At 65.3% G+C, this 50,740-nt stretch carries 51 protein-coding genes, 5 tRNA genes and 1 pseudogene; 13 read left to right on the top strand and 44 right to left on the bottom strand.

What is annotated here, in order from left to right; translation table 11 throughout:
- The 4 genes from HUX88_RS30610 to HUX88_RS30595 form a co-directional block, all read right to left on the bottom strand.
- On the bottom strand, positions 1-798 hold a 798-nt coding region (locus tag HUX88_RS30610; RefSeq protein WP_176364207.1), incomplete at its 3' end, for an ABC transporter substrate-binding protein.
- A 69-nt stretch (positions 799-867) separates the two neighbouring features.
- Positions 868-2,088, bottom strand: coding sequence for an ATP-binding protein (locus HUX88_RS30605; protein WP_176364206.1), 1,221 nt, complete (start codon positions 2,086-2,088; stop codon positions 868-870).
- Positions 2,089-2,157: 69 nt separating this feature from the next.
- Positions 2,158-5,427: an EAL domain-containing protein gene (locus HUX88_RS30600; protein WP_229219620.1), complete on the bottom strand. Its 3,270-nt coding sequence runs from the start codon at positions 5,425-5,427 to the stop codon at positions 2,158-2,160.
- A 125-nt stretch (positions 5,428-5,552) separates the two neighbouring features.
- A complete protein-coding gene (locus HUX88_RS30595) occupies positions 5,553-6,194 on the bottom strand; it encodes a hydrolase (protein WP_117013726.1) in 642 nt (213 codons plus the stop codon).
- A gap of 101 nt (positions 6,195-6,295) precedes the next feature.
- Here HUX88_RS30595 and HUX88_RS30590 point away from each other — a divergent pair, with 101 nt between their 5' ends.
- Together HUX88_RS30590 and HUX88_RS30585 are read left to right on the top strand one after the other, a co-directional pair.
- Entirely contained in the window at positions 6,296-7,186 is an 891-nt protein-coding gene (locus HUX88_RS30590; RefSeq protein ID WP_117013725.1) for a LysR substrate-binding domain-containing protein, read from the top strand.
- A gap of 100 nt (positions 7,187-7,286) precedes the next feature.
- The gene (locus HUX88_RS30585) at positions 7,287-7,964 is read left to right on the top strand and encodes a hypothetical protein (RefSeq protein ID WP_176364204.1); all 678 of its coding nucleotides are present in this window, start codon (positions 7,287-7,289) and stop codon (positions 7,962-7,964) included.
- A gap of 51 nt (positions 7,965-8,015) precedes the next feature.
- On the opposite strand, the gene HUX88_RS30580 is transcribed toward HUX88_RS30585, so the two are convergent.
- Both HUX88_RS30580 and HUX88_RS30575 read right to left on the bottom strand, forming a co-directional pair.
- A complete protein-coding gene (locus HUX88_RS30580) occupies positions 8,016-8,462 on the bottom strand; it encodes an FKBP-type peptidyl-prolyl cis-trans isomerase (protein ID WP_117013837.1) in 447 nt (148 codons plus the stop codon).
- A gap of 96 nt (positions 8,463-8,558) precedes the next feature.
- A complete protein-coding gene (locus HUX88_RS30575) occupies positions 8,559-9,488 on the bottom strand; it encodes a LysR family transcriptional regulator (RefSeq protein ID WP_229219619.1) in 930 nt (309 codons plus the stop codon).
- Between the two features lie 137 nt (positions 9,489-9,625).
- Here HUX88_RS30575 and HUX88_RS30570 point away from each other — a divergent pair, with 137 nt between their 5' ends.
- Genes HUX88_RS30570 through HUX88_RS30555 form a run of 4 tightly spaced genes read left to right on the top strand, consistent with a single transcriptional unit; the run spans position 9,626 to position 12,481 of the window.
- Positions 9,626-9,919, top strand: coding sequence for a superoxide dismutase (locus HUX88_RS30570; RefSeq protein WP_176364202.1), 294 nt, complete (start codon positions 9,626-9,628; stop codon positions 9,917-9,919).
- A 54-nt stretch (positions 9,920-9,973) separates the two neighbouring features.
- Complete coding sequence (locus tag HUX88_RS30565; protein WP_176364201.1) at positions 9,974-10,669, top strand: type 1 glutamine amidotransferase domain-containing protein; 696 nt, start codon at positions 9,974-9,976, stop codon at positions 10,667-10,669.
- Between the two features lie 16 nt (positions 10,670-10,685).
- On the top strand, positions 10,686-11,717 hold the full coding sequence (locus HUX88_RS30560; protein WP_176364200.1) for an amidohydrolase family protein: 1,032 nt from the start codon (positions 10,686-10,688) through the stop codon (positions 11,715-11,717).
- Positions 11,718-11,740: 23 nt separating this feature from the next.
- A complete protein-coding gene (locus HUX88_RS30555; protein ID WP_117013719.1) occupies positions 11,741-12,481 on the top strand; it encodes an SDR family oxidoreductase in 741 nt (246 codons plus the stop codon).
- 52 nt (positions 12,482-12,533) lie between these two features.
- On the opposite strand, the gene HUX88_RS30550 is transcribed toward HUX88_RS30555, so the two are convergent.
- The 27 genes and pseudogenes from HUX88_RS30550 to plsX form a co-directional block, all read right to left on the bottom strand.
- A tRNA-Gly gene (locus HUX88_RS30550) sits at positions 12,534-12,609 on the bottom strand.
- Positions 12,610-12,626: 17 nt separating this feature from the next.
- Positions 12,627-12,700: transfer RNA gene (locus tag HUX88_RS30545), tRNA-Cys, on the bottom strand.
- 56 nt (positions 12,701-12,756) lie between these two features.
- A tRNA-Gly gene (locus HUX88_RS30540) sits at positions 12,757-12,832 on the bottom strand.
- Positions 12,833-12,877: 45 nt separating this feature from the next.
- A tRNA-Gly gene (locus tag HUX88_RS30535) sits at positions 12,878-12,953 on the bottom strand.
- A 64-nt stretch (positions 12,954-13,017) separates the two neighbouring features.
- Positions 13,018-13,093 (bottom strand) — tRNA-Gly (locus HUX88_RS30530).
- An 85-nt stretch (positions 13,094-13,178) separates the two neighbouring features.
- Positions 13,179-15,146: a DUF6351 family protein gene (locus HUX88_RS30525; protein ID WP_176364199.1), complete on the bottom strand. Its 1,968-nt coding sequence runs from the start codon at positions 15,144-15,146 to the stop codon at positions 13,179-13,181.
- Between the two features lie 55 nt (positions 15,147-15,201).
- The gene (gene pgsA / locus HUX88_RS30520) at positions 15,202-15,786 is read right to left on the bottom strand and encodes a CDP-diacylglycerol--glycerol-3-phosphate 3-phosphatidyltransferase (RefSeq protein ID WP_176364198.1); all 585 of its coding nucleotides are present in this window, start codon (positions 15,784-15,786) and stop codon (positions 15,202-15,204) included.
- A 98-nt stretch (positions 15,787-15,884) separates the two neighbouring features.
- Positions 15,885-17,744: an excinuclease ABC subunit UvrC gene (uvrC, locus tag HUX88_RS30515; RefSeq protein ID WP_176364197.1), complete on the bottom strand. Its 1,860-nt coding sequence runs from the start codon at positions 17,742-17,744 to the stop codon at positions 15,885-15,887.
- A 12-nt stretch (positions 17,745-17,756) separates the two neighbouring features.
- Positions 17,757-18,152, bottom strand: a complete 396-nt coding sequence (acpS, locus tag HUX88_RS30510; RefSeq protein WP_176364196.1) for a holo-ACP synthase — start codon at positions 18,150-18,152, stop codon at positions 17,757-17,759.
- Positions 18,149-18,910, bottom strand: coding sequence for a pyridoxine 5'-phosphate synthase (gene pdxJ / locus HUX88_RS30505; protein WP_176364195.1), 762 nt, complete (start codon positions 18,908-18,910; stop codon positions 18,149-18,151). The genes acpS and pdxJ overlap by 4 nt, the downstream gene beginning before the upstream one ends.
- Before the next feature lie 22 nt (positions 18,911-18,932).
- Positions 18,933-19,775: a DNA repair protein RecO gene (gene recO / locus HUX88_RS30500; protein WP_176364194.1), complete on the bottom strand. Its 843-nt coding sequence runs from the start codon at positions 19,773-19,775 to the stop codon at positions 18,933-18,935.
- 11 nt (positions 19,776-19,786) lie between these two features.
- A complete protein-coding gene (era, locus tag HUX88_RS30495; RefSeq protein ID WP_117013712.1) occupies positions 19,787-20,689 on the bottom strand; it encodes a GTPase Era in 903 nt (300 codons plus the stop codon).
- A gap of 12 nt (positions 20,690-20,701) precedes the next feature.
- The gene (gene rnc / locus HUX88_RS30490; protein ID WP_117013711.1) at positions 20,702-21,508 is read right to left on the bottom strand and encodes a ribonuclease III; all 807 of its coding nucleotides are present in this window, start codon (positions 21,506-21,508) and stop codon (positions 20,702-20,704) included.
- Between the two features lie 25 nt (positions 21,509-21,533).
- The gene (locus HUX88_RS30485; RefSeq protein ID WP_176364193.1) at positions 21,534-21,923 is read right to left on the bottom strand and encodes a DUF4845 domain-containing protein; all 390 of its coding nucleotides are present in this window, start codon (positions 21,921-21,923) and stop codon (positions 21,534-21,536) included.
- A 27-nt stretch (positions 21,924-21,950) separates the two neighbouring features.
- Positions 21,951-22,868: a signal peptidase I gene (gene lepB / locus HUX88_RS30480; RefSeq protein ID WP_117013709.1), complete on the bottom strand. Its 918-nt coding sequence runs from the start codon at positions 22,866-22,868 to the stop codon at positions 21,951-21,953.
- Entirely contained in the window at positions 22,865-24,658 is a 1,794-nt protein-coding gene (gene lepA, locus HUX88_RS30475; protein WP_117013708.1) for a translation elongation factor 4, read from the bottom strand. The genes lepB and lepA overlap by 4 nt, the downstream gene beginning before the upstream one ends.
- Before the next feature lie 239 nt (positions 24,659-24,897).
- The gene (locus tag HUX88_RS30470) at positions 24,898-25,140 is read right to left on the bottom strand and encodes a glutaredoxin family protein (protein WP_117013707.1); all 243 of its coding nucleotides are present in this window, start codon (positions 25,138-25,140) and stop codon (positions 24,898-24,900) included.
- Between the two features lie 40 nt (positions 25,141-25,180).
- Positions 25,181-26,702, bottom strand: a pseudogene (locus HUX88_RS30465) (DegQ family serine endoprotease).
- A gap of 132 nt (positions 26,703-26,834) precedes the next feature.
- On the bottom strand, positions 26,835-27,134 hold the full coding sequence (locus tag HUX88_RS30460; RefSeq protein ID WP_176364192.1) for a sigma-E factor negative regulatory protein: 300 nt from the start codon (positions 27,132-27,134) through the stop codon (positions 26,835-26,837).
- A gap of 87 nt (positions 27,135-27,221) precedes the next feature.
- A complete protein-coding gene (rpoE, locus tag HUX88_RS30455) occupies positions 27,222-27,824 on the bottom strand; it encodes an RNA polymerase sigma factor RpoE (RefSeq protein ID WP_117013706.1) in 603 nt (200 codons plus the stop codon).
- Positions 27,825-27,915: 91 nt separating this feature from the next.
- On the bottom strand, positions 27,916-28,344 hold the full coding sequence (locus HUX88_RS30450; protein ID WP_147330411.1) for a protein YgfX: 429 nt from the start codon (positions 28,342-28,344) through the stop codon (positions 27,916-27,918).
- A gap of 175 nt (positions 28,345-28,519) precedes the next feature.
- The gene (fabF, locus tag HUX88_RS30445) at positions 28,520-29,767 is read right to left on the bottom strand and encodes a beta-ketoacyl-ACP synthase II (protein WP_176364191.1); all 1,248 of its coding nucleotides are present in this window, start codon (positions 29,765-29,767) and stop codon (positions 28,520-28,522) included.
- Between the two features lie 30 nt (positions 29,768-29,797).
- Entirely contained in the window at positions 29,798-30,037 is a 240-nt protein-coding gene (acpP, locus tag HUX88_RS30440) for an acyl carrier protein (RefSeq protein WP_008449912.1), read from the bottom strand.
- Positions 30,038-30,182: 145 nt separating this feature from the next.
- Positions 30,183-30,929 carry a 3-oxoacyl-ACP reductase FabG gene (gene fabG, locus HUX88_RS30435; RefSeq protein WP_176364190.1) on the bottom strand — a complete coding sequence of 249 codons (747 nt, stop codon included), beginning with the start codon at positions 30,927-30,929 and terminating at the stop codon, positions 30,183-30,185.
- 45 nt (positions 30,930-30,974) lie between these two features.
- Positions 30,975-31,916: an ACP S-malonyltransferase gene (gene fabD / locus HUX88_RS30430; RefSeq protein ID WP_176364189.1), complete on the bottom strand. Its 942-nt coding sequence runs from the start codon at positions 31,914-31,916 to the stop codon at positions 30,975-30,977.
- 118 nt (positions 31,917-32,034) lie between these two features.
- On the bottom strand, positions 32,035-33,042 hold the full coding sequence (locus HUX88_RS30425) for a beta-ketoacyl-ACP synthase III (protein WP_117013701.1): 1,008 nt from the start codon (positions 33,040-33,042) through the stop codon (positions 32,035-32,037).
- A gap of 16 nt (positions 33,043-33,058) precedes the next feature.
- Positions 33,059-34,120, bottom strand: a complete 1,062-nt coding sequence (gene plsX / locus HUX88_RS30420; RefSeq protein WP_117013700.1) for a phosphate acyltransferase PlsX — start codon at positions 34,118-34,120, stop codon at positions 33,059-33,061.
- Here plsX and HUX88_RS31980 point away from each other — a divergent pair.
- The gene (locus HUX88_RS31980) at positions 34,092-34,280 is read left to right on the top strand and encodes a hypothetical protein (protein ID WP_217916506.1); all 189 of its coding nucleotides are present in this window, start codon (positions 34,092-34,094) and stop codon (positions 34,278-34,280) included. The genes plsX and HUX88_RS31980 overlap by 29 nt on opposite strands.
- A gap of 34 nt (positions 34,281-34,314) precedes the next feature.
- Here the strand turns inward: HUX88_RS31980 and rpmF are convergent, their stop codons facing one another.
- Complete coding sequence (gene rpmF / locus HUX88_RS30415; protein WP_008449924.1) at positions 34,315-34,497, bottom strand: 50S ribosomal protein L32; 183 nt, start codon at positions 34,495-34,497, stop codon at positions 34,315-34,317.
- A 197-nt stretch (positions 34,498-34,694) separates the two neighbouring features.
- The gene (locus HUX88_RS30410; RefSeq protein ID WP_117013699.1) at positions 34,695-35,192 is read right to left on the bottom strand and encodes a DUF177 domain-containing protein; all 498 of its coding nucleotides are present in this window, start codon (positions 35,190-35,192) and stop codon (positions 34,695-34,697) included.
- Between the two features lie 128 nt (positions 35,193-35,320).
- On the opposite strand from HUX88_RS30410, the gene HUX88_RS30405 reads away from it, so the two are divergent.
- Both HUX88_RS30405 and HUX88_RS30400 read left to right on the top strand, forming a co-directional pair.
- Positions 35,321-35,911 carry a Maf family nucleotide pyrophosphatase gene (locus HUX88_RS30405; RefSeq protein WP_176364188.1) on the top strand — a complete coding sequence of 197 codons (591 nt, stop codon included), beginning with the start codon at positions 35,321-35,323 and terminating at the stop codon, positions 35,909-35,911.
- A gap of 8 nt (positions 35,912-35,919) precedes the next feature.
- On the top strand, positions 35,920-36,645 hold the full coding sequence (locus tag HUX88_RS30400) for an SAM-dependent methyltransferase (protein ID WP_176364187.1): 726 nt from the start codon (positions 35,920-35,922) through the stop codon (positions 36,643-36,645).
- Position 36,646: 1 nt separating this feature from the next.
- Here the strand turns inward: HUX88_RS30400 and HUX88_RS30395 are convergent, their stop codons facing one another.
- Complete coding sequence (locus HUX88_RS30395) at positions 36,647-37,915, bottom strand: EAL and HDOD domain-containing protein (RefSeq protein ID WP_176364186.1); 1,269 nt, start codon at positions 37,913-37,915, stop codon at positions 36,647-36,649.
- Positions 37,916-38,017: 102 nt separating this feature from the next.
- Positions 38,018-38,947 carry a 23S rRNA (adenine(2030)-N(6))-methyltransferase RlmJ gene (locus HUX88_RS30390; protein ID WP_117013695.1) on the bottom strand — a complete coding sequence of 310 codons (930 nt, stop codon included), beginning with the start codon at positions 38,945-38,947 and terminating at the stop codon, positions 38,018-38,020.
- Between the two features lie 174 nt (positions 38,948-39,121).
- Between HUX88_RS30390 and HUX88_RS30385 the strand changes: the two genes are divergently transcribed.
- Entirely contained in the window at positions 39,122-39,379 is a 258-nt protein-coding gene (locus HUX88_RS30385) for a hypothetical protein (RefSeq protein WP_117013834.1), read from the top strand.
- Entirely contained in the window at positions 39,376-39,600 is a 225-nt protein-coding gene (locus HUX88_RS30380) for a hypothetical protein (RefSeq protein WP_117013694.1), read from the top strand. Before HUX88_RS30385 ends, HUX88_RS30380 begins: the two co-directional genes overlap by 4 nt.
- Before the next feature lie 48 nt (positions 39,601-39,648).
- Here HUX88_RS30380 and aceA read toward each other — a convergent pair whose 3' ends face one another.
- The 4 genes from aceA to HUX88_RS30360 all read right to left on the bottom strand — a co-directional run bounded on the left by aceA (position 39,649) and on the right by HUX88_RS30360 (position 43,729).
- Entirely contained in the window at positions 39,649-40,944 is a 1,296-nt protein-coding gene (gene aceA, locus HUX88_RS30375; protein WP_176364185.1) for an isocitrate lyase, read from the bottom strand.
- A gap of 302 nt (positions 40,945-41,246) precedes the next feature.
- Positions 41,247-41,849 (bottom strand): PEP-CTERM sorting domain-containing protein, encoded by a 603-nt coding sequence (locus HUX88_RS30370; RefSeq protein ID WP_176364184.1) that lies wholly within the window; start codon positions 41,847-41,849, stop codon positions 41,247-41,249.
- 125 nt (positions 41,850-41,974) lie between these two features.
- Positions 41,975-42,469 (bottom strand): ribonuclease E activity regulator RraA, encoded by a 495-nt coding sequence (gene rraA, locus HUX88_RS30365; RefSeq protein WP_117013832.1) that lies wholly within the window; start codon positions 42,467-42,469, stop codon positions 41,975-41,977.
- Between the two features lie 36 nt (positions 42,470-42,505).
- Positions 42,506-43,729: an MFS transporter gene (locus HUX88_RS30360; protein WP_176364183.1), complete on the bottom strand. Its 1,224-nt coding sequence runs from the start codon at positions 43,727-43,729 to the stop codon at positions 42,506-42,508.
- A 94-nt stretch (positions 43,730-43,823) separates the two neighbouring features.
- On the opposite strand from HUX88_RS30360, the gene HUX88_RS30355 reads away from it, so the two are divergent.
- Together HUX88_RS30355 and HUX88_RS30350 are read left to right on the top strand one after the other, a co-directional pair.
- The gene (locus HUX88_RS30355; RefSeq protein ID WP_117013691.1) at positions 43,824-44,612 is read left to right on the top strand and encodes a helix-turn-helix transcriptional regulator; all 789 of its coding nucleotides are present in this window, start codon (positions 43,824-43,826) and stop codon (positions 44,610-44,612) included.
- A 98-nt stretch (positions 44,613-44,710) separates the two neighbouring features.
- Positions 44,711-45,634: a GGDEF domain-containing protein gene (locus HUX88_RS30350; protein WP_117013690.1), complete on the top strand. Its 924-nt coding sequence runs from the start codon at positions 44,711-44,713 to the stop codon at positions 45,632-45,634.
- Here HUX88_RS30350 and clpB read toward each other — a convergent pair.
- From clpB to HUX88_RS30335, 3 genes are all read right to left on the bottom strand, one after another.
- Positions 45,631-48,213: an ATP-dependent chaperone ClpB gene (gene clpB / locus HUX88_RS30345; protein ID WP_176364182.1), complete on the bottom strand. Its 2,583-nt coding sequence runs from the start codon at positions 48,211-48,213 to the stop codon at positions 45,631-45,633. The two genes, HUX88_RS30350 and clpB, sit on opposite strands and share 4 nt — an antisense overlap.
- Before the next feature lie 100 nt (positions 48,214-48,313).
- Positions 48,314-48,781 (bottom strand): molybdenum cofactor biosynthesis protein MoaE, encoded by a 468-nt coding sequence (locus tag HUX88_RS30340; RefSeq protein WP_176364181.1) that lies wholly within the window; start codon positions 48,779-48,781, stop codon positions 48,314-48,316.
- The coding region (locus tag HUX88_RS30335) for a DUF349 domain-containing protein (protein ID WP_176364180.1) at positions 48,778-50,740 on the bottom strand (1,963 nt) is incomplete at its 5' end. The genes HUX88_RS30335 and HUX88_RS30340, both read right to left, overlap by 4 nt.

Genomic DNA, 50,740 nt, shown 5'->3' with positions numbered 1-50,740 from the left:
AAAGAAGGCCAGCGCGGCACCCGGCTGGTCGCGGCAGAAACGCTCGCCCTGCTCCAGCGCCCGCAGCAGCCGCACCATGGTGCCGGGACGCTGGTGGATGTACGGCGCCAGCGCCACCATGTTGTAGATGCTCTCGTAGATGTCGGCCCCGCCGAAGCGGATGCCGTTGCCGCCCAGGCTTTCGGCGGCCGCGCCCAGGAACGGGTCCCAGCCGGCGACCGCGTCCACCTTGCCGTCGGTGACGGCCTGCTGCAGGGCGTCGGGCGGGTAGTTCACCAGCTGCACGTCGCGGGTGTCGAGCCGCTGGCGGTTGAGGAACACCTCCAGCGTGAAGTGGCCCGAGGTGCTGAGCGTGACGCCGATGCGCTTGCCCTTGAGGTCGGCCGGCCTGGCGATGCCGCGGTCGCGCCGCGCCACCAGACCGTGGTCGCGGCCGGTGCGGAAGATGGTGCTGACCACCTGGATCGGCGTGCCCTCCATGGCGAAGAACATGATGGGGATGTCGGCCACGGTGGCCATGTCGGCCCGGTGCGAGGTCACCGCCAGCAGCGCCTCGCGGCCGCTGGTGTAGGGCTGCAGCCGCACCGCCAGCCGCTGGCCGGCGAAATAGCCCTTGGCCTGGGCCGCCATCACCGGACAGGCGCCCACGTACTCGGTGTTGGTGGCGATGACGATGGCCTCGGGCGCGGCTGGCGGCGCCGGCGGCGCGCGCAACGCCAGCCACAGCGCCGCGCCGGCCAGCGCCACCGCCAGCGCGGCGGCGGCCGGCCACATGGCTCGCAGGGTATAGCGCTTCATGGTTGCTCCCGGATCGCGCGGATCGGCTTCAGGTTCAGGTGGGGGTGCAGGCGGTCTCCCGGCATGGGTTCAGCCGACGTGCTGGGTGGCGCCGCGCACGCCGGCCGGCGCCGCGGCGGCGCTGTGCAGCGGCAGCTCGATGCGGAAGGTGCTGCCCTCGCCCGGCTTGCTCTCGACGCTGATGCGCCCGCGCATGGCCTCGACCAGGCGCCTGGTGATGGTCAGGCCCAGGCCGGTGCCCTCCTCGCCCTCCTCGTCGCGCCCGGCGCGGCCGAACGGCAGGAAGATGGTCTCCAGCTGCGCCGCGTCCAGGCCGACGCCGCTGTCGCTGACGGCGATGCTGCCGTAGCCGGGCCCGACGGCGCAGTGCACCGTGACGCTGCCGTGCACATGGTTGTACTTGATCGCGTTGGAAAACAGGTTGACCAGCACCTGCTTGAGCCGCATGCGGTCGGCGCACAGCTCGAGCCGGCAATCGGCCGGCGTCATCAGCGCCACCATGCGCCGCTCGGCCAGCGGCGCGACGATGGCCACCACCTCGCGCAGCACCTCCTCCAGCATCACCGGCCCCAGCACCAGCGACACCTTGCCGGCCTCGATCTTGGACAGGTCGAGGATCTCGTTGACCAGCGACAGCAGGTGCTTGCCGGACGAGACGATGTTCTGCGAGAAGCGCTGGCGCTCGCCCTCGCCCTTGGGGAAGCGGTCGCTGGCGAGGATCTGGGCGAAGCCGAGGATGCTGTTGAGCGGCGTGCGCAGCTCGTGGCTCATGTTCGACAGGAAGGCCGACTTTTCCTCGTTGGTGCGCTCGGCCTCGCGGCGCGCCGCGTCCAGCACCTGGTTGAGCCGGCCCAGCTCGTCGACCCGCTCGCGCAGCGCCGCCTCCAGCTGCAGGTTGTGCAGGCGCAGCCGGCGCGACTCCAGCGCCCGCGTCAGCACCGGCAGCAAGGTGGCGGCCTTGAACGGCTTGATGATGTAGTCGAAGGCGCCGATCTTCATCGCCTTGACGGCGGTGTCGACCGTGCCGGCGCCGGTCATGATGATGCAGGCGATGGCCGGATCGAGCGCCTTGGCCGCCTCGATCAGCGCCAGCCCGTCCATGCCGGGCATGTTCATGTCGGTCAGCAGCAGGTCGCAGGCGTGGCCGCGCAGGTGGGCCAGCGCCGTCTCGCCGGTGGGAAAGCCGACCGCGTCCAGCTGGTGCTGGCCCAGGATGTCGCACAAGGCTTTCAGATGGGCAGCCTGATCGTCCACGACCACGATCCGCGAACGAGGGACTAGCTCGGACATACCGCCTCCTGATACCATTGTTGGCTCCAACAATTATGCCTAGTTTACCGGACGGAAAACTCACCAATACTATCCGTCCGGCGCGCCTTCCGGCGCACGCGGCGCCGTTTTGCCGAACATCATTTTCTGATACCGGAAGGCATCCCGAATATTCTCCCGCAACACCACGTCGTCCCACGGCTTGGTGTAGAAGCGGTAGATCTCGCCGCGGTTGATGGCGCTCAGCACGGCCTCCAGCTCGGTGTAGCCGGACAGGATGATGCGGATGGTCTCCGGGTACATGTCCTTGACGCGGCTGAGGAACTCGGTGCCGTTCATGCCGGGCATGCGCTGGTCGCTGACCACCACCTGCACCGCGTGGCTGGCCAGCAGGTCGAAGCCCTCCTCGGCGGTGTTGGCGCGCAGGATGCGGTAGCCGTCCGGGCGCAGCAGGCGGGTCAGCGCGTTGCGGATGCTGGGCTCGTCGTCCAGCAGCAGCAGGGTCCGCTGGTCGGCGGACGCCTCGCCGGGCGCCGGCGGCAGGCCGCGCTCCGAGCGCAGCAGCTCGGCGAAGTCGTCCGCCGGCAGCGGCTTGCTGAACAGGTAGCCCTGCATGTCGTCGCACTGGTGGCGCCGCAGGTAGGCCAGCTGGGCCTCGGTCTCCACGCCCTCGGCGATGACCTTGAAGCCCAGGCTCTGGCCCAGCGCGATCACCGAGCGCACGATGGCCGCCACCTTGGGCTCGGTGAGCATCTCGCGCACGAAGGACTGGTCGATTTTTAAATAGTCGACCGGGAACAGCTTGAGGTAGGCCAGGCTGGAATAGCCGGTGCCGAAGTCGTCGATCGACAGCGCGATGCCCATCCGCTTGAGCTCCGTGACCACCGCCACCGCGCCGTCGACGTTGTGCATCACCAGGCTCTCGGTCAGTTCCAGCTCCAGGTAGCGCGGGTCGAGGCCGCTGTCGGACAGCGCGGCCTGCACCTCGCGGCTCAGGTTGGGGTCGCGGAACTGGCGCGCCGAGACGTTGACCGCCACCCGCAGCGGCGTCAGCCCGGCCTGCTGCCACGCCATGTTCTGGAAGCAGGCGGTGCGCGTGACCCAGCGGCCGATCTCGACGATGAGCCCGGTCTCCTCGGCCACGCCGACGAAGCGCGCCGGCGACACCATGCCCAGCGTCGGATGCTGCCAGCGCAGCAGCGCCTCCATGCCGACCACGGCGCCGGTGCGCAGGTCGACCTTGGGCTGGTAGTGCAGGCGCAGCTGGTCGCGCGCCAGCGCGTGGCGCAGCTCGGCCTCGATCATGGTGCGCTCGGCGATGCGGCTGTGCATGGCCGCCTCGTAGAACTGCAGCTGGTTGCGCCCGCTTTCCTTGGCGCGGTACATGGCGATGTCGGCGTGCTTGAGCAGCTGCTGCGGCTCGCCGCCGTCGGTCGGGAACACGCTCACGCCCATGCTGCAGGTGACGGTCAGCGCCTGGCCGGCCACGGTCAGCGGCGCGGCCACGCTGTCCTGCACCCGCTGCAGCACGGCGGCGGCCGGCGACTCCGGGGTGTCCGACAGCAGCAGCAGGAACTCGTCGCCGCCGAGCCGGGCCACGGTGTCGCTGTCGCCCACGCAGGCGCGCAGCCGCGCGCCGACCGCGCACAGCAGCTCGTCGCCGGCCAGGTGGCCCAGGCTGTCGTTGACCAGCTTGAAGTTGTCCAGGTCGATGAACACCACCCACAGCGGATGGCCGTAGCGCTCGGCGTAGCCGATGGCCTGGGCCATGCGGTCGCCGAACAGCGCGCGGTTCGGCAGGCCGGTCAGCGGGTCGTGGTTGGCCTGGTGCTCCAGCTGCTGCTGGTAGGTGATCGACTCGGTCATGTCGGTCAGCACGCACACGTGGTGGCTGGGCAGGCCGTCGGCGGCCGGCACCGGCGCCACGTGCAGGCGGGCCCACATCAGGTAGCCGTCGCGGTGGGCGATGCGCAGCGTGATGGTCAGCTCGTGCACGCCGCCGAGCGCCTCGTGCAGCGCGGCGCGGTCGCCGTCGTGCTGCTCGAGCAGCATGTCGAGCTGGCGCCCCGCCGCCTCGGCCTCGGTGTAGCCGAACAGGCGGGTGAAGGCCGGGTTGGTGTACTCGATCAGCTCGCCGCCGGGGCCGTGCGCGGTGATCACCACCGCGTTGTCGCTGGCCTCGAGCGCGCGCCCGCGCAGGCGCAGGGCCTGCTCGGCCTCCTTGCGGGCGGTGATGTCCTCGATCGTGCCCACCACGCCGATGATGCCGCCGCGCTGGTCGTGGAACGGCAGCTTGTTGATCAGGTACCAGTGCACGCGGCCGTCCTCGCGCGGCATCTGTTCCTCCGCGTCGAGGCGGGCCCGGCCGGTGGCGACGATGTCGCGGTCGTCGGCGCGGATGCGGACCGCGTTGTGGCGCCAGGGGAAGTCGTCGTCGGTCTTGCCGGCCACCTCGTCCACCGTCGCCAGCCCGGCCGCGGCGGCGAACACGGTGTTGCAGCCGCAGTACTTGCCGTCCAGGTCCTTCCAGAAGATTTGATGTGGGATGTGGTCGATCACCAGCTGCTTGAGCTCGCGCGAGGCGTACAGCTCGGCCTCCATGCGCAGCTGCTCGGTGACGTCGTGCGACATCACGAAGCGCGCCGCCCGGCCGGCCACGGTCAGCGAGTGCGACGAGATCTGCACGTCGATGCGCGCGCCGTCGCGCTTGACGTGGGTCCACACGCCGGCCAGCTCGGCGCCCCGGCGCGGCGCGGCGGCCAGGTTGCGCTCCAGCGCGGCCAGCTGCTCGGACGGGCGGATGTCCTTGATGGTCATCTGCAGGAACTCGGCCTCGCTGTAGCCGTAGTGCGCCACGGCGGCGGCGTTGACCATCAGGAAGCGCAGCGTCTGCAGGTCGTAGATCCACATCGGCTGCGGATGGTGCTCGAACAGGCGCTTGAAGCGCAGCAGCGATTCGTAAACGTCGTAGTCGTTGAGGTCGTAGGCCAGGCACAGGTAGCGCGCCGGCCGCTGCTCGCTTGCGGGTTGCAACTCGATCGATTGCGTCACCGGATGGAAGGCGCCGTCGGCGCCCAGCAGTTCCAGTTCGCCGTGCCAGTAGCCGGTCTGGCGGGCGGCCACCAGCGCCGCGTCCTGCAGCAGCTGCGCGGCCCAGTCGGTGTACAGCCGCGCCACCGGCTCGCCCAGGCGATACGCGCCCAGGCGCTGGCGTCCATACAGGTTCAGCGCCGACACCCGGCCGTCCATGCCGACCGTGAAGACGAAGTACGGGCAGTGATCGTACGGCGTCTGCGGATCGCCGCCGTCGACGTCCGCCCGCTCGCCGCTGGCCACGGGCACCGGCTGATCCGCTATCAAGGCTGGACTTGGATCGATTTGCATAGGACAGAGTGGCGCCGCGGCGCGTTGGGAACACTGTGCTTTCATCTTAACAGAAGCAAACAACGCGCAGTGTTCCGTAACGCCCGCCTGTGGCGCGCCGCTTACTGCGCGCGGTCGTACGCGAACTGGATGCCGGCCGTGCCGCCGGTCGACACGAACAGGTCGATGAAGGCTGGCACAGTGGCGCTGCGCTGCCAGTCGCGCTGCAGCTCGCAGAACAGCTGCACCGTGCTGATCATCCTGCCGCCGGCCTGCTCGATGCGGCGCAGCGCCATCTCGTGCGCGGCCGCCGAGGTGCCGCCGACCGCGTCGGCCACCACATAAACCTCGTAGCCGGCCGCCAGCGCGTCGAGCGCCGGGAAGGTCAGGCAGGCCTCGGTCCACAGCGCGGTCATGATCAGCTTCCTGCGGCCGGTCGCCTCCACCGCCTGGCGGAACTCGACGTCCTCCCACGAGTTGATGGTGGTGCGGTCGACGGTCGCGTGGCCGTCCAGCACCTGGCGCAGCTGCGGGATGGGCGGCTGGTTCAGGCCGGTCTTGACGTTGACGGTCGAGTGGACGATGGGCAGGCCGTACACCACGGCGGCCTTGGACACGCCGACGATATTGTTGATCAGCAGTTGGCGGTCCATCGAGGCGATCGAGTTCACCTGCACCGGCTGATAGTCGATGACGATCAGCGCGCTGTTCTGGGGCGTGAGCAGATGGTCGCCGGCGGGATTGCGGATGGTTTCGCTGGTCATGATGAGTCCTTGAATGGTTGGAAAGGCAACGATGATAGGGCCGCCGTAGCGTTGGCGAAAGTGACATAAAATGCCGTCAGTGTTCCTTATTTGAAACAACGATGGATTTAAACGATATTTTCTATTTCGTGAAGGTGGTCGAGCACGGCGGCTTCACGCAGGCCGGGCGCGCGCTGAACATGCCCAAGTCCAAGCTCAGCCGCCGGATCGCCGCGCTGGAGGCGGCGCACGACGTGCGCCTGCTGCAGCGGACCACGCGCCACTTCTCGGTCACCGCGCTGGGCCAGCAGTTCTACGAGCGCTGCGTCGGCGTGCTGGTGCAGGCCGACGCAGCGCGCGAGGTGATGCAGCGCGAGCACGCCGAGCCGCAGGGCGTGATCCGCATGAGCTGCCCCACCGCGCTGCTGGACTACCGCGTCGGCGAGCTGGTGGCGCGCTTCATGGCCGCGTATCCCAGGGTGCAGGTGCACCTGGACGCCACCAACCGCCGCGTCGACGTGCTCGGCGAGGGCTTCGACCTGGCCCTGCGGGTGCGCTTTCCGCCGCTGGAGAACACCGATCTGGTGATGCGGGTGCTGTCGGCCAGCCCGCAGCGGCTGGTGGCCAGCCCCGCGCTGCTGGCGCGCCACGCCGCGCCGCTGCGGCCGTCCGAGCTGTCCGGCCTGCCCAGCCTGGACTGGGGCCCGGTGCGCGACCACGCGTGGCAGATGCTCGGCCCGGAGGACGCGGAAGCGCAGGTGCGGCACCAGCCGCGCTACATCACCGACGACATGACGGCGCTGCGCCAGGCCGCGCTGGGCGGCACCGGCATCGTGCAGTTGCCGCACATGGTGGTGGAGGACGATCTGCAACGAGGTGCGCTGGTCGACGTGCTGCCGGGCTGGGCGCCCAAGGGCGGCATCATCCACGCGGTGTTCCCGTCGCGCCGGGGCCTGCTGCCCGGCGTCCGGCTGCTGATCGACTTCCTCGCAGAGCACATCAGGAAGGAATGAGCGGAGCGCCTGCGTGATTGCCACCGTATTGCAATGGGACTAAACTGGGCCGGCCGGCGCCCACGCCGGACAGCGAACAATCGGCCGAGGAACCGGGTCCATGCAAAACGTCCACTATCACTTCCGCTTCGCCGACGGCCACAGCGCCAGTTGCGCGGTGACGGCCGACGCCACGGAGACGCCGGCCGACCTGCCGGACTGGACCGCGCTGGAACGCCAGCAGTGCCCCAACTGTCCGCTGCGGCCCGCCAGCTCGCCGCACTGCCCGATGGCCGTGCGCTTCGTGCCGCTGGTCGCCATCATGGGCAAGCTGCGCTCCTACGACCAGGTCGAGGTGCGGGTCGACACGCCCGAGCGCAGCGTCAGCAAGCTCACCACCGTGCAGCGCGGCGTGGGCGCGTTGATGGGACTGCTGGCCGCCAGCAGCGCCTGCCCGCACACGGCCTTTCTGCGGCCCATGGCGCATTTCCACCTGCCCTTCGCCACCGAGGAGGAGACCATCTACCGCGCGGCCTCGACCTATCTGCTGGCGCAATACTTCCTGTCGCGCCAGGGCGGCGCGCCGGACTGGGAGCTGCACGGATTGAAGGCCAGCTACCAGGCGCTGCAAAGCGTCAACGCCGCCATGGCCGGGCGCCTGCGGCAGGCGGTGGACGAGGACGGCGCCATCAACGGCCTGATCATCCTCGACCTGCTGGCCAAGGCCCTGCCCTACTCCATCGACGACAAGCTCGACGACATCAAGGGTGCCTTCCCGACCGGCCCCGGCGTGGGGTGAGCGCACGTTCCACGTCCCGCGCCAGGACCGGGACGCGATGCCCGCGACGCTTCAGCGCACGTCCAGCAGCTCGACGTCGAAGATCAGCGTGGCGTTGGGCGGGATCGGGCCCGCGCCGTTTTCGCCGTAGCCCATGCTGGCCGGCACGATCAGCGTGCGCTTGCCGCCGACCTTCATGCCCTGCACGCCCTCGTCCCAGCCCGGGATGACGCGGCCGCCGCCCAGCGGGAAGCTGAAGGCCTCGCGGCCGATCGAGGAATCGAACTGCGCGCCGTGCTGCAAGGGCGAATTCGGCTCGTACAGCCAGCCGGTGTAGTTGACCACGGCGGTCACGCCGGCCACCGCTTCCTTGCCGGTGCCGGCCACGGTGTCGATCTTTTGCAGCGGCGTGGCGTTGGCGGCGGCGGTGGCGGGAACGGGCGGCTTGGCGCGGTCGCAACCGGCCACGGCCAGGGTCAGGGTGACGCCGATAACGCAGGAGGAGAGCAATTGTTTCATCATGTTTTTTTGTGGACGGCGGCGCCACGGCGAAACGGGCGACCACCGCCATCTTCCTTATAAATCAACGGGTTAGAAGTATACCACAGGCCCCGCTCAGGCAAGCGCCGGCAGCTGTTCCACCAGCGCGTCCACCGCCAGGCGCAGGCGCAGCGACATGTGCGGCGTGGCGGGCCACACGGCATGACAGTCCATGGTCGCGCCGGGCTGGTCGTCCATGACGCCGGCCAGCGCCCCGCTCCGCAGCCGGTCGCGCACCAGCCACTCCGGCAGCCATGCCAGGCCCAGGCCGGCAACGGCGGCGTCGGCGATCGCTTCCAGATCGTCGAGCTGCAGCCGCGACGTCAGCGGCAGGTCCACGATCCGCCCCGCCGCGTCCGGCAACTGCCAGGTGTTGACGCGGTCGGCGCGGCGGTAGATCAGGATGCTGTGCGCGGCCAGTTCGGCGCTCAGGCGCGGCTGTCCATGGGTGGCGAGGTAGCCCGGCGAGGCGCACACGCGCTTGCGCAGCACCGCCAGCTTGCGCGCGCGCAGCCCCTCGCTCTCGGCGCCCAGTACGCCGCAGCGGATGGCGAGGTCGAAGCCTTCCGCCAGCACGTCGACCGGACGGTCGCTGAAACTCAGCTGCAGCTCCAGCGACGGATGCCGCCGCGCCAGCTCCAGCAGGACGGGGGCGACGCAGTGGCGGCCAAACAGCACCGGCATGGACACCCGCAGGCGCCCCGCCACCTCGTGCCGGCCGGACGCCATCTGCGCCTCGGCCGCCTGCAGCTCGGCCTGCGCGCGCAGGCAGTGTTCGTAGTAGATCTGGCCGTCGTCGGTCAGGCTCTGCACCCGCGTGGTGCGATGGAACAGGCGCGTGGCCAGCCGCGCCTCCAGCCGCGCCATGGCCTTGCCGACCGCCGAGCGGGTCAGGCCTAGGTGTTCGGCCGCGCGCGCGAAGCCGCCCAGCCGCACCACCTCCACGAACACGGTCACGCCATCGAACCTTTCCTGGCGGTCCGGCGCGCCGGCGGCGCGAAACATTGACGAATTCGGCTCTTCCGACATGGGAATATCTTTCTACATTGACGAGTATTTTTCTACTTTAACATGCCAATGGTGCGCCCAAGGTGAATTTTGGGCGACAACCAGACGGAAAAATTCAACATAAGGAAACTCCCATGAAACTGCTTTGCCTCGACATCCCCCAGCCCGGCGCCACCCTGGACCAATACCATCCGCACCTGCAGGCCGAAGCCCGCCACGGCTGGCAGCTCTACAAGAACGGCATCGTGCGCGACATCTATTTCCGCCAGGACCGCCCCGGCGTCGCCATCATCGCCGAGGCCGAATCGGTGGAGGCCGCCCAAAAGGCGCTGGCCGAATTCCCGCTCGCCAAGGCCGGCCTGATCGACTGGCAAGTGATCCCGCTCGGCCCGTTCCTGAACTGGGAAATGCTGTTCGCGCCGGCCTGATCGCCAAGATCAAGCCTGTGACGCCCCCCCATTTATTCAAGAGGAATATCCCCCATGCCCAAGCAAGCATCTGAACTCAAACCCATCCTGTTCGTCGTCTCCAGCAACGCGGTCAAGGGAGCGACCGGCATCCCCACCGGCTACAACCTGGCGGAAGTGACCCACCCGCTGGAAAAGCTGCAGGCGGCCGGCATCCGCGTCGAATTCGCCTCGCCGCTGGGCGGCGACGCCCCGCTGGACGGCCTGGAGGACATGAACGATCCGGTCATCGCCCGCTACTGGGCCGACACCGGCTTCCGCCATGCCATTTCCCACACGCTGCGCCTGGACGACGTCGATCCCGCGCGCTATGCGGCGATCTTCTTTGCCGGCGGCCACGGCACGATGTGGGACTTCCCCGACAACCTGGCCGCGCAAAAGGCGATCCGCGAGATCGACGCGGCCGGCGGCATCGTCTCGGCGGTGTGCCACGGCCCGGCCGCGCTGGTCAACGCCCGCCGCGCCGACGGCAGCCTGCTGGTGGCCGGCAAGAAGCTCGCGGCCTTCACCAACGGCGAGGAAGAGGAAGTGCAGTCCACCCATGTGGTGCCGTTCCTGCTGGCGTCGGCGCTGATCGAGCGCGGCGCGCTGCACCAGGGCGCGGCCAACTGGGCCGACAACGTGGTGGTCGACGGCCGCCTCATCACCGGACAGAATCCGCAGTCCGCCGCCCGCCTGGGCGAGGCGCTGCGCGACGCGCTGCTGGCCTGATCCTCGGCACGGCACCATGAAACTGATCTGTGTTGAAGAGCATGTGCTCGACGCCGCCACCGGCGCGGCCAGCCAGGGCCTGGCCCGCGCCGAGGCGCCCTACCTGTCCGACTGGGGCAGCCGCGTGGTCGACGGCCGGCGCGTGGCCGACGCCACCCGGCCGCACGTGGTGGCCCCGGCCGAATCGGCCCGCAAGGCGCTGGACATGGGCGCGCCACGCCTGGCCGACATGGACGCGGCCGGCATCGACATGCAGGTGCTGTCCTACGGCGGCTTCGCGCAGCTGCTGGCGGCGGCGCAGGCGATCGACCTGTGCCGCGCCGCCAACGACAAGCTGGCGCTGGCGGCGCAGGCCCATCCGGCGCGCTTCAGCGGCTTCGCCACGCTGCCGTGGCAGGCGCCCGAGGCGGCCGCGCGCGAACTGGAGCGCGCCGTCAAGGCGCTGGGGCTCAAAGGCGCGCTGATCAACGGGCGTCCCGGCGCGACCTTCCTGGACGACCCGCGCTACGCGCCCGTGTTGGCCGCCTTCGACGCGCTGGAGGTGCCCTTGTACGTCCACCCCGGGCTGCCGCTGGCGGCCGTGCAGGCGCCCTACTACGGCGGCTTCGACCGGGAGCTGAGCGCGCGGCTGTCCATGTTCGGCTGGGGCTGGCACAACGAGGCCGGCATCCAGGTCGTGCGCATGCTGCTGGCCGGCCTGTTCGACCGCTACCCGCGCCTGCAAATCATCAGCGGCCATTGGGGCGAGATGGTGCCGTTCTTCCTGCAACGGCTCGAGGATGCGATTCCGCAGGAGGCGTCCGGCCTGCGGCGGCCCATCGTGCAGACCTACCGCGAGCACGTGTACGTCTCGCCCAGCGGCATGCTCACGCTGCCGCACTTCCAGTTCATCCACGCGCTGATGGGGGCGGAACGCATCCTGTACTCCATCGACTATCCGTACCAGAGCCTGGACGGCGCGCGCGCCTTCATCGAGCGCCTGCCGGTCAGTGAGGCCGACAAGGCGCTGATCGCGCACGCGAACGCCGAGCGGCTGCTGGGTTTGTGATTTGACTTAACCAAGGAAAACTCATGATGCAATCTATCGACAACAAGGTGGTGGTGATCACCGGCGGCAGCAGTGGCCTGGGCGCGGAAACGGCGCGCCACCTGGTGCGCGCCGGCGCCAGGGTGGTGCTGGGCGCGCGCAGGCTGGACCGGCTGCGGGCGCTGGCGAGCGAACTGGCGCTGGGCCCCGAGAGCTTCATGCAGACCGACGTGACGGACCCGGCGCAGGTGCAGGCGCTGGTGGCGCGCGCCATCGACACCTACGGACGCATCGACGTGCTGCTCAATAACGCCGGCGTCATGCCGCTGTCGCCGCTGGAGATGCTGCGGCTGGATGAATGGGAGCAGACGATCGACGTCAACATCAAGGGCGTGTTGTACGGCATCGCGGCCGCGCTGCCCCACATGAAGGCGCAAAAGAGCGGGCAGATCATCAACGTCTCGTCGGTGGCCGGCCATCTGGTCAGCGCGGGCGGCGTGGTGTACAGCGCCAGCAAGTTCGCGGTGCGCGCCATTTCCGAGGGTTTGCGCAAGGAGGTCAAGCCGTACAACATCCGCTCCACCATCCTCTCGCCGGGCGCGATCGATACGGAACTGCCCGCCACCACCAAGGCCGAAGGCATGACGCAGGCGATGCAGAGCTTCTACGAGCGCAACGCCATTCCCCCGAGCAGCTTCGCGCGCTGCGTGCTGTTCGCCATCGGCCAGCCGGAAGAGGTCGACATCAATGAAATCCTGTTCCGGCCGACGCGGCAGGAATTCTAAACGCCGCGCGGAATGCAAAAAGGGCAGCCACAGCGGCTGCCCTTCTTCATACTGGAGCGGGAGAAGAGTCTCGAACTCTCGACCTCAACCTTGGCAAGGTTGCGCTCTACCAACTGAGCTACTCCCGCTTGGAGTTCAAATTGTCTGGAGGCGAGGATCGGAGTCGAACCGACCTAGACGGCTTTGCAGGCCGCTGCATAACCGCTTTGCTACCTCGCCAGAGGAAACTTTTTACCAGGATGCACAGCGGGGTTACGCGCTGCGATCCGAAATTCTGGAGCGGGAGAAGAGTCTCGAACTCTCGACCTCAACCTTGGCAAGGTTGCGCTCTACCAACTGAGCTACTCCCGCATTGGAGTTACATTTTGTGCTGCGCCAGCCAACTTCCGGAGAAACTGGAGCGGGAGAAGAGTCTCGAACTCTCGACCTCAACCTTGGCAAGGTTGCGCTCTACCAACTGAGCTACTCCCGCATTGGAGTCCGACATTCTAGCAGCTGACAGCCATTAACGCCAGTGCTACTTGTTTTTGACAACTTGGAGCGGGAGAAGAGTCTCGAACTCTCGACCTCAACCTTGGCAAGGTTGCGCTCTACCAACTGAGCTACTCCCGCTTCGTCGTCATCAACAACAGGCCAGCATTATAGATGATCCATAGCATCTGTCAATGGCCCTGATGTCAATCTTATCGGTTCAGCTTTAAAAAGCCGGCGACCGGCCCTGGTCCGGCTGGCTGTAATCGCAGACACCGTGCGGGAAAATCCGCTGCAGCCGCGCCGCTTGCTGCGCGGTCCACGCCAGGCCGGCGGGATAGCTGCCGTCCCGCAGCGCCTGCGCGACCGGCTTCAGCGCGCACTTGAAGACGTCGCCCCTGATGGATTCCCCCGCCACCATGCGCGGGCTGGAAAACATGGGGAAGGCCCTGGAGCACGCCCCCGGCGGCCTGGCGTCCAGGATGCCGTCCCAAACGGATGGCCCGGCGGCGATGACGGCGCCGCCGGTATCGATGCAGCGGTCGGTGAATTCGGCCGGCGCCGGGCCGCCGCTCAGCAGCCGGTCCATGACCGACAAGGCTTCCAGCACCCTGCCCTGCATGTCGGACTGGGAACGGGTGAACCAGATCACCTGGCGCCCGGCCTCGGCGCGGTTGGCGTGCAGCAGGCGGGCCCGCACCGAGAACGCCTGGCGCGCGTTGTGCATGTTCAGCTCCGGCTCCAGATAGGGCCGCAGATCGATCATCGGGATGCCGAGGCGCTGGCCGGTAAATACCTGGCCCGAGCTGTAGGCTTTGCGCATCGCCTCTACGCTGCCGCTGCGGCGCGGCGCCGGCGCGCCGTCCGGATCGCGGCAGGTGGCGCTGCGCAGCATGTTGCGGCTGTCGTAGGGGTCTTCCTTGCCCAGCCAATCCACGAAGTCGGCCTGCTCCTTCCAGCCACCCACGCAGGCGTTGAGGCGCAGGAATTCGTCGATGCCGATGCTGCCCTGCTCCAGCGCTTTCAGGCCGTACTGCACGCCCTCGTTGTCGATGGAGACGGGCGCGTAGCCTTGGCTGTCGGTGCCGTAGATGTCCGCCAGGTCGTTCCAGTGCGTCCACTTGACCTGGTCGAACACACCGGCGGGATAGCGATAGAAGGTCGCGGCGATGTCATACCCCTCATGCTTGTAGCGTGGGTTCAGCACCGTCACGATCGCCATCTTCCAGCCGTTGATGCACTCGGTCGATCCGGCGCCGCCGGTCCAGGCGTGGCGTGCGGTGTCGCTGGCGTTCATGCCTTCGATGGCGATCTGGTTGGTCCACCTGGCCCACGGCGACGCCGGATCCAGCGCCACCTCGTCCTTGAAGTATTGGCTCAGCAGCGGGCAATCCGAGATCGGCATGGTCTGCGTGATCATGTCCGGATACGATTGCAGCGGGATGCCGCCGTCCAGCAGGCCGGGATGGTTTTGCGCGAACAGGTACTGCTGCACCGCTCCGCCCGATCCACCCAGGCCGATGGTGAACAGTGGCGCGCCATAGGCCTCGACAAAGCGGGCCTTGGTCAGCATGGCGGTCTGCCCGGCCAGGCGCATGTTGTAATGGACGCCGGCTTCATTGCCGGACGAGCTGACGATGGCGTAGCCCTGCTCCAGCAAGGGAATCATCAATTGGCGCTCGTTGCCGCTCAAGCCTCCGGACTTGAACCACAGCGGCAAGCCTTGATGATGGCCGATGCCGACACCGCCGCCGAACCAGTACACCAGCTTGCGGTTCCAGGCCGCCGGCTCGGGCTTGGGCCCCGGCGCCAGCATGGCGATGGTGTAGATGAAGCGGTTGATGGTGCCGACCTCCACCCGCACCACGAAGGGTACTGCCGCGCCGTTGCGCTGGATGGTCTTCAAGTCGGCTGGAGGCGCCGTGTAGCCGGTGGCGGGATCGAAGGGTTTGAAGTTGCCGCCGGCGAGGTAGAAGTACTGGACCCGCGTCGCGATGGCGCAATTGCGGCTGTAGCCGACGATGGCGCCGCTGCCTTCGTCGATCACCGGATGGCCGACGCCGTCCTGGTTGTCGACGCTGGGCTGGCCCAGGCCGGCTTCCTGCGTGCGGCAGACGAAAGGTTGTTGCTGCGCCTGCGCCGCCAGGCAGATTGCGGTTGCCGCGCAAGCGGCCAGGAATCTCCAAAGCGCCATGGCGTGTGCTCCCGATCTGATGAGGTGGGCTTCACCAGATCATAGCACTTTGCCATTAGCTAAGCGTGCCGGACTTTTCCTTGATCAGCGGCCAGGCCAGGCGCAGGTAGTAGAACATCGACCACACCGTCAGCACGGCCGCCACTTCCAGCAGGCGCGAGCCCCAGAACTGGGTGTCGATGGCGCCCCACAGCACGTCATGGAACAGCAGCAGCGGGATGGCCATCATCTGGGCCGTGGTCTTGATCTTGCCCAGCGAGCTGACCGCCACCGATTTGGAGGCACCGATCTGCGCCATCCATTCGCGCAGCGCCGAGATGGCGATCTCGCGGCCGATGATGATGAACGACAGCACGGCGTTGGCGCGGTCCAGCTGCACCAGCACCAGCAAGGCCCCCGCCACCATCAGCTTGTCCGCGACCGGGTCGAGGAAGGCGCCGAAGGCCGAGGTCTGGTTCCAGCGGCGCGCGAGGAAACCGTCAAACCAGTCGGTGACGGCGGCGATGATGAACACCAGCGTGGCCGCCAGGTTCTGGTCCGCCACGGGCAGGACGTTGGTGGGCAGGTAGTAGACGCCCACCACCAGCGGAATCAGCGCAACGCGCAACCAGGTCAACAGTATCGGTATATTGAAGGGCATAAGCTCGGAAATTAGTGCGGCCGTGAAAATTGTTAATGCGCCGCTAGTCTACCTTGCCGACGCACATTAAACCAGCGCACTGTTGCTGTGCAGGTAACTCAGTGTAATTGGCGGTAAATCTCTTCGGCCAAAGCGTTCGAGATGCCCTCGACCTGCTTGAGGTCCTCGACACTGGCGTCGACCACGCCGCGCAGGCCGCCGAAGCGCGCCAGCAGGCGCTGGCGGCGCTTGGCGCCTATCCCTTCGATCTCCTCCAGGCGCGAGGTCTGGCGCGTCTTGGCGCGCTTGGCGCGCATGCCGGTGATGGCGAAGCGGTGCGCCTCGTCGCGGATCTGCGCCACCAGCATCAGCGCCGCCGATTCCTTGCCCAGCTCCTGCGACGGCCGGCCGTCGACGAACATCAGCGTCTCCAGGCCCACACGCCGCCCTTCCCCCTTGGCCACGCCGACGATCAGGCTGATGTCCAGCCCCAGCTCGGCGAACACCTGGCGCGCCATTTCGATCTGGCCCTTGCCGCCGTCGATCAGCACCACGTCCGGCATGACGCCGTCGCCGTTGGCCACCTTCTCGTAGCGGCGCATCAGCACCTGGCGCATCGCCGCGTAGTCGTCGCCGGGCGTGATGTCGTTGATGTTGTAGCGACGGTATTCACCGTTCTGCATCTGGTGGTGGTGGAACACCACGCACGAGGCCTGCGTGGCCTCGCCCTGCGTGTGCGAGATGTCGAAGCATTCCACGCGCAGCGCGTCGATGTCCTCCGGCTCCAGCTGCAGCGCCTCGACCAGCGCGCGCGTGCGCGACTGCTGCGAGCCCTGCTCCGACAGCAACCGCGCCAGCGAGATCTCGGCGCCCTTCTGCGCCAGCTCCAGCCACTTGCGGCGCTGGTCCTGCGGCTGGAAGATCAGGTTGATGCGGTGGCCACACTGCTCCTGCAAGGCCTGCATCAGCGCCGGGTGGTCGAATTCGATGTTGAGGATCAGCGTGCCGGGGATGAACTTCTCGGTGTAGTGCTGGACCAAGAAGGCGGCCAGCACCTCGACCTCGATCGCCTCCTCCGCGATGGCGGCGGCGTCGCCGATATGGTTGGGGAAGTAGGCGCGGTCGCCCAGGTGGCGGCCGCCGCGCACCATGGCCAGGTTGACGCAGGCGCGTCCGCCCTGCACCAGCACGGCGATGATGTCGACGTCGGCGTCGCCGGTGGTCTCCATGCTTTGCTGGTGCAGCACGCGCGACAGCGACTGGATCTGGTTGCGCACCGCCGCCGCCTGCTCGAATTTGAGCTCGGCGGCGTAGCCGTGCATCTTCGCTTCCAGGTCGGCCATCACCTCGCTCTGGCGCCCGCGCAGGAAGCGCGCGGCGTTTTCCACATCGAGCTTGTAGTCGTCCTTGCTGATCAGGTCCACGCAGGGCGCGCTGCAGCGGCCGATCTGGTGCAGCAGGCATGGGCGGGTGCGGTTGGAATACACGCTGTCCTCGCAGGTGCGGATCAGGAACACCTTCTGCAGGATCTGCATCGATTCCTTGACCGCCCACGAGCTGGGGAACGGGCCGAAATACTGGTTCTTCTTGTCCACCGCGCCGCGGTAGTAGACCATGCGCGGCGCGTCGCCGCCGGTGATCTTCAGGTAGGGGTACGATTTATCGTCGCGGAACAGGATGTTGAAGCGCGGGCTCAGGGCCTTGATCAGGTTGTTCTCAAGGATCAGCGCTTCGGCTTCGCTGTGGGTGACGGTGGTCTCCAGCCGCGCGATGCGTTCGACCATCATGGCGATGCGCGGGCTGCTGAGGTTTTTCTGGAAGTAGCTCGACACGCGCTTCTTCAGGTCGCGCGCCTTGCCGACGTAGAGCACCTTGTCGTCGGCGTCGAAATAGCGGTACACGCCCGGCAGGTTGGGCAGCTTGGCCACGGTGGCCAGCACTTGTTCGCGCGGATCGGGCGCGGCTTCCAGTTCAGTCATGCGATTGTCTTCTCACTGCGCTTGTTCGACGATGACGAAGGCGACGGCGTATTCTTCCTCGTCGCTGACGGTCACCTGTGCCGACAGCTTATGCTTTTCCATGAATTCCTTCAGCACGCCGCTGCACACGATCACCGGCTTGCCGCTGGGCGCGTTGAGCATCTGCGCGGCGGGCCAGGTCATCGGCATCCGCATGCCCAAGCCGATGGCCTTGGAGAAGGCTTCCTTGGCGGCGAAGCGCGTGGCGACGAAGCGGATGCCGCGCGCCGCGTTCTTGGCCTTGCGCGCCAGGTACTTCTCCATCTCCTGCGGGCCGAGGATCTTGGCGGCGAAGCGGTCGCCATGGCGCGCCAGCGCCGCCTCGATGCGCGGGATCTTGCAGATGTCGGTGCCTATCCCGTAGATCATTTTCGCGCGCCCAGGCGGGTCGAGACCATGATGGCTTTCATTTCGCGCACGGCGTTTTCCCAGCCGACGAACACCGAGTGCGCGACGATGGCGTGGCCGATATTGAGCTCGGCGATTTCCGGAATCGCGGCGATGGCTTGCACGTTGGTGTAGTGCAGGCCGTGGCCGGCGTTGACCTTCAGGCCCTTCGACACGCCATACAGCACGCCGCGATGGATGCGTTCCAGCTCGGCGGCCTGCTCGGCGCCTTCGGTGTCGGCATAGCGGCCGGTGTGCAGCTCGATCACCGGCGCGCCGATGTCGGCGGTGGCGTTCATCTGCTCCTCGTCGGCGTCGATGAACAGGCTGACGCGGATGCCTTCGGCCTGCAGCTGCTTGACGGCGGCCCGCACGGCGTTGAAGTGGCCGACGACATCGAGGCCGCCCTCGGTGGTCACTTCGGTGCGCTTCTCGGGCACCAGGCAGACGTCGGCCGGCTTGATGCGGCAGGCGAAGTCGATCATCTCCTGCGTGACGGCGGCCTCCAGGTTCATGCGGGTCAGCAGCTGCGGCGCCAGCGCGATCACGTCGGCGTCCTTGATGTGGCGGCGGTCTTCGCGCAGGTGCAGGGTGATGCAGTCGGCGCCGGCCTGCTCGGCCAGCAGCGCGGCGCGGATCGGGTCCGGATACGTGGTGCCGCGCGCGTTGCGCAGGGTGGCGACGTGGTCGATGTTCACGCCAAGGTCGATGATGGTGCCGGAGGGTTGCAGGAAGCTCATTGGTTTATACCGTTTATCGGGTTTATAACTGCATCAGGTCGATCAGGATCTGGCGCGTGTTCAGCGGCGCGCCGCCCAGGTGGTGCGCCAGCAGGAAGCGCATCAGCTGCTTGCTCTGCGCCTGCGTGGCGGCGTCCTGGTAGTCTTCGCGCTCCATGTCGAGCAGCGTCTTGCCGGCCACGCGCGGCCACGGGTCGGCGGCGCGCTCGGGGCGCGGGCCGCGTTCCGGGTCCACCACGTAGACCACGTCGGCCTGCACGGTGCGGCGGGTGTCGGTGCAGCGGGTCAGCTCGGCGGCGACGCCTGTCTCTTTAAGTAGGGCCCGTTCGAATTTTCTCAAGACGATGGGCGCCGGTTCGTTGTGGGCGAGCTGGTTGAGCGTGGCGACGTAGTGGTCGAAAAGGCGCGGGTGGGCGTCGTCGCGCGCCAGCAGCTTGACCAGCAGCTCGTTCAGGTAGAAGCCGCACAGCAGCGCGGTCTTCTCCAGCGGCAGCATGCCGCCCACCCATTCGGCCTCGGTCAGCGTGCGCAGTTCGGATTTGCCCACCCAGCTCGACGACAGCGGCTGGAAGGTCTGCAGCACGCCGCGCAGCTGCGAGTGCGGCCGCTTGGCGCCCTTGGCGATCAGCGCCACGCGGCCGAAGTCGCGCGTGAACAGGTCGATGATGAGACTGGTTTCTTTGTAGGGATAGCTGTGCAGGACGAAAGCCGGCTGGCCGGCGACCTTGGTGCCGAAGGTGCGCTCGCGCGGCGGCGCGCGCGGGCGTTTTGGAGCTACGGAGGGGGATGGGGTTCCCGCCTGCGCGGGAACGACCGGTTGCTGCGTTGCCGATTCAGCGTCGGCGTCGAGCGTGGTGGTGGACATCGCCCTCTTCTTTATTCGTAGCCGTAGGCGCGCAGACCCGCTTCGTTGTCGGCCCAGCCGGACTTGACCTTGACCCAGATCTCCAGGTACACCGGGCCGCCGAACAGTTTTTCCATGTCCAGGCGGGCCTGGGTCGACACTTCCTTCAGCCGCGCGCCCTTGTTGCCGATGACCATGGACTTGTGCGTGTCGCGCTCGACCAGGATGGCGGCGAACACGCGGCGCAGGTCGCCCTCCTGCTCGAACTTCTCGATCAGCACGGTGCTGGTGTACGGCAGCTCGTCGCCCACCAGGCGGAACAGCTTCTCGCGCACGATTTCCGACGCCAGGAATTTCTCGCTGCGGTCGGTGATGTCGTCCGGGCCAAAGATCGGCGCGTTCTCGGGCAGGAAGCGCTTGATCTCTTTTTCCAGGCCTTCCAGCTGGAAGCGCAGCTTGGCCGACACCGGCACGATGGCCGCGAAGTTGAACTTGGCGGCGACCTGCTGGGCGAACGGCATCAGCGCGCCCTTGTCCTTGACGCGGTCGGCCTTGTTGATCACCAGGATCACCGGCACTTCCACCGGCAGCAGGTCCATCACCTGCTGGTCGGCCGGGCCGAAGGTGCCGGCCTCGATCACGTACAGGATCAGGTCCGACGAGACCAGCGTGTTGGTGACGGTCTTGTTGAGCGTGTTGTTGAGCGCGTTCGAGTGGCGGGTCTGGAAGCCCGGCGTGTCGACGTAGATGAACTGCGCATCGTCGTGGGTCTGGATGCCGGTGATGCGGTGGCGCGTGGTCTGCGCCTTGCGCGAGGTGATGCTGACCTTGGCGCCGATGAGCGTGTTCATCAGGGTCGATTTGCCCACGTTGGGGCGGCCGACAATGGCGATGTAGCCACAACGGAAGTTGGCGGAGGTCGTTTCGGTAGTCATTTCAGTTCTCTTTTACTTGTGTGCTGCTTTGGCAGGCGGTGGCGACGGTTCGTTACCGGCCTCGGTCGTCTGCACGGTGGCGATGCCGGCCAGCTTGAGCTGGGCGGCGCGCGGCTTGGACTTGCGGCCGGCGGCCGGGGTCTTGACCAACGCTTGCTCGGCCACTTCCAGCGCCAGCTTGGCGGCGGCCTGTTCGCCGGCGCGGCGGCTGCCGCCGCGTCCGTAGACCTGGATGCCCAGCTTGGGCACCAGGCATTCGATTTCGAATTCCTGGCTGTGCGCGGCGCCGTGCGTGGCCACCACATTGTACAGCGGCAGGGAAATCTTCTTACTTTGCAGGAATTCCTGCAGCAGGGTCTTGGCGTCCTTGCCCAGGGTTTGCGGGTCGACCGATTCCAGGATCGGAATGTAGAAGGCCCGGATCACGTCGCGCGCGGGGTTGAAGCCGCCATCCAAAAAAATGGCGCCCAACAGCGCCTCAAGCGTGTCGGCCAGGATCGAGGGGCGGCGGAACCCGCCCGACTTCAACTCCCCTTCCCCCAGCCGCAGGAACTGCGACAGTTCCAGCTTTTGCGCGATCTCGTACAGCGACTGCTGCTTGACCAGGTTGGCGCGCAGGCGCGACAGGTCGCCCTCGTCGATCGCCACGAAGCGCTCGTACAGGATGGAGGCGACCACGCAGTTCAGGACCGAGTCGCCGAGGAATTCCAGTCGTTCATTATGCAAACTGCTGTGGCTACGGTGCGTCAAGGCTTGCTGCAACAGACCAGCATCCTGGAACGTATAGCCTAGACGGGTTTGCAATAACTGAAGATTCATTGTTTTGTTCTGGTGTTAAACGTGTTTATTGGTCGGTCTTGGCCGGCGGCGGCATGCCGTTCTTGGCCGTGGTGCCCTGGTATTCCAACAGCAGGCTGGCCGGTCCGACCAACGGGATTTTCTTTTCGTAGGCGAAGCTGATTTCCACTTCGCCGTTTTCCTTGCCGATGAGCAGATCCCGGCTGGTGATCGAGCTGATGTAGCCGGTGGTCGCGTTGGCGTCGAACGATTTCTGCATCTCCAGCACGGAACCGCCGGTGGCCTTGGCCGTGACGATGGCGTTCTGGATCGCGCGGTACTCGGTATAGGTCGGCACGATCTTGAGCGCCAGCACGCCGACGAAGCCCAGCACGGCCAGCACGACGATCAGGCCGACCAGGGAAATGCCATCTTGCCGTTTCAAGCTTGCTTGCATCTTAGTCCCTTTCGCCGTGGTCCGCTGTCAGTGGATGCTGCCGATGCGGCGCAGGTTGCCCAGGTTCATCCACACGAAGAATGCTTTTCCAACAATGTTCTTGTCCGGCACAAAGCCCCAGTAGCGGCTGTCCGCGCTATTGTCGCGGTTGTCGCCCATCATGAAGTAGTTGCCCTGCGGAACCACACAGGTGAAGCCTTCATACTTGTAGGTGCAGTTTTCGCTGTGCGGGAACTGCTTCACGCCATCCAGGCTCAGCGTCGGCGCCGCCTCGTTGTTGAGGATGCGGTGGCTCACGCCGGTCAGGTTTTCCTGGAACTGCTTGTTGTAAATCAGGTGTTCGTCGTCGAGGTAGTCGTCCAGCGGAGTGTACTTCACTTCCACGCCGTTCACCGTCAAGCGCTTGTTCTCATACGTAATCTTATCACCCGGCACGCCAATGACGCGTTTGATGTAGTCCTGGCTCATATCCATCGGATACTTGAACACCATCACATCGCCGCGCTGCGGGTCGTTGATCTGGACCACTTTCTGGTTCAGCACCGGCAGGCGGATGCCGTAGGTGAACTTGTTCACCAGGATCAGGTCGCCCACCAGCAAGGTCGGCACCATCGACGACGACGGGATCTTGAACGGCTCGTACAGGAAGGAGCGCAGGAAGAACACCAGCGCGATCACCGGGAAGAAGCTGCCCGAGTATTCGATCCAGGTCGGCTGGCGCAACAGGTTGGCCTCGATGGCGGCGCGGTTGCCCTGGTTGTCGAGCTTGATGCCGTCGGCGGTCAGCTTGGCGTTGCGGGCGTCGTACTCGGCCAGCGCGCGGTCGGCGGCGGCACGGCGCTGCTTGGCCAGGTAGAACACATCCAGGAACCAGATCACACCGGTGATCACCATCAGTACGAACAGGATTAAAGCAAAATTACCTAAGATCACTTGCAGGTTCATTTGTCGTCCACTTGTAAGATTGCCAGGAACGCTTCTTGTGGAATCTCGACCGAGCCCACTTGCTTCATGCGTTTTTTACCTGCTTTCTGCTTCTCCAGCAGTTTCTTTTTACGGCTGACGTCGCCGCCGTAGCACTTCGCCAGCACGTTCTTGCGCAAGGCCTTGACGTTCTCGCGCGAGATCACGTTGACACCGATGGCGGCCTGGATCGCCACGTCGAACATCTGGCGCGGGATCAGCTCGCGCATCTTGGCCGCGACCTGGCGGCCGCGGTAGGCGCTGTTGGAACGGTGGACGATGATGGCCAGCGCGTCGACCTTCTCGCCGTTGATCAGCATGTCGACCTTGACCACGTCCGAGGCGCGGTATTCCTTGAACTCGTAATCCATCGAGGCGTAGCCGCGCGAGGTGGACTTGAGCTTGTCGAAGAAGTCCAGCACGATCTCGCCCATCGGCATCTCGTAGACCAGCTTGACCTGGCGGCCGTGGTAGGCCATGTCCATCTGCACGCCGCGCTTGCCGATGCACAGCGTGATCACCGAGCCGACGTACTCCTGCGGCATGTACAGGTTGACCGTGACGATAGGCTCGCGGATCTCGTTGATCTTGGTCGGGTCCGGCATCTTGGATGGATTGTCCACCTTGATGATGCTGTTGTCGCGCATGACCACCTCGTACACCACGGTCGGGGCCGTGGTGATCAGGTCCATGTCGAATTCGCGCTCCAGGCGTTCCTGCACGATCTCCATGTGCAGCAGGCCGAGGAAGCCGCAGCGGAAGCCGAAGCCCAGCGCCTGCGACACTTCCGGCTCGTACATCAGCGCGGCGTCGTTGAGCTTGAGCTTTTCCAGCGAGTCGCGCAGCGCGTCGTACTGGTTGGCCTCGACCGGGAACAGGCCGGCGAACACCTGCGGCTGCACCTCCTTGAAGCCGGGCAGCGGCGCCGGCGCCGGACGGTTGGCCAGGGTGACGGTGTCGCCCACCTTGGCGGCCTTCAGTTCCTTGATGCCGGCGATGATGAAGCCCACCTGGCCGGCCGACAGCTGCGGCAGCGAGACCGAGCGCGGCGCGAAGATGCCGACGTCCTCCACCAGCTGCAGCGAGTCGGTGGCCATCAGCTTGATCTTGTCCTTGGGCTTGAGGGTGCCGTTCATCACACGCACCAGCATCACCACGCCGACGTAGGGGTCGTACCACGAGTCGACGATCAGCGCCTGCAGCGGCGCGTCCGGGTCGCCCTTCGGCGGCGGGACTTTGGCGATGATCGATTCCAGCACGTCTTCCACGCCCAGGCCGGTCTTGGCCGAGCAGTGGACGGCGTCGCCGGCCTCGATGCCGATCACGTCCTCGATCTCGGCGATCGCGGTCGGTGGGTCGGCGTTCGGCAAGTCGATTTTATTCAGCACCGGCACCACTTCCACGCCCAGGTCGAGCGCGGTGTAGCAGTTGGCCACGGTCTGGGCTTCCACGCCCTGCGAGGCGTCGACCACCAGCAGCGCGCCTTCGCAGGCCGACAGCGAGCGCGACACTTCGTACGAGAAGTCGACGTGGCCGGGGGTGTCGATCAGGTTCAGGTTGTAGACGATGCCGTCGCGGGCCTTATATTGCAGGGCCGCGGTCTGGGCCTTGATCGTAATGCCGCGTTCGCGCTCCAGATCCATCGAATCGAGCACTTGCGACTCCATCTCGCGTTCGGACAAGCCACCGCACAATTGAATGATACGGTCCGCCAGGGTCGATTTGCCGTGGTCGATGTGGGCGATGATGGAAAAATTGCGTATGTTGTTCATTAACAAATATTCAAAAACGGGTTTGAAACGACGGGGCGCGGAAACTGCGCGCAATACGAAAAAAGCGCTCCGAGCGGGGCGGTAATGCCCTGGCGAGCGCCTTGATGACAGCCACTGAAAGCAAAACGGAAGCTTTTCTACCCCCGCATTTTACCGGATTTCAGAGGGGAAAGGCCGACTTATGCAGTGCAAAATGCATATTGCTTAAGGCCTTGAGGCAAAAAATGCAGCGGAAATGCTTATTTATTAAGCACTTCGCGCACTTTTGCCTCGTCCAGGAAGTAGTGGCACAACTCGGGCTGGGACAGGTCGGCGTACAGCACCGGCACCAGCTCGTCGAAGCGGGCCACCAGGGCGTCGTCGGCGTCGACATCGATCACGTCGACGGTGATGGGCCGCTCGGGCGTTTGCAGGCGCATCAGGGCGTCCAGCATGTCCTGGCAGAGGTGGCAGTAGCTGCGCGAGTAGAGGGTGAAGTGCATGACAGCGCCCCGCCGCGCCGAAGCGGGCGGGGCGAACTCCTTACTTGGCGCTAGGACGCACGGAAATGTACTGCGTCACGTCGCCGCGGCGCACCAGCAGCACCGAAGCCTTCTTCGCGTCGAGCTTGGCCACGGCCGCGTTGAACTGCTTGGCGTCCTTGACTTCGATGTTATTCAACTGCAGCAGCACGTCGCCCTCCTGCACGCCGGCGCGGCCGGCCACGCCCTCGGCCGCATCGACCAGCACGCCGCCGTCGACGCCCAGCTCCTTCTTCTGCTCGGCGGTCAGGTCGCTGACCTTCAAGCCCAGCGCGTTGGCCTTGACCGTCGCTTCCGGCTCGGCCTTGCCGCCCTTGCCTTTGCCCACCTTGGCGCCCTTGTCCGCCTCCAGCTCGGCCACGGTCACCGGCAAGTCCAACTGTTGACCCTTGCGCCACACCGTCACCACGGCCTTGCTGGCCAGCGCGGTGCCGCCCACCAGGCGCGGCAGGTCCGACGAACGGTTCACCTGCACGCCGTTGAACTTGAGGATGATGTCGCCCGCCTTGATGCCGGCCTTATCGGCGGGACCGCCCGGCTCCACCAGCGACACCTCGGCGCCCTGCGCGCTCTTCAAGCCCAGCGACTCCGCCACTTCCTTGCTGACTTCGCCGATCTGCACGCCGATGCGGCCGCGCGTGACCTTGCCGTTTTTCTTCAGCTGCTCCGACACGCGGATCGCCTCGTCGATCGGCACGGCGAAGGAAATGCCGTTGTAGCCGCCCGACAGCGTGGCGATCTGCGAGTTGATGCCGATCACCTCGCCGCGCATGTTGATCAGCGGGCCGCCCGAATTGCCGGGATTGACCGCGACGTCGCTCTGGATCAGCGCCAGGTAGTCGCCGGTGTCGCGCTGCTTGGCCGAGATGATGCCGGCGGTGACGGTGTTCTCCAGGTTGAACGGCGAGCCGATCGCGATCACCCATTCGCCGACGCGGATCTTGTCCGAATCGCCCATGACCAAGAAGGGCAGCTTGTCGCCCTCGATCTTGAGCACGGCGACGTCGGTGCGGGCGTCCGCGCCCAGCACCTTGGCCTTGAACTCGCGCTTGTCGGTCAGCGTGACGAACACCTCGTCGGCGCCGTCGACCACGTGGGCGTTGGTCATCACATAGCCGTCGGCCGACAGGATGAAGCCGGAGCCATTGCCGCGCTGCATTTCGCTCGTCGGACGGCGGCGCCTGGCGGCGGCCGCGCGGCGTGCCCTTGCCGCCGGGGCCGGGCTGCGGCAACGCGCCGCCAAAGAAGCGGCGCAGGAATTCCTGCATTTCCTCTTCGCCCGGCTGGCCGTCGGCGCCGCCGCGGCCGCCCAGCTTGAGGCGTTCGGTGGTGCGGATGTTGACCACGGCCGGGCCGACGCGGTCGACCAGGTCGGCGAAGTCCGGCAGGCCGATGACGGCGCCGGTGACCGGCGCGGCGGCCATCGCGGGGGCCAGGCCGAAGGCGGCCGGCGAGATCCATACGCTTGCGCCGACCAGCAGCGCGGAAAGAGTTTTACTACCAACGGAGAAATTATTTTTCATGGAAAGTATCGGTCTTTATAAAGTTCTGGAACGCAAGTGCCCCTCGGGCGAGTTGCGCGAGGCTAAGGCTAGCGTATGGTAAGCGAAAACGCGCCCGACGGCACACTCAACAATGCAAGTTGTGCAAGCGTCTCAGGGCAGGATGACGTCGGCCGGGGTTTCGGCCGGGTCGGCCGCGCGCCCGGCCGGCGCGGCGGCGGGCACGTAGGCGGGCTCGGCGGCAAGACGGGCCGCCAGCGACGCCCCGAAGCCGTCGCTCAGCGCGCCGCTGGCCTGGTCGCGCAGCACGTCGCCGGTCAGGTGGTAGGCGCGCCAGGCCGCCTGCCCTTCCGCCGTGTCGAGCGCCGCCAGCGCCAGCTCGCGCTCGCTGTCCGCCAACTCACCGTCGGCCAGCGCCGAGATGTTTTCGTGCAGTCTTTTCTGGGTATCCATCGCGTATCCCGCCATGTCAAAACATGTCCGCCGCGCCCTTCCCGGGCGCATTGCCGGACGCCAATAACACTTGCCATCATTCCCCCCTTACCAGCGCTTGTCAACTGGCATGTCCAGCAAGGGTCGCAATTTTTCAGCGATGACTTCGCGGGCGCGGAAGATGCGGCTGCGCACCGTGCCGATCGGACAGGCCATGATGTCGGAGATTTCCTCATAGCTCAATCCCTCGATCTCGCGCAAGGCGATCGCGGTGCGCAAATCCACGGGCAAGGCATCCATCGCCGCGTTGACGGTCTGGGCGATCTGCTTGCTCGCCAGCATGGATTCCGGCGTGTTGATGTCGCGCAAATGCTCGCCATCGTTAAAGGCTTCGGCTTGCTCGGCGTCTGCTTCGGTCGACGTGGGCGTGCGGCGGCCCTGCGTCGCCAGAAAATTCTTGGCGGTGTTGATGCCGATGCGGTACAGCCACGTGTAGAAGGCGGAGTCGCCGCGGAAATGGCGCAGCGCGCGGTAGGCCTTGATAAACGTCTCCTGCACCACATCCTCGGCTTCGGCCGGATCGTGGACGATACGCGACAGCAGGCGCATCAGCCGGCGTTGGTACTTGGCCACCAGCAAATCGAACGCCTGCTTGTCTCCATCCCGCACCCGGTCCACCAGCACCTGGTCGCACTCACGTTCTGTCGTCACTCCTGCATCCCTCGGTGGCCTGCAGCGTGGCCGAACTCTTTATCCATATGTCTTGAGCCATATGCTATAGAGTTAGCTCGCTGCAAGAAGTTCACAGTGTTCGCGGTTTTATTTCAGCCCGGGCCGCGATGGCCCGGCAAGCCAGCGACAAGGCACGCCAATCGGCGCGCGTGACGCTGTCGGGCAGCACCGCCACCACCTGCGCCTGGCCGTCGCCGTCGCCCAGCCGCAGCAACAGCAAGCCCGGCCAAATGGTCGAGCCGTCCAGCAGGCGCAGCACCACCCCTGTTTTTTGGTATACCGTCAGCCGCAGCTGGCCGACACCGGAAATATCAAGCTGACGCGCATTACGGCATGGACGTCCGCGCCACAGGCCGAGCAGCCCGGCCAGCGCGCAGCACAACGGCGCGCACCAGCCCGGACAGGCAACGGCCGACGCCAACACGCCGCAACACAAGCCGGCATGCAGCAGCTGCAGGCCGGACGAGGGGCGAACGATGACAGAGACCGCAATCGACATGACAGCCGCGTACGTTCAACAACGGTACGTTCAACAAAAAACAGGGGATTACATTCGGAAGCGCCGGCCGCGAGGCCGGTACTTGGCCGGCGAAGCCGGCGCCGAATCCACGCTCACCCCGATTGGACAGGGCTTGCGTGGATTAGTTCAACGCGGGGTCGAACTTTTGCGGACTTTAGATCTTGCCGAACACCAGGCTGCCATTGGTGCCGCCGAAGCCGAACGAGTTCTTGACTGCATACTCGATCTTCATCGGACGGGCCACGTTGGCGCAGAAGTCCAGGTCGCAAGCGGGGTCCTGGTTGAAGATGTTGATGGTCGGAGGCGACACCTGATGGTGGACCGCCAGTACCGTAAACACCGCTTCCAGGCCGCCGGCGCCGCCCAACAGGTGACCGGTCATCGACTTGGTCGAATTGATCACCATGTTCTTGGCGTGCGCGCCGAAGGTGCGCTTGATGCCCTGCACTTCCGCCACGTCGCCCTGCGGGGTCGACGTGCCGTGGGCGTTCAGGTAGTGCACCTGGTCGGGATTGATGCCGGCGTTGGCCAGCGCGGCAATCACCGACTTGCTGCCGCCGCTGCCATCTTCCAATGGCGAGGTCATGTGATAAGCGTCGGCGCTCATCCCGAAACCCAGCAGCTCGGCGTAGATCTTGGCGCCGCGCGCCTTGGCGTGTTCGTACTCTTCGAGCACCATCACGCCGGCGCCCTCGCCCAGCACGAAACCGTCGCGGTCCTTGTCCCATGGGCGGGACGCGGTCGCTGGATCGTCGTTGCGGGTCGACAGCGCGCGGGCCGAGGCGAAACCGCCCAGGCCCAGCGGCGACACGGTCGATTCCGCGCCGCCGGCCACCATGACGTCGGCGTCGCCGTACTCGATCATGCGGGCTGCCACGCCGATGCAGTGCAGGCCGGTGGTGCAGGCCGTGACGATCGACAGGTTAGGACCACGCATGCCGTACTTGATCGACAGGTTGCCCGAGATCATATTGATGATCGAGGCAGGCACGAAGAACGGCGAGATACGGCGCGGACCGCGCTTGTCGTACTCTTCCTTGGTTTCTTCGATCAGCGGCAGGCCGCCGATACCGGAACCGATGATGACGCCGATGCGATCGGCATTCTCTTCGGTGACGACGATGCCGGAGTCTTGCACCGACTGGATGCCGGCCGCCATGCCGTAATGGATAAAGGTATCCATGTGGCGCGCTTCCTTAGCGGGGATGTAATCCTCGATATTGAAGCCTTTGACTTCACCGGCGAACTTGGTGGTGAAAGCTTGCGCATCAAACTTGGTGATGTTGGCAATCCCGGATTTACCCTCGGTGATCGCGGCCCACGATTCGGCAACAGTATTGCCGACCGGAGTCACGGCGCCCAGGCCGGTGATGACAACACGACGGTTTTTAGAACCTCTCAAGCGATTCTCCTAAAGTCGATCGGGCAGAAATTACGCCTTGACGTGGGCGGTAGCGTAGTCGATCGCTTGCTGCACGGTGGTGATCTTTTCTGCTTGTTCGTCAGGGATTTCCATTTCGAATTCGTCTTCCAGGGCCATCACCAGTTCCACGGTGTCCAGGGAGTCAGCGCCGAGGTCGTCGACGAACGAGGATTCGATCTTGATGTCTGCTTCGGCGACGCCCAGTTGCTCAGCGACGATTTTCTTAACGCGTTGTTCGATATCCGACATGTTATGGCTCCATTTTGTTTGTTACGGAAAGCGCGCATTTTATCAGGTTTGCGCACTGAAAAACTAATTTCGGTAGCTGCTGCTAAATAATCCGAAATCACTGCTAAAAGACGAGAAACGGTGGCTTTTCCGCCACCGAAACCCATCAATTCATGTACATCCCGCCGTTCACGTGCAGGGTGGTACCGGTAATATACGCCGCCTGCGGCGACGCCAGGAAGGCGACCGCGGCCGCGATGTCCTCGGGCTTGCCCAGGCGCGCCAGCGGAATCTGCGTCAGCAGGGCGGCGTGCTGCTCTTCGCCCAGCGCCTTGGTCATGTCGGTGTCGATGAAGCCCGGCGCCACGCTGTTGACGGTGATGTTGCGGCTGCCGATTTCACGCGCCAGCGCGCGGCCCATGCCCTCCACGCCGGCCTTGGCGGCGGCGTAGTTCATCTGGCCCGGATTGCCGGAGGACGCCACCACCGAAGTGATGTTGATGATACGCCCGGTCTTGGCTTTCATCATGCCGCGCAGCACGGCGCGCGACAGGCGGCCGACCGAGCTCAGGTTGGTGGCGATGACGCTGTCCCACTCTTCATCCTTCATACGCATGGCCAGCTGGTCCTGCGTGATACCGGCGTTGTTGACCAGGATGCCGACGGCGCCCCAGGTCTTGGTGATGTCGTCGATGACGGCGGCGCAGCGCGCGGCGTCGGTGACGTTGAGGACCATGCCCTTGCCGGCTTCGGCGCCGATTTCCGCCAGATAGGCCGAGATCGCTTCAGCGCCGGCTTCGGTGGTGGCGGTGCCGATCACGCGGGCGCCTTGACGCGCCAACTCCTGGGCGATGGCCTTGCCGATGCCGCGCGATGCGCCCGTGACCAGGGCAACTTGATTCGTTAAATTCATGGGTATCCTTAGACGTTTAGGGAGTGTGCCTGAAGACCTGGCAGCTTATTTGAGCGCGGTCAACACGCGCTCCAGCGAGGCCTGGTCGGTGATCGCGTCGCCCACCAGGGTGGCGTCGATGCGCTTGGTCAAGCCCATCAGCACCTTGCCCGGGCCGCACTCGACCACTTGCGTGATGCCTTCGGCGGCGACCTTCTGCATGGTTTCGACCCAGCGCACCGGCGAAGCGGCCTGGCGCACCAGCGCATCCTTGATGCTGGCCGGATCGGTCAGCACGGCGACGTCGACGTTGTTGATCAGCGCGATCTGCGGCGCCGAGAAGGTCAGGCCGTCCATGTACTCGCGCAGACGGTCCGAGGCGGGCTTGAGCAGCGACGAGTGGAACGGCGCCGACACCGGCAGCTTCATGGCGCGCTTGGCGCCCTTGGCCTTGGCGATCTCGCAGGCGCGCTCGACAGCGACGGTGTCGCCGGCGATCACCACTTGCGCGGGGGCGTTGAAATTGACGGCCTCGACCACCGAACCAACCACGGCGGCGGCGGCTTCGGCGCAGGCGGCGCGGACGTCGTCGTCCGACAGGCCCAGCACGACGGCCATGGTGCCCATGCCGACCGGCACGGCTTCCTGCATCGCCTGCGCGCGGAAGCGCACCAGCGGCACGGCGTCCTTGAACGAGATCACACCGGCCGCGACCAGCGCCGAGTATTCACCCAGGCTGTGGCCGGCAACGATGGACGGCAGCGGACCGCCGGCAGCGATCCAGGCGCGGTACACGGCGACCGCGGCGGTGAGCATCACCGGCTGGGTGTTGGTGGTCAGGTCCAGTTCTTCCTTCGGACCTTCGGCCATCAACTTGCCCAGGTCGAACTGCAGCGCGTCGGACGCCTCGGCGATGGTTTGCGCCACCACAGGGTTGCCGGCGAAGCCGTCCATCATCGCGATCGCTTGCGAACCCTGGCCCGGAAATACAAAAGCAAATTTAGTCATACTTCATCCATCTCATTTTTATTGAACGCTACGCTAGCATGCCATCGTGACAGCCTTGCTACCGCCGAGCCCGTTAGAACTCTAATTCTAATTCAGGCCGTTAAAAACGCGCCCAGTCCTAGCGAGCAATAAGGTCATCCGTCAACCTCGCTAGGACGGCGCCCCAGGTGAACCCGCCACCGACGCCTTCCATCATGATGTTCTGCCCCTTCTTGATGCGGCCATCGCGCACGGCGACGTCCAGCGCCAGCGGGATCGAGGCGGCCGAGGTGTTGCCGTGCTGGTCGACCGTGACCACCATCTTCTCAGCAGGCAGGCCCAGCTTCTTGGCGGTGCTGTTCATGATGCGGATGTTGGCCTGGTGCGGAATCAGCCAGTCGATCTGATCCGAAGTCATGCCGGCCTTGTCCAGCGCTTCGTGCGCGACCTTCTCCAGCACCGACACGGCCAGCTTGAACACGGCGGGACCGTCCATGTACAGGAAGGCGCTGCCGGCCACCGCGCCGCCATCGACCGAACCCGGCACGCTGAGGATGTCCGAATGACGGCCGTCCGCGTGCAGCTTGGTGGCCAGGATGCCCGGCTCTTCCGACGCGCTCAGCACGATGGCGCCGGCGCCGTCGCCGAACAGCACGCAGGTGGTGCGGTCGTCGAAGTTGAGGATGCGCGAGAACACTTCGGCGCCGATCACCAGCACGTTCTTGTGCACGCCGGCGCGGATGAAGGCATCGGCGGTGGAGACGGCGTAGACGAAGCCGCTGCACACGGCCTGCACGTCGACCGCCGCGCTGTTGTTGGTCATGCCCAGTTTTTTCTGCACGATGCAGGCGGTGCTGGGGAAGCTGCCGAAGAAATCCGGCGTCGAGCTGGCCAGCACGATGAGGTCAATATCGTTGGGCTGCAGGCCCGCCATCTCCAGCGCCTTTTTGGCGGCGTTGACGGCCAGGTCCGACGATTTCTGTTCCGGCTCGGCGAAATGGCGCGCCGAAATGCCGCTGCGGGTGACGATCCATTCGTCCGAGGTCTCGATGCCTTTGGCGGCGAGTTGATCAGCCAGGTCCTGGTTGGTCACCCGCTTTTCCGGCAGGTAGCTGCCGGTGCCTATAATTTTGCTGTACAAAGTCATGCCGTTCTACCGTCCACTAAATAGTTGAGCCAGGTACTTCGGGGGTATCCGTGTTGCGCGGCATGAGCTCGGCGATCATTTCCGAGATATGTCCCAACACGTCATTTTTTGCAGCATCATACGCGCGTCGGATCGCCCACTCATAGGAATAGGCATCGGCGCCGCCATGGCTCTTGAACACCAGGCCGCGCAGGCCCAGCAGGCTGGCGCCGTTGTGGCGCGACGGCTGGAAGCGATCCTTGACCGCCTTCAGCGCGCCGCCGCCGAGCAAGGCGCCCAGCATGGTCAACAGGTTGCGCTTGAACTCGGTGCGCAGCGTGTCGCCGAAGAAGCGCGCCACGCCCTCGACCGCCTTGAGCGTCACGTTGCCGACAAAGCCGTCGCACACCACGATGTCGGTGGTGCCCTTGAAGATGTCGTTGCCTTCGACGTTGCCGTGGAAATTGAGGGCGCCGCGCTCGTGGTCGGCCTGCAGCAGCTTGCTGGTGGCCTTGACCACCTCGTTGCCCTTGATGTCCTCGGTGCCGACGTTCAGCAGGCCGATGGTCGGGCGGGCGATCTTTTCCATGGCCGAGACCAGCACCGAGCCCATGATGGCGAACTGGTGCAGGTGATGCGGTTCGCAGTCGACGTTGGCGCCCAGGTCCAGCATGTAGGTCGGGCCGTTTTTCTGGTTCGGCATGATGCCGCAGATGGCGGGACGGTCGACGCCGGTCATGGTCTTGAGCACGTAGCGGGACACCGCCATCAGCGCGCCGGTGTTGCCGGCCGAGACGCAGGCCTGGGCCTTGCCGTCCTTGACCTGCTCGATGGCGACGCGCATCGACGAATCCTTCTTGCGGCGCAGGGCCACTTCGAGCGGATCGTCCATGGTGACTTGTTCGGAGGCGTGTTGCACGGTGATGCGCGGATGCGCGTCGGCGTGCTGCTTTTTCAATTCCGCGCGGATGACGTCCTCCAAACCGACCAGGATCAGTTCAGCGTCAGGCTCACGTTTGAGGAAGGAAACTGCTGCGGGGATAGTGACCGACGGGCCGTGATCGCCACCCATGCAGTCGATAGAAATTTTGATTGTCATTTGTTTTGATTCAGTACCACGCTCCAGCCCGGATAGGGCAAGCTGCGGCAAGCTGCGGACCAACAACATCCAGGTCTACGCGTTTCAAAATGACGGTGTGCAAAAGAGGATTGCAGCCGATGATAAAGAAAAAGCGATGCTCCGCGAGTTATCCACGTAGCACCGCCTATTTCCAGGTCCAGCAAAAGCGTCGATTACTCGTCGTTTTTGGTTTTCAGGACTTTACGACCACGGTAGAAGCCGTTAGGGCTGATGTGGTGACGCAGGTGGGTTTCACCGGTGGTTGGCTCGATGCCCAGTTGTGGAGCAACCAGGAAATCGTGCGAACGGTGCATACCGCGCTTCGAAGGGGACTTCTTGTTCTGTTGAACTGCCATGTTAATGACTCCTAATACATAAGTTCTAAAATTTTAACACATTCGACCAGCAAATACATGCGAATCGAGTATCCTGCCGGCAAAACTGAACCGGCATAGTTAAACTGAGATTTACTACACTTCACTGCTGACTTGCCATACTCGATTTACTACACGCGTTTGACACGTTCTTTACAACACTACTTATTCGGTACTGCTTATTCGGATTTGAGGCCCTTGAGGGCGTCGAACGGCGACAACTTTTCGCTTTTCGCCTTGTCCAGCAGAGCGGAATCGGGGCAGACATCATGTTTCGGCGTGTGCGGCAAGGCCAGCAGCGCTTCGTCTTCCACCAGGTCCATCAGCTCCATGCTGCGGCTGCCGACGATGACATCGATCGTCTCGTCGTTGATCATTTCTTCGATTTCATCCGCCTGCGCATCATCCTTGCCCAGCATCAGGACCGTCGACGCATCGATGGTGTGAGCGTAAGGCGTCAGGCAGCGCTGGCAGACCAGTTGCACGGTGCCGGCAACCGACAGCGTCATCTGCGGGAAGCCCATCTTGCTGGTGCCCCCTACTGCTTTCCAGGCGATGGTGCCGGACGTATCCGCACAATCCTTGGTCAAGCGGGTCATTTCGGCAACAGGCGTCACGCCTTGCTGGCTGCCGTTGCTCCGACAAAAATCAAAGGCGTCGATCACAATAGCATTCATTACAGAAATTTCCCCGGAAAACCTGCGATAATAACAGGGTTTTCATCGTCAAGTCAAAGCCTTAGCGCTTTTTTCGTTCTTTTTGTGCCGCTGGCACTACCGGCGACAGAGCATATAACATTCCCCTCATGACATCAAGTTTACTCGTACTCGCCTCCAGCTCCGCCTACCGCAGGGAACTCTTATTACGGTTGCAACTGCCGTTCGACGTGGCGGTGCCCGACATCGACGAATCCCCGCTGCCCGGCGAGACGCCCAGCGCCACCGCGCTGCGCCTGGCGCGGGAGAAAGCCGCCGCCGTGGCCGCCAAGATGCCGGGCCGCGTGGTCATCGGCTCCGACCAGGTCGCCACGCTGGACGACGAGCAGATCGGCAAGCCCGGCAACCACGCCAACGCCCTGGCCCAGCTGCAAAAGATGCGCGGCCGCGAGGTCGTTTTCCACACCGCGCTGTGCGTCTGGGATGGCCGCGACGGCATGGCACAAGTGGAAGACATTCAGACCGTCGTGAAGTTCCGCGACCTGCCCGACGCCGAGCTCGACGCCTACCTGCGCATCGAACAGCCCTACGACTGCGCCGGCAGCGCCAAGAACGAGGCGCTCGGCATCGCCATCCTGGAACGCATCGACAGCAGCGACCCGACCGCCCTCACCGGCTTGCCTTTGATCGCGCTGACAGGCATGCTGCGCAAGATTGGCGTTTCCTTTTTTAATACCTGACTGTTTTTATGACCGGCACCCTCTTTTTAATACCGAACACCCTGGGCGAGACTGAAGCGCTCTCCTCCGTGCTGCCCGAACAGGTGCAGCAAATCACCTCGCAGCTGGATTACTTCGTCGCCGAGAACGCCAAGACGGCGCGCGCCTTCCTCAAGCTGGTCAACGCCAACCATCCGCTGGCCAAGCCGCTGCAGGAGATCACCATCTCCGAGCTGAACGTCAACACCCCGGCGGCCGCGCTGGCGGGCCTGCTGGCACCGCTGCTGGCCGGCCAGGACGGCGGACTGGTGTCGGAAGCCGGCGTGCCGGCGGTGGCCGATCCCGGCGCCGACCTGGTGCGGCTGGCGCACCGGCACAACATCCCGGTGCGGCCGCTGGTGGGGCCGTCGTCGCTGCTGCTGGCCGTGATGGCGAGCGGCCTGAACGGCCAGAGCTTCGCCTTCAACGGCTACCTGCCGACCGACGCGGCGCAGCGCGCCACCCGCATCAAGGAACTGGAACAGCGCTCGCGCAAGGAAAAGCAGACGCAGCTGTTCATCGAGACGCCCTACCGCAACGCCGCCATGCTGGAGGCGCTGGTGGCGGCCTGCGCGCCCGGCACGCTGCTGTGCGTGGCGACCGACCTGAGCCTGCCGTCGGAAACCATCCGCACCATGAGCGCGGCGCAATGGAAGAGCGCGAAGGCGCCGGACTTCCACAAGAAGCCGACCGTGTTCCTGCTGCTGGGCCAGTAACTCAGACGCCGCGCGTGTACTCGGTCACCCACTCGATCGCGGCCAGCTGGATATCGTACAGTTCGGCCGGCGTCAACGCCAGCTGGTGCAGCAGCTGCGCCAGTTGCTTGCCGTCGCGGTCGCGCTCGATGTGCTCGATCAGGTTGAGCATGCTGCCGTAGTCGCCGCTGCGGTGCAGCAGCGCGGCGCGCACCTCGTCGAGCACGTTCACGCTTTCCAGCACGTCGCGCATGTGGATGGAGAACAGCGTGTCCATCAGCGACATCACCCCCACCGTGAAGCCGATGTCGGCGCTGACGCGCTGGCCCGGCCGCAGGTGCTCGACCATCAGCTCCATGGTCTTGCCGCGCGTGGTGGCCAGCTGCAGCAGCGGCGATGTGAATTCCTGGGCGCTGCCGGTCTTCACGTACAACAGGATCTGCAGCCAGCGCTTCAGTTGGCGCCGTCCCAGCACCATCAGCGCGTGGCCGACCGAGTTGATGCGGTAGCGCGCGCCGACCGCCGGCGTGTTCACCAGGCGCAGCAGGTTGAGCGTGATCAGCGCGTCGTGCTTGACGCTGCGTTCAATCTCGTGGCTGCTGGCGTCGGTGTTGAGCAGGTCCAGCAGGTGCAACACGCTGCGCTGCGACGGCGAGATCTTCTTGCCGCTGAGGATGACGGGGCGCGCGAAATAATAGCCCTGGAAGTATTCGAAGCCCAGCTCCATGCACTCCTGGAACTCTTCGATGGTCTCGACCTTTTCGGCCAGCAGCTTTTGCCTGGGGTTCTTCAACACCCGCGCCAGCGCCGGCAAGGTGCCGGGCTGCATGTCCTTGATGTCCACCTTGATGACGTCACACAGCGGCTGGAATTTCTGCACGTCCTCGGAATGGCCGATCACGTCGTCCAGCGCGAACTTGAAGCCGGCTTGCTTGAGCTCGCGTATGCGGTCGAGGATTTCCGGCGTGGCCTTGACGGTCTCCAGGATCTCCAGGATGACCTTGTCGTTGGGCAGGAAGCGGATGAAGTCGCTCATCAGGCCGATGGCGTCGACGTTGACGAAGGCCATCTGGTCGCCCACCACATGCTCCATGCCCAGCTCGGAGGCGTGGGCGATCACGGTGGCGGTGGCCTCGGCGTCGTCGGTGACGTCGGCCTCGTTGCGGGTGCGGGCGTCGCGGAACAGCAGCTCATACGCGACCAGCCGTTGTCCCCGGTTGAGGATGGGCTGGCGGGCAAGAAAGAAATTATCGGCTAGCTTGGACGACATGGTCGGCGGCGCGATCATCATGGGAAGCCCCCATTCGCAATCTGCTAATGCGGGCTGCCGTCTCAAGCGACAACCCGCTAACTACCAGACTATACCTCTCCGTACCGTCCTGACAACGTTTTTCTAGCGTGAAACAGGCCGGCGCACCGCATTGTTGCGCGTTGCCATCGGCTTTCCGCTTTCCAGCGTGAAGCGGGCGCCGGAATCCTTGCCCAGCACCTTGACCAGGTAGGGCATGACTTCCTTGAGCATCGGCTCCAGCGTGTACGGCGGATTGAGGATGAACATGCCGCTGCTGTGCAGGCCGAAGCCGTCCGGCATCGGCGTGTTGGTGGTCAGCACCACGTTGAGCCAGTCGTTGCACTGCAACTGCTTGAGCTTGTCGGCGAACTGGCGCGACTCCATGCGCTGCAGCAGCGGGTACCAAACGGCGTAGGTGCCGGTCGGGAAGCGCACCAGCGCCTCGGCCAGCGTGTCCTTGACCTTTTTGTAGTCCTGCTTGTCCTCGTACGGCGGATCGATCAGCACCAGCGCGCGGCGCGACGGCGGCGGCAGCAGCGACTTCAACGCCTGGAAACCGTCGCCGCGGGTGATCAGCACGCGCTTGCCGCGCGTGGTCGGGCGGATGCCCTGCTGCGCGGCGTGCTCTTCGAGCTTGCGGAAGTTATCGGCCAGCAGCTTGGAATCGGCCGGATGCAGCTCGAACAGGCGCAGGCGATCCTGCTCGCGCGCGACCTGGTCGGCGATGTAGGGCGAACCGGGGTAGTAGCGCATCTTGCCGCTCGGGTTCATGGCGCGCACCAGGTCGACGTATTCCTTGATCGGCGCGGGCATGTCGGTGCGCTCCCACAGCGGGCCGATGCCGGTGTCGTACTCGGCGTTCTTGGAGGCGAAAGTGCCGTCGAGCGCGTACACGCCGGCGCCGGAGTGGGTGTCGATGTAGCTGTAGGCCGTATCCTTCTGGTTCAGATACTGCATCAACTGGATGGTCACGAAATGCTTCAATACATCGGCGTGATTCCCCGCGTGAAAGGCGTGGCGGTAACTCAACATAAGCTTGGTACTCTCAATTAGATGGTGCGGAACAATCCCGCATTATCCACTAGAAAGCCGCGCCGACCAAAAAAGCGCCCATATCGTTTGCATCAAAGCGAGCCCCGCCGTGCTGACTAAGATGGTGTAGCCGGGCCGCATCCGCTGGCGCGGCGTACTTTCATGGAGGACATCATGGCATTCAACAACGTAGGTCCGCTCACCTACCTGGCGCCGGGGCAGACGGCGTACTGGAGCTACACCTATGGCGTCGACCACGGCACGCAGTTCGCCACGGCCGACGTCAAGGCGCCCAACCTGGGCGCCATCCACATGGCGGACCAGCAAAGCAAGCGCAAGGAAAACAACGGCAACGCCACCTATTTCGTCCAGATCCACAACCAGGGCATAGGCGGCGCCTTTCACAACCTGCAAGGCGGAGGCATGTCATGAAAATGACCATCATTACGGACGACCAGAACAACATCCTGGGCGCGGTGCAGGGACATTCCCTGTCGGATAAACAGGGCAGCGTGGAGGCCAGCGTGTCGTTCGGCCCCGGCCACGTGACCCACATGGTGGAGGTCGACGACGACCTGGCCACCATCAACGACCTGGACGACTTCCAAAATCGTCTGAACCAGCATCTGCAGCAGCATCTTGCCAAGCCTTGAGGCAGGCAATCGCGGCGGGGGCCGGCCTGCCCCGCCGCTTCAGGCCGTTCAGGCCACCTTCTTGTCGAAGAATTGCTCATCCTCGGTCGAACCGTGCAACGCCGTGGTCGACGACTGGCCATTCTGGATGCACTGGGTCACCGCGTCGAAATAGCCGGTGCCGACTTCGCGCTGGTGCTTGACCGCCGTGAAGCCCTTCTCGGCCGCGACGAATTCCGCCTCTTGCAGTTCCACAAAGGCCGACATCTGGCGGCGCGCGTAGCCGTGCGCCAGGTTGAACATGCCGTAGTTCAGCGCGTGGAAGCCGGCCAGCGTGATGAACTGGAACTTGTAGCCCATGGCGCCCAGCTCCTTCTGGAACCTGGCGATGGTGGCGTCGTCCAGGTTTTTCTTCCAGTTGAACGACGGCGAGCAGTTATAGGCCAGCATCTTGCCGGGGAATTTGGCGTGCACGGCCTCGGCGAAGCGCTTGGCGAAGGCCAGGTCGGGCTTGCCGGTCTCGCACCAGACCAGGTCGGCGTACGGCGCGTAGGCCAGCGCGCGCGAAATAGCCTGGTCCATGCCGGGCTGGACATTGTAGTAGCCTTCCACCGTGCGCTCGCCGGTGCAGAACGGCTTGTCGTTGTCGTCCACGTCCGAGGTCAGCAGATCGGCCGCCTCGGCGTCGGTGCGGGCGATCACCAGTGTCGAGGTGCCCATGACGTCGGCCGCCAGGCGTGCCGCGGTCAGTTTTTCCACCGCCTCGCGCGTGGGGACCAGCACCTTACCGCCCATGTGGCCGCATTTCTTGACCGAGGCCAGCTGGTCCTCGAAGTGCACGCCGGCGGCGCCGGCGTCGATCATGGATTTCATCAACTCGTAGGCGTTCAGCACCCCGCCGAAACCGGCCTCGGCGTCGGCCACGATGGGCGCGAAGAAGTCGATGTCGTCCTTGCCCTCGGACCACTGGATCTGGTCGGCGCGCTGGAAGGTGTTGTTGATGCGCTTGACCACCATCGGCACCGAGTTGGCCGGATACAGCGACTGGTCGGGATACATCTCGCCGGCCAGGTTGGCGTCGCCGGCCACCTGCCAGCCGGACAGGTAGATCGCCTTCAGCCCGGCCTTGACCTGCTGCATGGCCTGGTTGCCGGTCAGCGCGCCCAGGGCGTTGACGTAGGGCTCGTTGTTGACCAGGTCCCACAGCTTTTCGGCGCCGCGCTTGGCCAGCGTGTGCTCGATCTGCAGGGAGCCGCGCAGGCGCACCACGTCCTCGGCGGTGTAGGTGCGGGTCACGCCCTTCCAGCGGGGGTTGGTGTCCCAGTCCTTTTGCAAGGCTGCGATTTGCTGTTCACGAGTTGCCATGATGTTCTCCTATTTAAAAACGAAATCCGTTGAATAAATAGTAGCCGCTTTTGTGCCACGCACCAATAGTCTTATATAAGACATATAACCAAATATAAATTCATATGAATCAACTAGATAGCCATCAGTTCCCATGATGCGGAATGGAATTTCTTGAAATGGAAGAGAAAAAGACCAGCCAGGTCCAGATCTTTCCGCGATGTGAAACGGAAGCCTCGCCAGATGAAAAATCGCGGCTTTGAAATGAAAACACCCCGCAAGCCGCGTGGCTTACGGGGTGTCAGAGAAATGTAGGGGCAGCGTCAGGCTTGGCGGCGGCGGCCGGCAATGCCGAGCAGGCCCAGGCCGGCCACCAGCATGGCATAGGTTCCCGGCTCGGGAACGGCCTGCACCGCGAAATTGGCCGCACCGATGTAGGCGCCGGTCATCGAGAAGTAGCTGATCGACGGCGAATGCTCCAGGAAGCCGTGGAATTCGCCCTGGTTCAGGCCGCCATCGGTGATAAAGGTCAAGGTGGTCGATTCGATCAGGGTATGGTTCGCATCGTAGACCGCGATCGTCGCCGGGCCGAAATACCGCGGCGAATAATTGAAGAACGCGCCGACGCCGGCGACCGCCTGGCTGAACGCCAACGTCATGGTACTGACTTGATCGTTGGTGCCGGCCATCGTCAGGCCCTTCCACATACCATTGTCGGCAAAGCCGTAGGCGCCGCTATAACCGAAGACCGAGTCGCCATAAGCGCTGCTCCAGTCCACGCCTGGCGCCAGGTTCAGAGGACCGGAGCCGAAATAACCAAGCTCCGGCATCGTCAAGACCACTCCGCCTGGCAGCGACGTCACCTGCGCGGCATGGGCGGACAGGCCGGCAAGCGCGCACAGCACAGCAAACGTAAGTTTTTTCATGGAGAACTCCTGCAATGTGGCGCCAAGCACTAAAGATTAATATATTGCAATATTTGCACGCAAACGCACTATAGTCAATCTATTATTGCGAAAACACCACAGAAGTTTCCATTTTGGAAATTCACTCAGGCAAGCATCTGCTGCGCCACCAGGATGCCGTCGGCATCGGCATAGATCCAGTCGCCGGGCTGCACCGGCACGCCCTGGACGTGCACCCGCACATTGCGTTCGCCGGCGCCCTTCTTGCTGCTTTTTTGCGGATGGGCGCCCAGCGCGCGCACGCCGATCTCGCAGGAATTGATCTCGTCGGTGTCGCGGATGCAACCGTCGACGATGATGCCGGCCCAGCCGTTGTCCTGGGCCAGCAGGCCGAGCTGTCCACCGACCAGCGCGCGGCGCAGGCTGCCGCCACCGTCGATCACCAGCACGTTGCCGCCGCCCTGGGTTTCCAGCACCGAGCGCACCAGCGCATTGTCCTCATGCACCTTGAGGGTGGTCACGCGGCCGGAAAAGCGCATCTGCCTGCCGAAGTGGCGGAAGACCGGCGGCAGCACGGCCAGGCGGCCGTCCTCCAGCAGATTGGCGTTGTCGTCGCATAAATCGGTGGTTGCAAAGCTCATCATCGTCCCGCGCAGTTGTTAAAGGTAGCAACGATTCTATGCTGTTTTCGGCACGGCCACCACGCGCGTCTTGCTGCCCACGCCCAGCGTGGTCAGGATCACCAGCGCCTGGAACACGGCGATGCCGATGAACACGCCGGACGGATGGTTGGCGTCCATCAGCGCGCCGAACAGCAGCGGGCCCAGCGCCAGGCCACTGTCCAGGCCGGAATACACGACGCCGAACACGCGGCCGGTGGCGTTGGCCGGCGCCGCGCCGCGTATCAGCAGGTCGCGCGACGGCCCCGAGATGCCGGTCACCAGGCCGATCGCCCCCATCAGGACGACCGCCATCCAGGCCGGCACCACGGCCGCCGCCAGCAGCAGCGCCATCAGCGCCGCCGAGCCGAACGCCAGCATGATGATGCGGTCGTGGTGGCGGCTGCCCGCGCCCAGGAAGCCGCCGTACAGCATGCCCACCGCCGAGGCGATCATATAGGCGGTGTAGGCCGTGGTGGCCCAGGCCAGCGACATGCCATACAGGCTGACCAGGCTGGTGGCCGCGAAACTCTGGATGCCGGCCAGCGCCACCGCCGAGATCAGGAAGAAGGCAAAGCACATCCACACCACCTGCAGCCGCAGGAAGCCGAGCGCGCCGCCCTTGCCCGCCGCGGCCGCCGCGGCCGTCGGCACCGGCGCCGGCTCGGGACGCAAGGCATGGCGGTTCCAGACCAGCAGCGCCAGCACCGCCAGCGGCAACAGGGCCGCGCTCAGCAGCGCCGTGCGCCAGTCGGTGCGGCTGGCCACGAAGGTCAGGAACAAGGGCGACAGCGCCCAGCCGATATTGCCGCTGATGCCGTGCACCGAAAAACCGTGCGCCAGCCGCGCCTTGGACACCCGCTGGTTGAGCAGCGTGTAGTCGGCCGGATGGAACACGCTGTTGCCGCAGCCCGCCAGGAAGGCGCCCAGCATCAGCTGCGCGTAGCTGTGCGCGCTGGACAGCATCACCGCAGACAAGCCCAGCAGCGCGATGCCGCCGAACAGCACCGTGCGCGCGCTGTAGCGGTCGACAACGAAGCCGGCCATCGCCTGCCCCACGCCGGACACGGTGAAGAACACCGTCATCAGCAGGCCCAGCTCGGCGTAGCTGAGCTGGAATTCCGGCTTCAGCCACGGAATCAGCGCCGCCAGGATCACGTGATAAAAGTGCGAAGTGCCGTGCGCCAGCCCGACCAGGCCGATGATCCTGGCGTCCTGCCGCAGCAAGGATGTATCGTTCATACTGCCTCCCTGTTTCAAAAAAAGAAAGCATAGTGTAAGCACTTGCCGCCAGTCTGATTTAAGATAGTGCGTCAACATTTGTCGCATATCCGCCATGGCTATCCGCGTCCTCACGCACACGCAATTCAACTGGAATTGCAACTTCCCCACCGCCGACCGGCCGCTGACCATGTCCGGCCGCGACCTGCCAACCGACGCCGTGCTGCTGCCCCACCACCACCCGTGGGGCCAGTTCACCTACGCCATGCAGGGCGTGATGCGCGTGACGGCCAACCACAGCAGCTGGATCGTGCCGCCACAGCGCGCCATCTGGATCGCGCCGGAGGTCGAGCACGCGGTCACGGTGCTGGAGCCGATCCGGCTGCGTCCGCTGTGCGTGCACGCCAGCCGCTCGCCCTTTCCCGAAGCCTGCAAGGTGGTGGAGGTGTCCAGCCTGCTGCGCGAGCTGCTGGCCACGCTGGAGCAGCACGACCAGGACGAGCAGTCCAACCGTGAGCATCTGCTGTCCGAGATGATCCTGGACGAGCTGCCGCGCTGCGCCGCCCGTCCGCTGCGCGTGCCGCTGCCGCACGACAAGCGCCTGAAAACGCTGTGCGACGCGCTGATCGCCGATCCCGGCGCCGAGCTGACGCTGGAAGCCTGGGCCGGCCGCGTGGGCGCCTCCGAGCGCACGCTGACGCGCCTGTTCGAGCGCGAGCTGGGCATGAGCTTCAGCCAGTGGCGCCAGCACGTGCGGCTGGCCCATGCGGCGCCGCTGATCGCGCGCGGCGTGCCGCTGTCGCAGGTGGCGGCGCAGCTCGGCTATGCCAGCCAGTCGGCCTTCTCGGCCATGTTCAAGAAGACCTTCGGCAGCACGCCGACATCTTTTTTCGCTGAAAAATAGATAATCGGTCAAGTTTTCCATTGGCGCACCGTTAACGTTGTCTTGGACGAAAGTACGGTACATTAGTGGAAACTCAACAACTGGAACAACGCTATCGGATGACAGACCTGTCTCTCTTCACGACCGAACAGATCGCATCGCTGCTTGCCGCGCTGCCGGACCCGGCATTTATCTTCACGCGCAGCGGCAAATACGCCGCCCTGTTCGGCGGCACCGACGCGCGCTACTACCACGACGGCAGCTCATTGGTCGGCAAGCGCATCGGCGACGTCCTCAACGCCGAGAAGACCGCCTGGTTCCTGGCACAGATCTCCGTCGCGCTGGCCAAGCGCGGCCTGCACGTGGTCGAGTACCGGCTGGACCGCAAGGATGTGAAAGGCCTGGAAGGCGACGGGCCCGACGACACGATCTGGTTCGAAGGCCGCGCGCAGGCGCTGGATTACCAGGTGGATGGCGAGGACGCCGTGCTGTGGGTGGCGAGCAATATCACCACCAGCAAAAAGCTGGAGGCCCTGCTGCGCATGCAGAGCGAGACCGACGCGCTGACCGGCCTGGCCAACCGCCGCAAGCTGATGCAGGCACTCAACGACAGCCACGGCCTGCACGCCCGCTACCGGACGCCGGCCTCGGTGCTGATCTTCGACATCGACAATTTCAAGGACATCAACGACCGCTACGGCCACCTGAGCGGCGACAAGGCCATCCAGGTCACGGCCGACGTCTGCCGGCGCGAGTTGCGCACCACCGACTTTCCGGCGCGGCTGGGCGGCGACGAGTTCGTGATCCTGATGCCGCACACCACCTGGGAACAGGCGATGCCGATCGCCGAGCGGCTGCGCCAGCGCATCGCCGAGCAGCTGCGGGAACTGGGCACGCTGGGCCAGGGCGCCACCATCAGCGGCGGCCTGGACCAGATGCTGCCCGGCGACACCTCAAGCGAGGATGTGCTGAAACGGGCGGACGATGCGCTGTACCGCGCCAAGCATGGCGGGCGCAACCGCATCGTCCATCACGGTGCTTAGCTGAAGGCCAGCTCCCCGTTCACCGCGTCGACGTGGATGGTGTCCTTGGGGCCGAAGCGGCCCGCGAGGATCAGCTTGGACAGCGGATTCTCGATCTGCTGCTGGATCGCCCGCTTCAGCGGCCGCGCGCCGTACACCGGATCGTAGCCCGCCTCGGCGATCTTCTGCAGCGCCGCGTCGGTGACCGACAGCGTCATCTCCATCTTGGCCAGGCGCTGTTCCAGGATCGCCAGCTGGATCTTGGCGATGGCGCCGATGTTCTTCTCATCGAGGCCATGGAACACGACGATCTCATCGATGCGGTTGATGAACTCCGGACGGAAGTGCGAACGCACCTCGGCCATCACCGCCAGCTTGACCACGCCGGGATCGGCATCCTCCATCGCCTGGATCTTGTGCGAGCCCAGGTTGGACGTCATGATGATCACCGTGTTCTTGAAGTCCACCGTGCGGCCCTGGCCGTCCGTCATGCGGCCGTCGTCCAGCGCCTGCAGCAGCACGTTGAACACGTCCGGGTGCGCCTTCTCCACCTCGTCGAGCAGGATCACGCTGTACGGCTTGCGGCGCACGGCCTCGGTCAGGTAGCCGCCCTCGTCGTAGCCCACGTAGCCGGGCGGCGCGCCGATCAGGCGGGCCACCGAATGCTTCTCCATGAATTCGCTCATGTCGATGCGGATCATCGATTCCTCGGTGTCGAACAGGAAGCCTGCCAGCGCCTTGGACAGCTCGGTCTTGCCGACGCCCGTCGGTCCGAGGAACATGAACGAGCCATACGGACGGTTCGGATCGGACAGGCCGGCGCGCGAACGGCGGATGGCGTCGGACACGGCGTCGATCGCCTCGTCCTGGCCGACCACGCGCTCGTGCAGCTTCTCCTCGATGTGCAGCAGCTTGTCGCGCTCGCCCTGCATCATGCGCGAGACCGGAATGCCGGTCGCGCGCGAGACCACCTCGGCGATCTCCTCGGCGCCGACCTCGGTGCGCAGCAGCTTGGGCTGCGCGGGCGCGCCCTCCTTGGCGTTGATGCTCTCGGCCTGCTTGAGCTGCGCTTCCAGCTCGGGCAGGCGGCCGTACTGCAGTTCCGACACGCGCTGCCAGTTGCTCTCGCGCGTGGCCTGCTCCATCTGCAGCTTGATGCGGTCGATCTCTTCCTTGATGTGGGTGCTGCCCTGCACCACCGCCTTCTCGGCCTTGAGGATTTCCTCATAGTCGTTCAACTCGCGCTGCAGGCGCGCGATCTCTTCCTCGATCAGGTCCAGGCGGCGGCGCGAGCCCTCGTCCTTCTCCTTCTTGACGGCTTCCTTCTCGATCTTCAGCTGGATCAGGCGGCGTTCCAGCTTGTCCATCACCTCCGGCTTGGAGTCGATCTCGATTTTGATCTTCGATGCCGCCTCGTCGATCAGGTCGATCGCCTTGTCGGGCAGGAAGCGGTCGGTGATGTAGCGGTGCGACAGCTCGGCCGCGGCGATGATGGCGGCGTCCGAGATGGCGACCTTGTGGTGCAGCTCATACTTGTCCTGCAAGCCGCGCAGGATGGCGATGGTGGCCTCCACCGACGGCTCGTCGACCAGGATCTTCTGGAAGCGGCGCTCCAGCGCGGCGTCCTTCTCGATGTACTTGCGGTATTCGTCCAGCGTGGTCGCACCCACGCAATGCAGCTCGCCGCGCGCCAGCGCAGGCTTGAGCATATTGCCCGCGTCCATGGAGCCCTCGGCCTTGCCGGCACCGACCATCGTATGCATCTCGTCGATGAAGACGATGGTCTGGCCCTCGTCCATGGCCAGCTCTTTCAGCACGGCCTTGAGGCGTTCCTCGAACTCGCCGCGGAACTTGGCGCCCGCCACCAGCGCCGCCATGTCCAGCGCCAGCACGCGCTTGCCCTTGAGCGAATCGGGCACCTCGTTGTTGACGATGCGCTGCGCCAGGCCCTCGACGATGGCGGTCTTGCCGACGCCGGGTTCGCCGATCAGCACGGGATTGTTCTTGGAGCGGCGCTGCAGCACCTGGATGGCGCGGCGGATCTCGTCGTCGCGGCCGATCACGGGATCGAGCTTGCCGGCGCGGGCGCGCTCGGTCAGGTCCAGCGTGTATTTTTTCAGCGCCTCGCGCTGGCCTTCGGCGTCGGCGTTGTCGACCTTGGCGCCACCGCGCACGGTGTCGATGGCCGCCTCCAGCGACTTGCGGGTCAGGCCGTTCTCGCGCGCCAGCTTGCCGGCGTCGGATTTATCGTCGGTCAGCGCCAGCAGCACCATCTCGCTGGAGATGAACTGGTCGACGCGCTTCTGCGCTTCCTTGTCCGCCAGGTTCAGCACCGAGACCAGCTCGCGGCCGGCCTGCACGTCGCCGCCGTTGCCGGACACCTTGGGCAGGCGCTCGAGCGACGCGCCCAGCGCCTTGGTCAGGCCGCCGACGTTGACGCCGGCGCGCTGCAGCAGCGAGCGCGCGCTGCCGTCACTCTGGTTCAGCAGCGCGGTCAGCAGGTGGACCGGTTCGATGTATTGGTTGTCGTTGCCTACGGCCAGACTCTGCGAGTCCGACAGGGCTTCCTGGAGTTTGGTGGTGAGTTTGTCTTGCCGCATGGAATTGCTCCAATAAATTTAACTTATCGCATACATAGGGATATGCGATCCAGTTTCAAGGAGACGCCTTTTTATTTAACAAATCCATGACCCAAATCAATTACGCCGCAGTGCTCCATTTCCTCAGTGCAACATCGTCGCTGACGCGGGCGTCGACCCAGCGGGCGCCGTCCGGGGTCTGTTCCTTTTTCCAGAACGGCGCCTCGGTCTTCAGGTAGTCGATGATGTATTCGCAGGCGGCGAAGGCCTCGCCGCGATGGGCGGAGGTCACCGCCACCAGCACGATCTGGTCCAGCGGCTTGAGCGGCCCGACGCGGTGGATCACCAGCGCGCCGTAAATCGGCCAGCGCTGTTTGGCCTGTTCGATGATGGTCTGGATGGACTGCTCGGTCATGCCGGCGTAGTGTTCCAGCTCCATCTCGGCCACGCTGGCGCCCTCGTTCAGGTCGCGCACGGTGCCGACAAACGACACCACGGCGCCGACCTTGGGGTTAGCGGCCCGCAGCTGCGCCAGCTCGGCGCTCAAATCGAAGTCGCCGGTCTGGATGCGGACGCTGTCGGCGCTCATGCGCGCTCCGCGGCGCCGATGCGGCGGAACAGCTGTTCGATGCGGCTGGCGGTGCGGTCGTCGGCCAGGGCCGGCATCGCGCACAGCTGCAGGTAGGCGCTGCCGGCGCTCTGCGGCTTCTGGCCGGACTTGAGCGACGATTGCAGCACCTCGACCTGCATCTTCAGGCGCTCGCGCGCGAACTCGGCGCCGCTGTCGACGCCGGCCACGATCTCCAGCCGCAGCACCTCATCGAGCAGCTTGGCGCGGTTGCGCTCCAGTTGCTCGGCGTAGGCGCCGCGCTTGCCATCCAATGCGCCCAGCGCCGCGTTGAAGCGGCCGTGCAAGGCGCGCTCGTAGTCGGCGGCCAGCGGCGGCAAGGCCGACCAGCGGCTCTGCCAGTCGGCGCCGTCGATGGCCGGGCCGTCGTCCGGCGTGCCGATCGCGCTCTCCAGCGCCTGGCACAGGCGCAGCTTGTCGCGCAGCGCATTGGCCTGGGCCGCGCCGGCGCGGCGCTTGATCGCGTCGGCCTGGCCCTGCACCGCCGCCACCGCAGCCTGATAACGCTGCTGGATGCGCGCTTCCGATGCGCGCGGCACGGCGCCGGCGGCATGCCAGGCCGCCGCCGCGTCGCGCAGCGTCTTGGCGATGGCCGCCAGCTGCGCCTTGTCCTCGCCGCTGAAGGTGGCCGTTTCCAGCTCCTTGCACAGCGCCTCGCGCGCATGCAGGTGCGCCTTGCGTTCGTGGTCGGCGGCGTGCGCGCTCTCCTTGCGCTTGGCGAAGATCGCATCGCAGGCGGCGCGGAATCGCTGCCACAGCGCCTGCTCGGCCTTGCGCTCCAGCGGCAGCGCCTTGGCCTGCTCCTGCCAGCGTTCCTGCAGGCGGCGCAGGTGGTCCAGCGTGTGACGGTCGCCCGGCTGCATCTGCTCCGCCTCGGCGATCAGCAGTTCGCGCTTAGCGGTTTCGATCTTGCGCTGCTCGGCCAACGGCGCCAGCATCTGCGCCAGCGCCTTGTCGAAGGCTTGATCGAGCTTGCGTTTTTCCTTGCGGTCGATGGTGCCCAGGCGGCCCCACATCTGGCGCAGGCGCTGGCCGGCGGCGGCCACGTTCTTCAGGTCCGCGCCCTCGGCCACAGCGGCGGCGGCCATGTTGCGGGTCTCGTCGATCAGCGCCTGGGCCTTGGCGGCGTTGGCGTGGCGCTCGTCGGCCAGTTGCTTGAAGTGGGCGGCGGCCGGCGCGTAGGCGGCGGTGCAGGCGCTGTCGAAGCGCTCCCACAGGCTCTTGGGCGCGTGGCCGGAGACCGCGTCCAGCGACTTCCAGCGCTCGCGCATGCTGCCGACCTTCTTGGCCAGTTCGCTCATCGCCAGGCCCAGCGCGGGCAGCTCCTCCACCGCCTTGACCAGCTCCTCGCGCGAGACGTTGCCGCCCCAGCGCGCCCAGTCGCCCAGCCGCTTCAACTCGGCGCGGACGTGGTTCAGACGGTCGGTCTGGGCCGGCGTCAAGCGGGTCTTGTGCTCCTTGAGCCACTTGTCGTGGTCGGCGGCCGCGTGCAGCAAGCCTTGCTCCAGCGCGGCTTCCATCGCGTCCAGCGTTTCGAGGAATTTCTTGTCGGTTTCCTTGGGCGCGGCCGGTTTCTTCGGCTCGCGCGCGGCGGGCGCCGGCGCGGCGGGCGCCTCGGCGGCCGCTTCGGCGGCGGGCGCGGCGGGTGCGGCTTCGGGCTCGACGGCGGCAGCGGCGCGCTGGCTCGCTGCCGACAAGGCGGCGCGGCTCTGCTCCAGCGCCTGCGCGTAGTCGCTTAGCAGATGCTTGGGCAAGGCGTTGTGTTCGGGGGCCTGCTGGTATTCGGCCTGGGCGGCGGCGTGGCGCTCCAGCGCCTGCTGCGCTTCCTCCGGCGGCAGGCCGGCGGACGGCAGCTGGCGCAGCGCGGCCATGGCATCGATGATGGTGCGCTGCAGGTTGACCTGCGCTTCCAGGCGGGGC

This window comes from Duganella sp. BJB1802 (assembly GCF_013369445.1).
GTDB classification, from domain to species: Bacteria; Pseudomonadota; Gammaproteobacteria; order Burkholderiales; family Burkholderiaceae_D; genus Rugamonas; species Rugamonas vulcania_A.
Note: the sequence above shows the minus strand (reverse complement) of the source record. Positions and strands in the feature narration are given on the sequence as shown.

Bases quoted from the DNA above. Each gene is read 5' to 3' on its own strand.
- HUX88_RS30605 (WP_176364206.1), bottom strand. From the start codon at position 2,088: ATGTCCGAGCTAGTCCCTCGTTCGCGGATCGTGGTCGTGGACGATCAG.
- HUX88_RS30595 (WP_117013726.1), bottom strand. From the start codon at position 6,194: ATGACCAGCGAAACCATCCGCAATCCCGCCGGCGACCATCTGCTCACG.
- HUX88_RS30590 (WP_117013725.1), top strand. From the start codon at position 6,296: ATGGATTTAAACGATATTTTCTATTTCGTGAAGGTGGTCGAGCACGGC.
- HUX88_RS30585 (WP_176364204.1), top strand. From the start codon at position 7,287: ATGCAAAACGTCCACTATCACTTCCGCTTCGCCGACGGCCACAGCGCC.
- HUX88_RS30580 (WP_117013837.1), bottom strand. From the start codon at position 8,462: ATGAAACAATTGCTCTCCTCCTGCGTTATCGGCGTCACCCTGACCCTG.
- HUX88_RS30575 (WP_229219619.1), bottom strand. From the start codon at position 9,488: ATGTTTCGCGCCGCCGGCGCGCCGGACCGCCAGGAAAGGTTCGATGGC.
- HUX88_RS30570 (WP_176364202.1), top strand. From the start codon at position 9,626: ATGAAACTGCTTTGCCTCGACATCCCCCAGCCCGGCGCCACCCTGGAC.
- HUX88_RS30565 (WP_176364201.1), top strand. From the start codon at position 9,974: ATGCCCAAGCAAGCATCTGAACTCAAACCCATCCTGTTCGTCGTCTCC.
- HUX88_RS30560 (WP_176364200.1), top strand. From the start codon at position 10,686: ATGAAACTGATCTGTGTTGAAGAGCATGTGCTCGACGCCGCCACCGGC.
- HUX88_RS30555 (WP_117013719.1), top strand. From the start codon at position 11,741: ATGATGCAATCTATCGACAACAAGGTGGTGGTGATCACCGGCGGCAGC.
- HUX88_RS30525 (WP_176364199.1), bottom strand. From the start codon at position 15,146: ATGGCGCTTTGGAGATTCCTGGCCGCTTGCGCGGCAACCGCAATCTGC.
- pgsA (WP_176364198.1), bottom strand. From the start codon at position 15,786: ATGCCCTTCAATATACCGATACTGTTGACCTGGTTGCGCGTTGCGCTG.
- uvrC (WP_176364197.1), bottom strand. From the start codon at position 17,744: ATGACTGAACTGGAAGCCGCGCCCGATCCGCGCGAACAAGTGCTGGCC.
- acpS (WP_176364196.1), bottom strand. From the start codon at position 18,152: ATGATCTACGGGATAGGCACCGACATCTGCAAGATCCCGCGCATCGAG.
- pdxJ (WP_176364195.1), bottom strand. From the start codon at position 18,910: ATGAGCTTCCTGCAACCCTCCGGCACCATCATCGACCTTGGCGTGAAC.
- recO (WP_176364194.1), bottom strand. From the start codon at position 19,775: ATGTCCACCACCACGCTCGACGCCGACGCTGAATCGGCAACGCAGCAA.
- era (WP_117013712.1), bottom strand. From the start codon at position 20,689: ATGACTACCGAAACGACCTCCGCCAACTTCCGTTGTGGCTACATCGCC.
- rnc (WP_117013711.1), bottom strand. From the start codon at position 21,508: ATGAATCTTCAGTTATTGCAAACCCGTCTAGGCTATACGTTCCAGGAT.
- HUX88_RS30485 (WP_176364193.1), bottom strand. From the start codon at position 21,923: ATGCAAGCAAGCTTGAAACGGCAAGATGGCATTTCCCTGGTCGGCCTG.
- lepB (WP_117013709.1), bottom strand. From the start codon at position 22,868: ATGAACCTGCAAGTGATCTTAGGTAATTTTGCTTTAATCCTGTTCGTA.
- lepA (WP_117013708.1), bottom strand. From the start codon at position 24,658: ATGAACAACATACGCAATTTTTCCATCATCGCCCACATCGACCACGGC.
- HUX88_RS30470 (WP_117013707.1), bottom strand. From the start codon at position 25,140: ATGCACTTCACCCTCTACTCGCGCAGCTACTGCCACCTCTGCCAGGAC.
- HUX88_RS30460 (WP_176364192.1), bottom strand. From the start codon at position 27,134: ATGGATACCCAGAAAAGACTGCACGAAAACATCTCGGCGCTGGCCGAC.
- HUX88_RS30450 (WP_147330411.1), bottom strand. From the start codon at position 28,344: ATGTCGATTGCGGTCTCTGTCATCGTTCGCCCCTCGTCCGGCCTGCAG.
- acpP (WP_008449912.1), bottom strand. From the start codon at position 30,037: ATGTCGGATATCGAACAACGCGTTAAGAAAATCGTCGCTGAGCAACTG.
- fabG (WP_176364190.1), bottom strand. From the start codon at position 30,929: ATGAATTTAACGAATCAAGTTGCCCTGGTCACGGGCGCATCGCGCGGC.
- fabD (WP_176364189.1), bottom strand. From the start codon at position 31,916: ATGACTAAATTTGCTTTTGTATTTCCGGGCCAGGGTTCGCAAGCGATC.
- HUX88_RS30425 (WP_117013701.1), bottom strand. From the start codon at position 33,042: ATGACTTTGTACAGCAAAATTATAGGCACCGGCAGCTACCTGCCGGAA.
- HUX88_RS31980 (WP_217916506.1), top strand. From the start codon at position 34,092: ATGCAGTCGATAGAAATTTTGATTGTCATTTGTTTTGATTCAGTACCA.
- plsX (WP_117013700.1), bottom strand. From the start codon at position 34,120: ATGACAATCAAAATTTCTATCGACTGCATGGGTGGCGATCACGGCCCG.
- rpmF (WP_008449924.1), bottom strand. From the start codon at position 34,497: ATGGCAGTTCAACAGAACAAGAAGTCCCCTTCGAAGCGCGGTATGCAC.
- HUX88_RS30410 (WP_117013699.1), bottom strand. From the start codon at position 35,192: ATGAATGCTATTGTGATCGACGCCTTTGATTTTTGTCGGAGCAACGGC.
- HUX88_RS30405 (WP_176364188.1), top strand. From the start codon at position 35,321: ATGACATCAAGTTTACTCGTACTCGCCTCCAGCTCCGCCTACCGCAGG.
- HUX88_RS30400 (WP_176364187.1), top strand. From the start codon at position 35,920: ATGACCGGCACCCTCTTTTTAATACCGAACACCCTGGGCGAGACTGAA.
- HUX88_RS30395 (WP_176364186.1), bottom strand. From the start codon at position 37,915: ATGATGATCGCGCCGCCGACCATGTCGTCCAAGCTAGCCGATAATTTC.
- HUX88_RS30390 (WP_117013695.1), bottom strand. From the start codon at position 38,947: ATGTTGAGTTACCGCCACGCCTTTCACGCGGGGAATCACGCCGATGTA.
- HUX88_RS30385 (WP_117013834.1), top strand. From the start codon at position 39,122: ATGGCATTCAACAACGTAGGTCCGCTCACCTACCTGGCGCCGGGGCAG.
- HUX88_RS30380 (WP_117013694.1), top strand. From the start codon at position 39,376: ATGAAAATGACCATCATTACGGACGACCAGAACAACATCCTGGGCGCG.
- aceA (WP_176364185.1), bottom strand. From the start codon at position 40,944: ATGGCAACTCGTGAACAGCAAATCGCAGCCTTGCAAAAGGACTGGGAC.
- HUX88_RS30370 (WP_176364184.1), bottom strand. From the start codon at position 41,849: ATGAAAAAACTTACGTTTGCTGTGCTGTGCGCGCTTGCCGGCCTGTCC.
- rraA (WP_117013832.1), bottom strand. From the start codon at position 42,469: ATGAGCTTTGCAACCACCGATTTATGCGACGACAACGCCAATCTGCTG.
- HUX88_RS30360 (WP_176364183.1), bottom strand. From the start codon at position 43,729: ATGAACGATACATCCTTGCTGCGGCAGGACGCCAGGATCATCGGCCTG.
- HUX88_RS30355 (WP_117013691.1), top strand. From the start codon at position 43,824: ATGGCTATCCGCGTCCTCACGCACACGCAATTCAACTGGAATTGCAAC.
- HUX88_RS30350 (WP_117013690.1), top strand. From the start codon at position 44,711: ATGACAGACCTGTCTCTCTTCACGACCGAACAGATCGCATCGCTGCTT.
- clpB (WP_176364182.1), bottom strand. From the start codon at position 48,213: ATGCGGCAAGACAAACTCACCACCAAACTCCAGGAAGCCCTGTCGGAC.
- HUX88_RS30340 (WP_176364181.1), bottom strand. From the start codon at position 48,781: ATGAGCGCCGACAGCGTCCGCATCCAGACCGGCGACTTCGATTTGAGC.